At 69.5% G+C, this 57,516-nt stretch carries 45 protein-coding genes, 5 tRNA genes and 5 pseudogenes (2 of these 55 cut by a window edge); 29 read left to right on the top strand and 26 right to left on the bottom strand.

Annotated features, from left to right (window positions below):
- From rpoC to ACN28I_RS11275, 22 genes and pseudogenes are all read left to right on the top strand, one after another.
- On the top strand, positions 1–16 hold the 3' portion of the coding sequence (gene rpoC, locus ACN28I_RS11380; protein ID WP_420942078.1) for a DNA-directed RNA polymerase subunit beta'. The gene continues 4,205 nt to the left of window position 1, outside the view; 16 of the gene's 4,221 nt are visible here — the last part of the coding sequence; its start codon lies beyond the left edge, outside the window; its stop codon occupies positions 14–16.
- Between the two features lie 295 nt (positions 17–311).
- Complete coding sequence (locus ACN28I_RS11375; protein ID WP_420942077.1) at positions 312–656, top strand: phasin family protein; 345 nt, start codon at positions 312–314, stop codon at positions 654–656.
- Between the two features lie 41 nt (positions 657–697).
- Complete coding sequence (locus ACN28I_RS11370) at positions 698–1,399, top strand: lytic transglycosylase domain-containing protein (protein WP_420948621.1); 702 nt, start codon at positions 698–700, stop codon at positions 1,397–1,399.
- Positions 1,400–1,506: 107 nt separating this feature from the next.
- Positions 1,507–2,238, top strand: a complete 732-nt coding sequence (locus ACN28I_RS11365; protein WP_420942076.1) for a hypothetical protein — start codon at positions 1,507–1,509, stop codon at positions 2,236–2,238.
- Positions 2,239–2,246: 8 nt separating this feature from the next.
- Positions 2,247–2,714: a hypothetical protein gene (locus ACN28I_RS11360; protein ID WP_047858592.1), complete on the top strand. Its 468-nt coding sequence runs from the start codon at positions 2,247–2,249 to the stop codon at positions 2,712–2,714.
- A 45-nt stretch (positions 2,715–2,759) separates the two neighbouring features.
- Positions 2,760–3,509 carry a social motility TPR repeat lipoprotein Tgl gene (gene tgl, locus ACN28I_RS11355; protein WP_420942075.1) on the top strand — a complete coding sequence of 250 codons (750 nt, stop codon included), beginning with the start codon at positions 2,760–2,762 and terminating at the stop codon, positions 3,507–3,509.
- 23 nt (positions 3,510–3,532) lie between these two features.
- Complete coding sequence (locus ACN28I_RS11350) at positions 3,533–3,925, top strand: helix-turn-helix domain-containing protein (protein ID WP_420942074.1); 393 nt, start codon at positions 3,533–3,535, stop codon at positions 3,923–3,925.
- Between the two features lie 9 nt (positions 3,926–3,934).
- Positions 3,935–4,669 carry a DNA repair protein RecO gene (gene recO, locus ACN28I_RS11345; protein WP_420942073.1) on the top strand — a complete coding sequence of 245 codons (735 nt, stop codon included), beginning with the start codon at positions 3,935–3,937 and terminating at the stop codon, positions 4,667–4,669.
- Between the two features lie 24 nt (positions 4,670–4,693).
- Positions 4,694–5,695, top strand: a complete 1,002-nt coding sequence (locus ACN28I_RS11340; protein WP_420942072.1) for a carbohydrate kinase family protein — start codon at positions 4,694–4,696, stop codon at positions 5,693–5,695.
- A gap of 12 nt (positions 5,696–5,707) precedes the next feature.
- The gene (locus ACN28I_RS11335) at positions 5,708–7,873 is read left to right on the top strand and encodes a serine/threonine-protein kinase (RefSeq protein WP_420942071.1); all 2,166 of its coding nucleotides are present in this window, start codon (positions 5,708–5,710) and stop codon (positions 7,871–7,873) included.
- A gap of 54 nt (positions 7,874–7,927) precedes the next feature.
- Positions 7,928–8,908 carry a glycine--tRNA ligase subunit alpha gene (glyQ, locus tag ACN28I_RS11330; RefSeq protein WP_420942070.1) on the top strand — a complete coding sequence of 327 codons (981 nt, stop codon included), beginning with the start codon at positions 7,928–7,930 and terminating at the stop codon, positions 8,906–8,908.
- Positions 8,898–10,998 (top strand): annotated as a pseudogene (gene glyS / locus ACN28I_RS11325) (glycine--tRNA ligase subunit beta). Before glyQ ends, glyS begins: the two are co-directional and overlap by 11 nt.
- Before the next feature lie 113 nt (positions 10,999–11,111).
- Entirely contained in the window at positions 11,112–12,635 is a 1,524-nt protein-coding gene (locus ACN28I_RS11320) for a YncE family protein (RefSeq protein WP_420942069.1), read from the top strand.
- Positions 12,632–14,815, top strand: a complete 2,184-nt coding sequence (locus ACN28I_RS11315; protein WP_420942068.1) for a hypothetical protein — start codon at positions 12,632–12,634, stop codon at positions 14,813–14,815. The genes ACN28I_RS11320 and ACN28I_RS11315 overlap by 4 nt, the downstream gene beginning before the upstream one ends.
- Before the next feature lie 63 nt (positions 14,816–14,878).
- On the top strand, positions 14,879–15,769 hold the full coding sequence (locus ACN28I_RS11310; protein WP_420942067.1) for an FHA domain-containing protein: 891 nt from the start codon (positions 14,879–14,881) through the stop codon (positions 15,767–15,769).
- A 109-nt stretch (positions 15,770–15,878) separates the two neighbouring features.
- A complete protein-coding gene (locus tag ACN28I_RS11305) occupies positions 15,879–16,415 on the top strand; it encodes an A24 family peptidase (protein ID WP_420942066.1) in 537 nt (178 codons plus the stop codon).
- Between the two features lie 29 nt (positions 16,416–16,444).
- Positions 16,445–17,893, top strand: a complete 1,449-nt coding sequence (locus ACN28I_RS11300) for a type II and III secretion system protein family protein (RefSeq protein WP_420942065.1) — start codon at positions 16,445–16,447, stop codon at positions 17,891–17,893.
- Positions 17,894–18,027: 134 nt separating this feature from the next.
- Positions 18,028–19,807: pseudogene (locus ACN28I_RS11295) on the top strand (ATPase, T2SS/T4P/T4SS family).
- Positions 19,808–19,814: 7 nt separating this feature from the next.
- On the top strand, positions 19,815–22,061 hold the full coding sequence (locus ACN28I_RS11290) for an FHA domain-containing protein (protein WP_420942064.1): 2,247 nt from the start codon (positions 19,815–19,817) through the stop codon (positions 22,059–22,061).
- 92 nt (positions 22,062–22,153) lie between these two features.
- Positions 22,154–24,878 (top strand): annotated as a pseudogene (polA, locus tag ACN28I_RS11285) (DNA polymerase I).
- The gene (locus ACN28I_RS11280; protein WP_420942063.1) at positions 24,878–25,531 is read left to right on the top strand and encodes a hypothetical protein; all 654 of its coding nucleotides are present in this window, start codon (positions 24,878–24,880) and stop codon (positions 25,529–25,531) included. Before polA ends, ACN28I_RS11280 begins: the two are co-directional and overlap by 1 nt.
- A gap of 95 nt (positions 25,532–25,626) precedes the next feature.
- A complete protein-coding gene (locus tag ACN28I_RS11275; protein WP_420942062.1) occupies positions 25,627–26,232 on the top strand; it encodes an AHH domain-containing protein in 606 nt (201 codons plus the stop codon).
- 860 nt (positions 26,233–27,092) lie between these two features.
- On the opposite strand, the gene ACN28I_RS11270 is transcribed toward ACN28I_RS11275, so the two are convergent.
- The 5 genes from ACN28I_RS11270 to proC form a co-directional block, all read right to left on the bottom strand.
- Positions 27,093–27,620, bottom strand: a complete 528-nt coding sequence (locus ACN28I_RS11270; protein ID WP_420942061.1) for a hypothetical protein — start codon at positions 27,618–27,620, stop codon at positions 27,093–27,095.
- Between the two features lie 231 nt (positions 27,621–27,851).
- Entirely contained in the window at positions 27,852–29,036 is a 1,185-nt protein-coding gene (locus ACN28I_RS11265; RefSeq protein WP_420942060.1) for a peptidase MA family metallohydrolase, read from the bottom strand.
- Positions 29,037–29,043: 7 nt separating this feature from the next.
- Positions 29,044–29,343, bottom strand: coding sequence for a DUF167 domain-containing protein (locus ACN28I_RS11260; protein ID WP_420942059.1), 300 nt, complete (start codon positions 29,341–29,343; stop codon positions 29,044–29,046).
- Between the two features lie 30 nt (positions 29,344–29,373).
- Positions 29,374–29,901 carry a DivIVA domain-containing protein gene (locus ACN28I_RS11255; RefSeq protein WP_267536046.1) on the bottom strand — a complete coding sequence of 176 codons (528 nt, stop codon included), beginning with the start codon at positions 29,899–29,901 and terminating at the stop codon, positions 29,374–29,376.
- A 21-nt stretch (positions 29,902–29,922) separates the two neighbouring features.
- Positions 29,923–30,750 (bottom strand): pyrroline-5-carboxylate reductase, encoded by an 828-nt coding sequence (gene proC, locus ACN28I_RS11250; protein ID WP_420942058.1) that lies wholly within the window; start codon positions 30,748–30,750, stop codon positions 29,923–29,925.
- Between the two features lie 119 nt (positions 30,751–30,869).
- Between proC and ACN28I_RS11245 the strand changes: the two genes are divergently transcribed.
- A complete protein-coding gene (locus ACN28I_RS11245; protein WP_420942057.1) occupies positions 30,870–31,394 on the top strand; it encodes a J domain-containing protein in 525 nt (174 codons plus the stop codon).
- A gap of 64 nt (positions 31,395–31,458) precedes the next feature.
- Here the strand turns inward: ACN28I_RS11245 and ACN28I_RS11240 are convergent, their stop codons facing one another.
- The 5 genes from ACN28I_RS11240 to ACN28I_RS11220 all read right to left on the bottom strand — a co-directional run bounded on the left by ACN28I_RS11240 (position 31,459) and on the right by ACN28I_RS11220 (position 40,018).
- Positions 31,459–32,127, bottom strand: a complete 669-nt coding sequence (locus tag ACN28I_RS11240; RefSeq protein WP_420942056.1) for a hypothetical protein — start codon at positions 32,125–32,127, stop codon at positions 31,459–31,461.
- Positions 32,128–32,144: 17 nt separating this feature from the next.
- A complete protein-coding gene (locus ACN28I_RS11235) occupies positions 32,145–33,188 on the bottom strand; it encodes a hypothetical protein (protein ID WP_420942055.1) in 1,044 nt (347 codons plus the stop codon).
- 41 nt (positions 33,189–33,229) lie between these two features.
- Entirely contained in the window at positions 33,230–33,802 is a 573-nt protein-coding gene (locus tag ACN28I_RS11230; RefSeq protein ID WP_420942054.1) for a type IV pilus modification PilV family protein, read from the bottom strand.
- A gap of 7 nt (positions 33,803–33,809) precedes the next feature.
- Positions 33,810–37,592, bottom strand: a complete 3,783-nt coding sequence (locus ACN28I_RS11225; protein WP_420942053.1) for a hypothetical protein — start codon at positions 37,590–37,592, stop codon at positions 33,810–33,812.
- A 281-nt stretch (positions 37,593–37,873) separates the two neighbouring features.
- A complete protein-coding gene (locus ACN28I_RS11220) occupies positions 37,874–40,018 on the bottom strand; it encodes a hypothetical protein (RefSeq protein WP_420942052.1) in 2,145 nt (714 codons plus the stop codon).
- Here ACN28I_RS11220 and ACN28I_RS11215 point away from each other — a divergent pair.
- On the top strand, positions 39,996–40,190 hold the full coding sequence (locus tag ACN28I_RS11215; RefSeq protein ID WP_420942051.1) for a hypothetical protein: 195 nt from the start codon (positions 39,996–39,998) through the stop codon (positions 40,188–40,190). The genes ACN28I_RS11220 and ACN28I_RS11215 overlap by 23 nt on opposite strands.
- A gap of 295 nt (positions 40,191–40,485) precedes the next feature.
- Entirely contained in the window at positions 40,486–41,922 is a 1,437-nt protein-coding gene (locus ACN28I_RS11210) for a DUF92 domain-containing protein (protein ID WP_420942050.1), read from the top strand.
- 24 nt (positions 41,923–41,946) lie between these two features.
- Here ACN28I_RS11210 and ACN28I_RS11205 read toward each other — a convergent pair.
- The 5 genes from ACN28I_RS11205 to ACN28I_RS11185 form a co-directional block, all read right to left on the bottom strand.
- A tRNA-OTHER gene (locus tag ACN28I_RS11205) sits at positions 41,947–42,015 on the bottom strand.
- Between the two features lie 18 nt (positions 42,016–42,033).
- A tRNA-Ala gene (locus ACN28I_RS11200) sits at positions 42,034–42,104 on the bottom strand.
- Positions 42,105–42,109: 5 nt separating this feature from the next.
- Positions 42,110–42,180 (bottom strand) — tRNA-Val (locus ACN28I_RS11195).
- Between the two features lie 25 nt (positions 42,181–42,205).
- Positions 42,206–42,276: transfer RNA gene (locus ACN28I_RS11190), tRNA-Ile, on the bottom strand.
- A gap of 32 nt (positions 42,277–42,308) precedes the next feature.
- Positions 42,309–42,384 (bottom strand) — tRNA-Glu (locus ACN28I_RS11185).
- Between the two features lie 158 nt (positions 42,385–42,542).
- Between ACN28I_RS11185 and ACN28I_RS11180 the strand changes: the two genes are divergently transcribed.
- A complete protein-coding gene (locus tag ACN28I_RS11180) occupies positions 42,543–42,995 on the top strand; it encodes a hypothetical protein (RefSeq protein ID WP_420942049.1) in 453 nt (150 codons plus the stop codon).
- Here the strand turns inward: ACN28I_RS11180 and ACN28I_RS11175 are convergent.
- Complete coding sequence (locus tag ACN28I_RS11175) at positions 42,979–43,956, bottom strand: stage II sporulation protein M (protein WP_420942048.1); 978 nt, start codon at positions 43,954–43,956, stop codon at positions 42,979–42,981. The two genes, ACN28I_RS11180 and ACN28I_RS11175, sit on opposite strands and share 17 nt — an antisense overlap.
- A gap of 1 nt (position 43,957) precedes the next feature.
- Positions 43,958–44,723 (bottom strand): annotated as a pseudogene (locus tag ACN28I_RS11170) (RDD family protein).
- Between the two features lie 147 nt (positions 44,724–44,870).
- On the opposite strand from ACN28I_RS11170, the gene ACN28I_RS11165 reads away from it, so the two are divergent.
- A complete protein-coding gene (locus ACN28I_RS11165; protein ID WP_420942047.1) occupies positions 44,871–45,389 on the top strand; it encodes a DUF2267 domain-containing protein in 519 nt (172 codons plus the stop codon).
- Between the two features lie 39 nt (positions 45,390–45,428).
- On the opposite strand, the gene ACN28I_RS11160 is transcribed toward ACN28I_RS11165, so the two are convergent.
- Complete coding sequence (locus tag ACN28I_RS11160) at positions 45,429–45,938, bottom strand: Hsp20/alpha crystallin family protein (RefSeq protein ID WP_420942046.1); 510 nt, start codon at positions 45,936–45,938, stop codon at positions 45,429–45,431.
- Between the two features lie 494 nt (positions 45,939–46,432).
- On the opposite strand from ACN28I_RS11160, the gene ACN28I_RS11155 reads away from it, so the two are divergent.
- Both ACN28I_RS11155 and ACN28I_RS11150 read left to right on the top strand, forming a co-directional pair.
- Entirely contained in the window at positions 46,433–47,122 is a 690-nt protein-coding gene (locus ACN28I_RS11155) for a LuxR C-terminal-related transcriptional regulator (protein WP_420942045.1), read from the top strand.
- A 133-nt stretch (positions 47,123–47,255) separates the two neighbouring features.
- Entirely contained in the window at positions 47,256–48,044 is a 789-nt protein-coding gene (locus ACN28I_RS11150; RefSeq protein WP_420942044.1) for a WecB/TagA/CpsF family glycosyltransferase, read from the top strand.
- Between the two features lie 36 nt (positions 48,045–48,080).
- Here ACN28I_RS11150 and ACN28I_RS11145 read toward each other — a convergent pair whose 3' ends face one another.
- From ACN28I_RS11145 to ACN28I_RS11110, 8 genes and pseudogenes are all read right to left on the bottom strand, one after another.
- On the bottom strand, positions 48,081–48,824 hold the full coding sequence (locus tag ACN28I_RS11145) for an Imm52 family immunity protein (protein WP_420942043.1): 744 nt from the start codon (positions 48,822–48,824) through the stop codon (positions 48,081–48,083).
- 12 nt (positions 48,825–48,836) lie between these two features.
- Complete coding sequence (locus ACN28I_RS11140; RefSeq protein ID WP_420942042.1) at positions 48,837–50,360, bottom strand: Tox-REase-5 domain-containing protein; 1,524 nt, start codon at positions 50,358–50,360, stop codon at positions 48,837–48,839.
- Positions 50,361–50,497: 137 nt separating this feature from the next.
- Positions 50,498–50,836: a lanthionine synthetase LanC family protein gene (locus ACN28I_RS11135; protein ID WP_420948620.1), complete on the bottom strand. Its 339-nt coding sequence runs from the start codon at positions 50,834–50,836 to the stop codon at positions 50,498–50,500.
- A 25-nt stretch (positions 50,837–50,861) separates the two neighbouring features.
- Positions 50,862–52,982, bottom strand: a pseudogene (locus ACN28I_RS11130) (type 2 lanthipeptide synthetase LanM family protein); the annotation flags it as partial.
- On the bottom strand, positions 52,933–53,262 hold the full coding sequence (locus ACN28I_RS11125; protein WP_420948882.1) for a hypothetical protein: 330 nt from the start codon (positions 53,260–53,262) through the stop codon (positions 52,933–52,935). The pseudogene ACN28I_RS11130 and the gene ACN28I_RS11125, both read right to left, overlap by 50 nt.
- Positions 53,150–53,728: a hypothetical protein gene (locus ACN28I_RS11120; RefSeq protein ID WP_420942041.1), complete on the bottom strand. Its 579-nt coding sequence runs from the start codon at positions 53,726–53,728 to the stop codon at positions 53,150–53,152. Before ACN28I_RS11120 ends, ACN28I_RS11125 begins: the two co-directional genes overlap by 113 nt.
- Before the next feature lie 29 nt (positions 53,729–53,757).
- The gene (locus ACN28I_RS11115; RefSeq protein WP_420942040.1) at positions 53,758–54,000 is read right to left on the bottom strand and encodes a mersacidin/lichenicidin family type 2 lantibiotic; all 243 of its coding nucleotides are present in this window, start codon (positions 53,998–54,000) and stop codon (positions 53,758–53,760) included.
- Positions 54,001–54,178: 178 nt separating this feature from the next.
- Positions 54,179–57,516 carry the 3' portion of an ELWxxDGT repeat protein gene (locus tag ACN28I_RS11110; protein ID WP_420942039.1) on the bottom strand. Its footprint extends 604 nt past the window's final position, so only the last 3,338 of its 3,942 coding nucleotides appear in the window; its start codon lies off the right edge, out of view; the stop codon is at positions 54,179–54,181.

Here is a 57,516-nt window from a genome sequence, read left to right as displayed (position 1 = left end):
CACGGGTGCCGCCTAGTCCGCACCCCGGGTCCTGAAGTCTCCCACCGCCACTCCGGTCCTCCGGGGTGGCGGTTTTCGTTTTCGGCTCTTTACGGTTTCACAGCTTGACGGGTGACGCGTCGGTCAACTAAGCCGGAGAGAACCATGGAGGTCGACCCGGGGTCCCCGGGCGAGCATCCGGCAGTGGACGGCGGGAGCAGGCGGGCGAGCGTGGGTGGCGTTTCCTTCAATCGAGGGCTGTGCTTACCTCGGTTGTCCTTACCCCGCTTTCCGGGTCTTCATGCCCGGAGAGCCGTGCTGGAGAGCGTTGCATGGACAAGCTGGAGACCCCGCAGAAGCACCCGCTCGCGGAGACGTTCGAGCGGGTGTGGAGCCAGGCCTTGCTGGCCGTGTCCACCGCTGAAGACGAGGCCGCCCGCTGTGTGCAGCGCGTGGCCGAGCTCGCGGGGTGGAGCCAGGAGGAGATGATCCGCCAGGGCCGTCTGCTGACGGAGCGCCTGACGGGTCATCGCAAGGACCTGGAGCACAACGTGGAGGAGGGCGTGCGGCGCGCCCTGCACACCGTGAAGATTCCCCGCCGGGAGGAAATCCAGGACATCGAGGCACGGCTGATCCGATTGGCCGAGCGCATCGACGCTCTGGGGCAGCGCAAGTGACGGCGACTCCCTCCGCTCCAAGAGGGCGGCGTGGGGAGGGGCTGTTCCGCTGGCTTCATGCGCTCGGTTCCGGGTGTGGAAAGCTGCCCCTGGTGGCCGGTGTGGCCCTGGTGCTCTCCGCCCGGGCCGTGCCCCTGTTCACCCCGCCCGAGGTGCCCCTCGTGGCCGAGCCCTCGCGTTTCGAGGTGACGCCCCCCGACGCGGCGCTCATCGACGCGGTGCTCGCCAAGCGGGCCCCGGATCTGGGTCTCACCCTGCGCCGGCAGCTCGTCCACGCCATCGCCGAGGAGGCCGGCCGCTCGGGGTATGATCCGCTGCTGATCCTCGCCATCATCGACGTGGAGTCCGACTTCACCGAGGAGGCCGTCTCCGAGAAGGGCGCCCGCGGGCTGATGCAGATCAAACCCAGCACGCTGCACTTCCTCGCGGAGAAGCAGGGGCTGCGCCTGTCTCGCGAGGAGGTGGCCTCGGATCCAGCCCTGGGTGTGCGCCTGGGCATCCGCTACCTGCGCGACCTGAACGACCGCTTCGGGGACCTGGACATGGCCCTCATGGCCTACAACGCCGGCCCCACCCGCATCTGGCAGGCCAAGAAGGCGGGGGAGTTGGACATCTTCCGCCGCTATCCCCGGCTCGTGCGCCGTGATTTCAAGCGGTTCCGGGAAGGGGAGGGGCTCGGCGGAGATTGGGCGCTCGCCCAGCGGGAGTCCCTGGAGAAGAGCCCCGAAGAGAAAGCTCCCTGAGCAGGCAGGCCGCTGAATTTCCCGGCGGCCGCCCTGGTCTCGGAGGACGCGCGCTTGTCCGCTCCGGGCGGGTGCGCTATCGCTCTGACCTCGGAGGAGTCCTCATCATGCCGCGCCGCTCCATCCCCGCCCTCATCCTCTCGGCCCTGCTGCTGCCTGTCTCGGCCCTCGCGGGCTCGGTGTTCCTCAACGGCGTCCGCATCGACGGCGTGACGAACCAGAAGTTCGAGAAGGTCGGCTCCGTCCGCATCGACGACAAGGGCAACGTCTACATCGACGCACCCGCCTATGCCGTCAAGCTGGTGAACGCCCCCCCGGCCCCGGCGCCCGCTCCGGCCGTGGCGGCTCCGGCTCCCGCGCCCACCCCGGCTCCCGCGCCCGCTCCGGTGGCTCCCGCGGCCCCCGCGCCCGCTCCGGCCGTGGCGGCCCCGGCGCCCGCTCCCGCCCCGGTGTACACCGCCCCGGCGCGCATCACCCGGCGTTACTGGCTCGTGACGGAGCAGTCCGCGGTGGGCATGTCGGAGTACGACATCGACCTGTACGTCAACTCCCGCTGGGTGCGGAAGCTGCGCAATGGCGAGGAGCAGGTCATCTCGGAGATCACCCGCGAGCCTCCAGCCGGGGAAGAACACCGTGCTGATGATCGCCCACAAAGTGGCGGGCGGCTCGCGGCGGAGCGAATCTCCCCAGCACGTGTTCAAGGTCATCATCGGCGAGGGCAACGAGGGCGGCGGCAACGTGATGATCGACACTCCGCTCATCCGCTTCCAGCGCACCGCGGCGGAGACGGAAGACCTCTCCGAGGAGTTCACCCTCACCACGCGGTAGCGCGGGGGTAGCGCCGAACGTGTTCTCCATCGACGAGCGGTTCCGAGGCCTGCCCGCCAGCCGTGAGCAGGTCCTGGCGCTGTACCAGTCCATCAACTCGCCGCACCTGGCCATCCCCGGCAAGCCGGCGGGGCCGGCGCAGGCCTTCGTGCTCGGCCTGCGCGGCTCGGGCGGCTTCGCCGTCTTCATCTACCTCTACCTGTCCGAGGCCCAGGACTGCGCCGTGTACGTGCCCGGCCGGCGCGCCGCCAGCCAGGACGACTACCAGCAGGACGAGGCCGAGGCGCTCGCCTTCGTGGAGTCCATGGGCTTCATGATGGACGACGCGCACTTCCGGGCCCTGCCGCCCCCGGGCCAGGACGAGCTGCTCAAGACGCTGCCCGTCTTCTACAAGGACCCGAAGTTGGTGCCGGGCGCCGCCAAGAGCCGCGCCGACGAGAAGCGCACCGCCTCGACGAACCTCGGCCGCCTGCTGGCCTCCTTCTGAACCCCTCTGAATCCCTTACCCGCCGTGACGAGAAGACCCATCCCCATGCACCGCCGCCTCCACTCCGCCTGGCTCCTCGCGCTCGTCCTCGTGGGCTGCAAGCACGTCCCCACCGAGCAGGAACGCCGCGGCGCAGAGCTCCGCTACGAGATTGGCCTGCAGGCCCAGGCCGCGGGCAACGTGCAGGAGGCCTACAAGGAGATGGAGAAGTCGCTGGCGTTGGATCCGGAGTACCCGGAGGCCCACCACGCCATGGCCATCCTCCTGCACCTGGCCTTCAACCGGCCCGAGGAGGCCATCCGGCACTACAAGCTGGCGCTGGAGTACCGTCCGAACTTCTCCGAGGCCAAGACGAACCTGGCCAACGTGTACCTGTCCCAGGCGCGCTACGACGAGGCCATCAAGCTGTATGAGTCGTCCCTCAACGACATGCTGTACCCCACGCCCTTCATCGCCCAGGGCAACCTGGGCTGGGCTCTCTACAAGAAGGGCGAGACGGAGCGCGCGCTGCAGAACATCAAGGCCTCGGTGACGACCAACCCGGGCTTCTGCATGGGCTACAAGAACCTGGGTGTCATTTATGAGGAGATGGGCAACGTTTCCGACGCGTGCCGGTACTTCGGCCGTTATCGTGAGGCCTGCCCGGACGTAGCCGATGCCTACCTGCGCGAGGGTGCCTGCCAGGTGAAGCAGGGGAAGATGGAAGAGGCGCGGCAGAGCTTCACCGTCTGCGAGGCCAAGGCCAAGAGCCAGGTCCTCAAGGACGACTGCCACCGGTTCCTCGAGGCCTTGTAAACAGAGAGTCGAGTCCCACCGCCGTGGACCACGTCGAATTCGGCAAATACCTGTCCCAGCAGCGCGAGCTGCGCGGCCTGTCACGCGACGAGGTGTCGCAGGTGACGAAGATCTCCCCCAGCCTCATCGCCGCCCTCGAGGAGGGCCAGATGGAGCGGCTGCCCTCGCGCGTCTTCGTCGTCAACTACATCCGCGCCTACGCGACCGTCATCGGCCTCGCACCGGAGGAGGCCATCCTCCGCTACGAGGAGGTGGACAAGGCGAAGCCGGAGCCGAGCCCCGTGGTGCTCGAGCGCGAGCGGCGGCGGCGCGCCTGGTGGGCGCTCGGGGTGCTGTTGATGGTGGCGCTGGTGGGCGTGGGGGCGTATGTCGCCCTGGTGATGACCGGGAAGGCACCCAACCCCCTCCCGCGTTGAAGGGGACTTATGGAGCGTTTCGTCGATGAGGCGCTGGTCCTCTCCACGGTGGACTATGGGGAGTCCGACCGGCTGGTTACCCTCCTCACGCGCGAGCACGGCAAGCTGACGGCCTTCGCGGCGGGGGCCCGCAAGAGCAAGCGGCGCTTCGCCGGCGCGCTGGAGCCCTACATGCGGCTGAGCGTGCAGCTCGTGGAGACGCGCGGCTCCACGGTGCGCCTGGACTCGGCCGACATCCTCGCCGGCTACTACGGGGCCCGCGAGGACCTGGCCCTCATTGCCCGCGCCCTCTACGCCGTGGAGCTGTGCCGCGAGCTGACGCGCGACCACGAGCCGCACGCGGAGCTCTTCGAGCTGCTGGAGGCGTACCTCCGGAAGCTGGATGCGAAGGAGGCCGGGCCCACCTCGCTGCTGGCCTTCGAGCTGTCGGCCCTGGCCCAGGCCGGGTTGATGCCGCGCTTCGACTCGTGCGCGCTGTGTGGCGGCCCGCCGGGCGAGCGGCCGCGCTTCGACCAGGCCCATGGCGGCGCGGTGTGCGAGCCCTGCGGCTTCCGGGCGCGCGACGCGGTGGCCATCCCCGCCGAGCTGCTGTCCGGGCTCCGCGCCCTGCAGGAGGGCCAGCGCACCCCGCTGCCGCCGGGCTGCCGCGCCCGGGCCCGAGGGGTGCTCAATATCTTCATCGCCCACCACCTGGGCCGCCGCCTCAAGAGCGTGGACTTCATGGCCCAGGTGGGGCTGGACTGACGGGCCGCTCCCAGGAGGCGCCTCATGGACGTGGTGTGTGTCGGGGAGAGTCTGGTGGACTTCCTCCCCGCGGAATCCGCCCAGCGGGTGCGTGATGTGACGGCGTGGAAGCCGAGCATCGGCGGCTCCCTGGCCAATGTCTCCGTGGGCGTGGCGCGGCTGGGCGGCCGCTCGGCCTACGTGGGCGTGGTGGGCGAGGACGAGTTCGGCCACTTCCTGCGCGACCGCCTCGCCGCCGAGGGCGTGGACGTCAGCCACGTGCGCCAGACGGCCGAGGCGAAGACGGGACTCGTCTTCATCTCCATCGATGCGCGCGGCGAGCGCAGCTTCACCTATTTCCGCACCCACTCGGCCGAGTTCCTCCTCGGTGAGCGCGACGTGGACCCGGCCTTCCTCGAGCGCGCCCGCGTGGTGCACTTCGGGACCAACTCGCTGAAGCTGCCCGAGGCCCGTGCCGCCATGCTGCGCACCGTGGAGATCGCGCGCGCGGCGGGGCGCATCGTGAGCTGTGACCCCAACCTCCGGCTCCACGCGTGGGAGGACCTGGAGGTGCTTCGCGAGCAACTCCGGCTCCTGCTGCCCCGGTGCTCGGTGGTGAAGCTCTCCGAGGAGGAGGTGGCCTTCGCCACCGGCCGGACGGAGCCCGAGGAGGCACTGCGTCATCTCTCGGGGCTGGGCGTGACGCTGCCCGTGGTGACGCGGGGCGAGGCCGGCGCCGTCTTCCTCTGGCGCGGCGAGGTGGTGCGGATTCCGGCTCCACGCGTCCGCGTGGTGGACACCACCGGGGCAGGGGATGGCTTCACCGCGGCCTTCCTCCACGGGCTCTCGCGGCGCTACGCGGATGCGTCGGCGCTGGCGGAGGCCCCGCGCGAGGACCTGGAAGCGCTGGCCACCTTCGGCTGCGCCGTGGGCTCCCGGGTGGTGGAGCACCTCGGCGCCGTGACGGGCCTGCCCGGCCGGGACGCGGTGGCTGGCGTGTTGCCTCCCTGGCTCCGAGATGTCGACCCGGTGCGACCCGCCCGCTAGAATGGCCCGCCAATGGCCAATCCAGGGGACCCAGGAAACGCGGGTCTCGACTTCGATCGCGGACGTCGCATCGGCAAGTACGAGATCGTCACCCGTCTGTCCGTCGGCGGAATGGCGGAGCTCTTCCTGGCCTTCACCGCCGGGCCCGGTGGCTTCCGCAAGTTCGTCGCGCTGAAGCAGATCCTCCCCGACATCCAGAAGAACGAGCACTTCGTCCGCATGTTCCTGGACGAGGCGCGCATCACCGCCGCCCTCGCGCACGCGAACATCGGCCAGGTCTTCGATCTCGGTGAGGAGGACGAAGAGCTCTACCTGGCCATGGAGTTCATCGCCGGGCAGAACCTCGAGCAGATCCTCCAGGGCTCCCTCAAGCAGCAACGCCCGCTGCCTCTGGGCTTCGCGGCCCGGGCCGTGCGCGATGCGTGCCTCGGGCTCCACTACGCGCACCACTTCACCGACTCCTCGGGCAAGCCCCGGCCGGTGGTGCACCGGGACGTGTCGCCCAAGAACGTGATGGTCACCTTCGACGGCCACGTGAAGGTGATCGACTTCGGCATCGCCAAGGCGAAGGGCCGGCTCGGCCGCACCCAGGTGGGCATGGTGAAGGGCACCACCGGCTACATGTCCCCCGAGCAGGTGCAGGGCTCCGAGCAGCTCGACGGCCGGAGCGACCTCTTCTGCACTGGCATCATCCTGCACGAGCTGCTGTGCGGACGCCGCCTCTTCACCGGCGCCCACGAGGGCGAGGTGATGCTGAAGGTCGCCGAAGCGGCGGTGCCTTCGCCCTCGAGCCTCAACCCGCGTGTGCCCGAGGCGCTGTCCCAGGTGGTGATGCGCGCGCTGGCGCGTGATCGGGAGGAGCGCTTCGCCTCGGGCCGGGAGATGGCCCGCGCCATCGAGGCCGCCTGCGGACAGGAGCTCTTCCACGAGGAGCAGATGGCCGCGGTGATGCGCCAGCTCTTCGACGACAAGCTCCAGAAGACGCGCGCGCTGCTGGAGAGCGCCAACGGCCCCGAGCGGGATACGAATGCCGGGAGGCCCGCGGTGGCGCTCGGTTCCCCCGAGAAGGAAGACCCCACGGAGCGGATGCGCCGGCCCGCCGCTCCGGCTCCGGCGAGCGCGCCGCGTGCCACGAAGCCGCCCTCGGGACAGCAGGCCCCCGTGGCGGCCCCCCCGGCGAAGACACCCGCTCCCGCCCCGCGCCGGTCCGCGCCCCCGGCCGCGTCCGCGCGGACACCGGCCAGGGGAGGGTACTCCCGCCTCATGGCCGCCGAGCCGGAGGAGACCGAGGAGGATCCGCTCGAGAAGACGCAGCCGGTCCGCCGCGCCCCCGGGGGCTTCCGGCCCGCGCCCCTTCCGGACGACACCGCGGGGACCGAGGAGCGCGAGGTGACCGTGCCGTCGTCTCCGCGCGTCCAGCTTTCCCCGGCCGCCCAGGCGGAGCTGGCGAAGCCGCGAATCGCCTGGGGCAGGTGGCTCTTCCTGCTGCTCCTGCTCGGGGCCGTGGGCGGCGCCGTCTACCACCCGCCCACGCGGGCCATGCTGACGCCCCTGTTCTTCACCGCTCTCGAGCACCTGAAGGGGGAGGAGCCGTCTGGCGGGCCGCCTCCGGCGGAGCCGTTGCCCCTGCCCGAGACGCCCCCGCCCGCGGAGCAGGTGGCAGGGGAGGGGACCCAGGCCCCGGAGCCCACGCCTCAGCCCGTGGCGGAGGAGCCGGCGGTGGTGGCCCGGGCGGCGCCGGAGCCCACGCCAGAGCCCACCAGGGCCGAGCCCAAGCGGACGCGGAAGCCGGCCACCGCCGCCCCGGCGAAGACGGCCGCCACCGAGCCGAAACCCGCCCCTGAGCCGAAGCCCACCGCTCCGGTGAAACAGGCCGACGCCGAGCCACCGGCCGACGCCGAGCCCGAGATCATCGACACGCGCACGGCCAAGGGCGCGGCGAAGGCGGAGCTGGGCTGGCTCACGCTGCGCACCATCCCTCGCGCCGCTGTGTTCGAGGGTGAGAATCAGCTCGGCACCACGCCGCTGCGCAAGGTGCCGCTGCCCGTGGACACCTACCGGCTGCTGGTGGTGGACCCGGATGGCGTCAACAAGATGCTCTCCGTTCCCATCAAGCCGGGTCAGGTGACGGACATGACGGTGCGCATCTCTGATCTCCCCGCGTGGGAAGCGCACTGAGCGTCACGGCTGTCCTTGACGCTCCAGGACCCCGTCACTAGGGTCCGCGGCGCCATGTACTTCCAGGATCTCATCCTCACGCTCCAGAATCATTGGGCGAAGCAAGGGTGCATCATCACCCAGCCCTATGATCTCGAAGTGGGTGCGGGCACCATGCACCCGGCCACCTTTCTCCGCGCCCTGGGCCCCGAGCCCTGGAATGTGGCCTACGTGCAGCCCTCGCGGCGTCCCGCCGACGGCCGGTTCGGTGAGAACCCCAACCGCCTGTTCCAGCACCACCAGTTCCAGGTCATCCTCAAGCCCGCGCCCAAGAACGTCCAGCAGCTCTACCTGGACTCCATCCGCGCGTTCGGCATCGATCCCCTCGAGCACGACATCCGCTTCGTCGAGGACGACTGGGAGTCGCCCACCCTGGGCGCCTGGGGTCTGGGTTGGGAGGTCTGGTGTGACGGCATGGAGGTCACCCAGTTCACCTACTTCCAGCAGTGCGGTGGTTTCGAGTGCCGGCCCGTCGCGGCGGAGCTGACGTACGGCCTCGAGCGCATCGCCATGTACCTGCAGAACGTCGAGAACATCTACGACATCGAGTGGGTCAAGGGCGTGAAGTACCGCGAGATCTTCCACGCCAATGAAGTGGAGATGAGCCGCTACGCCCTCCAGGAGTCGGACCCGCAGATGCTCTTCGGGCTGTTCGACGCCTATGAAAAGGAGTGCAAGCGCCTCATCGAGCGCGAGCTGCCGCTGCCCGCGTATGACTACGCGCTCAAGTGCTCGCACGCCTTCAACCTGCTGGACGCGCGCGGCGCCATCTCCGTGACGGAGCGCGCCAACTTCATCAAGCGCGTGCGCGACAACGCGCGCCTGTGCGCCGAGGGCTACCTGAAGATGCGCGAGAAGCTCGGCTTCCCGCTGCTCAAGACGCCCTGGACGGTGGGGGAGCAGCCGCCGGTGCTCGAGGGCAAGGCCGCCAGCGAGTACTGGAAGACGGTGACCTTCAACAAGCCCGCCGAGGCGGAGGTGGCCCGTGGCAAGTGATCTGCTGCTGGAGATCGGCGCCGAGGAGATCCCCGCGTCGTTCATCGTCCCGGCGCTCGAGGACCTCAAGCGCATCATCACCGAGCGCGCGGCCGAGGCCCGGCTGAAGCATGGCGAAGTGCGCACCTACGGCACGCCGCGGCGGCTGGCGGTGTGGGTGAAGGACGTGGCGGAGCGGGGCGAGGACATCACCCGCGACGTGCTCGGCCCGAGCGCGAAGGCGGCCTTCGACAAGGACGGCAAGCCCACCAAGGCGGCCGAGAAGTTCGCCGAGAGCCAGAAGCTCTCCGTGGACGCGCTGCTGCGTGTGCAGACGCCCAAGGGCGAGTACCTGGGCGCCAAGGTGGAGGAGAAGGGCCGCCCGGCGGCGGACATCCTCAAGGACGTGCTCCACACGGCGGTGCACGGCATCAACTTCCGCAAGACGATGCGCTGGGGCGACGTGGACCAGGCCTTCGCGCGGCCCGTGCAGTGGGTGATTGCCCTGCTGGGCGGCGAGGTGCTGCCGGTGGTGCTCGGTGACGTGAAGAGCGGCCGTACCACCTACGGCCACCGCTTCCTGTCGCCCGCGCCCATCGAGATCTCCAAGCCCTCGGACTACGAGGCGGCGCTGGAGAAGGCGAACGTGGTGCCGGACATCTCCAAGCGGCGCGCCCAGCTCGTGGAGAAGGTGCGCGCGGCGGCCCAGCAGGCGGGCGGCAAGCTCATGGAGGACGAGTCCCTGGTGGATCAGGTGACCAACCTCGTGGAGCTGCCCAACCCGGTGGTGGGCTCCTTCGAGGAGCGGCACCTGGAGCTGCCCCCCGAGGTGCTGGTGCAGGAGATGAAGAGCCACCAGCGCTACTTCTCCGTGCTGGACGCCAACGGCAAGCTGCTGCCGCGCTTCATCGCCGTGTCCAACACGCCGGTGCGCGACGTGAACCTCTCGCTGCGCGGCTACCAGCGCGTGTTGCGCTCGCGTCTGGCCGACGGGCGCTTCTTCTTCGATGAGGACCGGAAGACGCCGCTCGAGACCCGCACCGAGAAGCTCGGGCGCGTGGTGTGGCAGGGCCAGCTCGGCAGCTATGCCGAGAAGGTGGAGCGCTTCCGCTCGCTGGCCGTGAAGCTCGCCGGGTGGACGGGCCACGGGGGCCTCCAGTCCACCATCGAGCGCGCCGCCACCCTGGCCAAGGCGGACCTCGTCACCGGCATGGTGGGCGAGTTCCCCGAGCTTCCAGGGCGTCATGGGCCGGGAGTACGCCCGCGCGGGCGGTGAGCCGGAGGCCGTGGCCCTGGCCATCTTCGAGCACTACCTGCCTCGCACCGCCGAGGACTCGCTGCCCACGCAGGACGCCGGGGCCCTCATCGGCCTGGCGGACCGGCTGGACACGCTGTGCGGCATCTTCGCCATCGGCAAGGGCCCCAGTGGCGCGGCGGATCCCTTCGCCCTGCGGCGCGCCTGCCTGTCCGTCATCCGCATCGTCCTGGGCCGCGGCTACCGCTTCTCCCTCTCCCAGGCGGTGGACGCGGCGCTGGAGCAGCTCGGGCCGAAGATCGCCAACGTCAAGCGCAAGGCCGGTGAGCCCGCGCCTCGCGAGCAGGTGCTCGAGTTCTTCCGCGGCCGCCTCAAGGCGCTGTGGATGGAGCAGTACCGCACCGACGTGGTGGAGTCCGTGCTGTCCGCCGGCTACGACGACCTGGTGGCCGCCCACAAGCGGCTGCAGGCGCTCGCCAGCCTCGTGGGCCAGGCGGACTTCGCGCCCCTGGCGGCCGCCTTCAAGCGCGTGGTCAACATCGTCGAGAAGCAGGGCAAGGACGTCTCCCGTGGCGGGGTCGACTCCAACCGCCTCGCCGACGACGCCGAGCGCCAGCTCCACTCGGCCTACGTGCAGGCGCGCTCCCGCGTCACCGATCAGGTCAAGGCCGATGACTTCTCCGGCGCCCTCAAGGAGATCACCGGCCTCAAGCCCACCGTGGACACCTTCTTCGACAAGGTCATGGTGATGGCCGAGGACAAGGACCTGCGCGAGAACCGCATCCGGCTCCTCGTGGAGATTGGCACCCTGTTCAACCAGGTGGCCGACTTCTCGAAGATCCAATCCGAGGCGTGATCTCGGCTGGGGAGTAGCCAACCTCCGCCGGGGGCGTATGGCAGGTAGGGAATAGCCGGGGACCTTTGTAGTTGCCCGGCGGTAGTGCGGTTTCTACACTCCGCCCCCCTTACATGCGCCCCCTCCTCCTCAGTCTCGCGCTCCTCTCCGCCGCGTGCACCCAAACCGATGACCGGCTGCCGCCTTCGGATCGCTTCGTCTATCCGAGCGGCATCGTGCACCGAGCGGTGCCCGGCTCCACCAACGGCGTTCTCTATGTGTCGAGCGCCAACTTCGATCGGTGCTTCGATCTCGGCACCCTGATGGCGGTCGACCTGGACCGGGTGGCGGGCTCCGGCGGCGAGTCCCTGCAGCCACTCGGCGCCTACACGAACCCGGCCGCCCCGGCCGTGGAGCTCGGACAGCTCAACGTCGCCCCGGAGTCCTTCCGCTACATCGACAACTTCGCGGGCGAGATGCAGCTATGGGAGGACCCGGGCTTCACGGGTGCCCCGGACGCCCGGCTCTTCATCGCCGCTCGTGGGGACAACAACTCGCTGCACTACGTCGACATCAAGGCGCCGACGCAGCTCTCCTGCGTGAACAATCCGGACAGCAACGATTGCACCGCTGGCGCCCTGTCCCTCGTCTCGGGAGTTCAGGATCAGCAGGAGGGCCAGCCGCGCGCGGACGCGCCCTTTGGCGTCTTCTTCGATCCCTTCGGCATCCCCACCCAACCGGACAAGTCGGGGCCTCGGGTGTGGGTGACGCACCTGAACCCGGCGGACTCGCCTATCCGGTCGAGGACGAACTTCGAGTCGTACGTGGTGGACGTGTCCGCCACCACGCCGAAGGACGTCGCGACGACCGAAAAGGAGAAAGACGAGGCCAGCGCCAATCCGAGCGTCTCCCCCGCGGACTTCCACCCGCTGACCCTTCCCAATTTCCCCATCGGCGGCTCCAACTCGGTGGTCGCCGATGAGCGCTACGTCTTCGTCACGGGCCGGCTCTCCGGCGCCGCCATCTCGGACACGTCGCTGGCCCGGCGGTTCCTGGTGCGCGTGTTGGACAAGTACAACCTGGACGCGGGCCGGATCCTCGAACCCGGGCTGGACCTGGGCTTCGCCGCCTCGGAGGCGCGGGGGCTCGCGCTGACCCCGCGGTCCACGACGGCGCCCTCCGCGCCCCGGCGCCTGTACGTGGCCGTGCGCTCGCCGGACACGCTGCTCATCGTCAACGTGCAGGGCATCGAGAAGGAGTCGGACCTGCCCCAGCTCAGCGTGGTGGGCGCGGTGCCCCTGCCGGACGGCCCCACCCAGGTGGCGCTGGTGCCTCGCGGCGAGTTGCGCAGTGAGCTGGTGCTGGTGTCCTGCAGTGACGCCGGCGTGGTGGCCATCTATGACCCGGACGTGGGCCAGGTCGTGGCGCAGGTGTTGGTGGGCGAGCGCAGCGGCACGCAGTCGCCGCAGCCGTTCGGCCTCGCCGTGCAGGAGCAGGGCCCCGGGGCGCGCATCTTCGTCAGCAACTTCGGTGACGGGCGCGTCTCGGTGATCGACATCCCGGATCTCGGCAGCCCGCAGCTTGCCCGGCTGGTGGCGCATCTGGGAGTCCGGCAGGACGTGGGCGAGTCGGCTCAGTGCCAGGAGGAGCAGCTGTGAAGCGCTTGATCGTGTCGTTGATGGTGGTGGCCGGGGCGCTGCTGTCCGCCTGCACCGAGGAAGAGGAGTTTCTCCAGACGGCCGGGCTGGCGGGCACGTACGACGTGGCCCTGGTGTCCTATCCGAAGGAGGGAGCCGAGGCGGGGCCGGATCTGCTCTTCGTCACCTCGGCGGACAACAACGAGCTGCGCGTGCTCTCGCTCGAGGAGCGCCCGGAGGAGCGGCGGTTCATCCGGGCCCCCAATCCGCTGCAGCCGCTCGCCATCCCGGTGCTGCCGCGGCCCCAGGCGCTCACCCGCGACGTGCGTTACGACGCGAGCGGGAACGAGCAGACGGGCCGCCTGGTGTTCGCGCGCAGCAGCGGCTCGACGCAGATCTCCGTCGTGTCCGCGCAGCGCGATGTCCTGCGCGAGGTGCGGCGGATGGACACCACCCGGCTGACGCAGGGAGCCTCGGTGGGTCCGGTGACGGCCTTCGCGGCCAGGGCTCCCGAGGAGCAGGGCGGCGCGACCACGCTCTTCTTCGCCACCCAGGAGACCACCGGGGCCCGGCTCTGGTCGGCGACGCTGCCGGCCCGGACGGTCCTGGAGGGGGAGGTGGGACTGAATGAGGAGGCGAGGACCGAGATTGTGGCGACGCCGCTGCCGGTCCTGACGTTGCCCGCCAGCGTGGCCGTGAACGCGCTCCTCGTGATGCCCGAGCCCGCGGACGTGCCGTCGCATCCCGGGGTGCTCGCCGTGGCCACGCGTGGCGCGGCCGGTACCGTGTACAGGGTGGACCTGCGTCCGGTGGGCGGGGGCGTGCAGGAGCTGAACTTCGGCGGGCAGGTGCTCCAACTCGCCACCCATGGGCAGGTGGACTACCAGGAGGTGCGGCAGATCACCTCGGACACGCGGAGGGAGGAGACCGAGAGAGTGGAGGCGGGCAGGTACCTCTACGGCATCCTCGACCCGTCGAGCTGCGGCGTTCCGGCCCAGTGCACGGGCGTGCTGGCCGTGGACACGAGAACGGGCCGGGTGGCCAAGGACGCCTCGGGCCGGGATGCCCTGGGGAACGTGGATCGCACCCTGAATGACATGCTGCCCCTCAGCGCGGGCTCCGGTCTGCCCACGGGCCTGTCGGTGGTCACCCAGAGGAACCTCCGGGTCCAGGCCGGCGAAGCCGCGGATCGGCTCGACCCGGACCCCGGCGTGACCGCCACCCGGCAGCGCGGTCTCACCCTCCCGCTGCTGGGCATCGTGCCGCTCTCCAACGGGACGATCCTCTTCTTCGACGCGTTGAACATGCTCCACCTCAACGTGGATGCGATCTGGGCCTCGGGGGTGGAGAAGAACACGGTCACCTCCACCCTCACGCTCACCAATGCCCAGGGCGTCGCCCGCGCCCCTCGGGATCCCCGGAATGCCAATCCCGACGTCGTCTTCAACGGCACGTTCGGTGTCACGCGCGACCAGACGTATGTGCTGACGTATCAGGGCCTCCTGCCCGGGATGGCGTCCGTGCAGCGCCAGACGGATGGCGCCTTCCTGGTCCCCTACGTGCCCCGGGCCGGGAAGGGGCCGGTGCCGCAGCCCGGCGACCTCATCACCCTGCTGACGGCCGCGACAGGCGGGCAGGCGTGCGCCACGGAGGTGCGGGTGCTCTCCGTGCAGGCGCCGGTGGCCCCCGCGACCCAGGCCACCCTGGTGCCCTCGGGCGACCTACCGGAGGGCTGCCCCTACGCCGACTACAAGTACTTCCAGGTCCGGGCCGGCGGCGCCCAACCGTTGGTGCTGTCCAGCGGGAGTGAGGACTACCTCGCTCGCCTGGGCACGGGCGGCGAGTACTCGCGCACCGGTCCCTACTTCTTCCACCCGCCCGGCTACACCGGGCTGAGCGAGAACCTGGATGTGCGCATCAGCGTCCCCGGAGAGCGGCTGGACGACCCTCAAATCGGTCTCACCCGGGGGGACCGGTACGTGGTCACGACGGATGGCCACTTCTACCCGTACCTCATCTCGGTGGAGCTGATCGGCAGCCTCTTCTTCTTCCGGTTGCCGGGGTCCGTGGTGCAGGCGACGGTGGATGGGGTGGACTACGCCTACATCGCCTATCCCTCGGCCAACGGGGTCCTCGAGGTCGAGTTGACGAACATCACCGCGGGCGTGGCCAACCGCTTCGGCCTCACCCCGTTCCTGTGAGATTTCGCGTCCCTGGGCGGCTCTGCTAGAGTCCAGGGCTCCAGGATTAGCGAGTCCAGACTCATGATCGACCAGAACTCCCGCCCCGCCCGCAAGGTCGGTATCGCCGACCATTTGTGGGAGACGTACGAAGACATGGCCCAGCAGATGGGCTCGGATCGCGACGCGCTCATCAACCAGGCGCTGTTCATGTTCGCCCGCCTCAACGGTTTCATCGAGGTGGCCCGGACGACGGACCGCGCCGAGGCGCCCGCTCCGCGCGTCGCCGCCGCGGCGCCCGGCAAGGCGTCCGCTCCGCCCGTGCTGCAGCCCGTCAACGGGGGCGCGTCCGCCAAGGCCGCGCCGCCTCCCCGCGATGACACCCCGCTGCCCGCTCCGGCCCCCTCGCGTCCCTCCGCGCGCTCCGCCGCCGCCGAGCCTCCCGCCAACACGCTGGACAACGATCCCGCCCGCCGCGAGGTCGCCGAGCGCGTCCTGGAGACCGCCGCCGAGCTCGAGCGCCTCATCAAGGGCCGGGGCAACGAGCCTCGCGAGGAGATCGACGACGAGCCCCTGCCCGAGGACTCCGACGACTCCGGCATGGACATGGCTCCGGAAGACGAGCCCATGGACCAGGACGAGCCCATGGACCAGGACGGGCCCCTGGACGACGAGCCCATGGACGAGCCGGGTGGGGCCGCCCTCATCCTCACCATCGACAACGGCGAGCCCCAGACCATCACCAAGGAGCGTTTCGTCATCGGCCGCGGCAAGCACTGCGACCTGATGATCAACTCCGGCAAGGTCAGCCGCGAGCACGCCGTCATCGTCCGCGACGGCGACGACTTCTTCATCGAGGACCTGGGTTCCTCCAACGGCACCTGGTTCAACAAGCAGCGGATCAAGCGCCGCAAGGTCGAGGACGGCGACGAGTACTTCATCTGCAGCGAGCGGGTGCGGCTCACCTACGCCTGAGTGCTCGCCGCTGTCTCGGGGGCTGGGCTGTTGGCCAATTGACGGAGAGCGGCCCTCCCTGATTTAGTTCCCAAATCCGCCTCTTTCTGGATTGAGGGGCGGATTGGACATGACTCCCTCTCACATCGCGCTCTGGATCGTCTTGGGGGTGGCGCTGGTGATCTCGGTGGGCACGGACGTGCTGAGCCGCCGGATCCTGGACGTCGTCACCTATCCCTTGATGGGGGTAGGTCTGGGCGTGCGTTGGTGGGCCGAGGGCGTGGGCGGGCTGGAGACGGGGCTGGTGAGCGGGGTGGTGTCCGGGGTGGGGATGGCGTTGCTGCTGGTCCCGGCGGCGAGGGGCGGGAAGATGGGGTGGGGGGACGTGAAATTGATGGCGGGCGTGGGGGTGGTGTTGGGGTTCCCCACGGTGATGGCGGCCGCGGCCTTCATCTCCCTGGTGGGGGCGCTGCAGGCGGTGGTGACGCTGGTGTGGCACGGCGCCGTCTGGGAGACGCTGGGCAACATGGTGCGGCGGTGGGCGGTACGGGTCCGGTTGTTGGACGAGGGCACGGCCAACGCGCCGGGGCGCCACATCCCGTACGGCGTGGCGATCGCACTGGGTACTTTCTGGGCCATGTACTGGCAGCACGACAAACTGGGGTAGTTCGGATGCGACGCGAAGGGACTCTCACGATGCTTGGACGCTTCACGCAGGTGGCCGCGCTCGGCACCCTGCTGGCCCTGTTCGCCGCGGGTACAGCTCGCGCCCAGGAGAGCAGCACCATCAACCTCGGCGTGGGCACCCAGAAGGTGATCACCGTGCCCGGTACCACCCGCATCGCGCTGGGTGACCCGAACGTCGCCGAGGTGAAGGTCATCGGCAACAACCAGATCCTCCTGCAGGGTCAGGCCGAGGGAAAGACGACGCTGCTCGTCTGGAAGAGCTCCGGCCAGCGCGTCAGCTACCTCGTCACCGTGCGCAAGCAGGACCCCAACGAGGTCATCTCCGAGCTCAAGAAGCTGCTCGGGGAGATCGAGGGCGTGTCCGTACGCATGGTGGGTGACCGCATCTACCTGGAAGGCCAGGCGTACACGGCGGGTGACGCCGAGCGCATCGATCAGGTGGTGTCGCTCTACCCGAACGTGAAGAGCTTCGTGAAGGTGGCGCCCAACGCCAAGAAGCTGGTGGCGCAGAACCTCACCGCCGCCTTCCAGAAGGCCGGCCTGCGCAACGTGCAGGTCAACGTGGTGGGCTCCACCATCTTCCTGGAGGGCTCGGTGGAGAGCCAGCAGGACCTCCAGAAGTCCGAGCTCATCGTCAAGGCGGTGGGCGAGAAGGTGGAGAACCTGCTCGTCGTCGGCATCAAGCGGATGATCCTCTCCGAGGTGCAGTTCGTCGAGATCCGCCGCAACTCGAAGGACCGCTACGGGATCAAATACCCCACCGACATCACCGGCAGCGTGTCCGCCACGGCCGCCATCAACCAGGACCTGTTCCCCGGCACGTTCGGCTCGGGCCGCGGCCTGCTGTCCATCATCGGCGGCTCGGACTTCTCCGTGGGCTTCCAGGGCAACGACGGCTACGGCCGGCTCCTGGCGCAGCCCAAGCTGGTGTGCGCCAGCGGCGAGAAGGCCGAGTTCCTCGCGGGCGGTGAGGTGCCGATTCCCCTCATCACCCAGAACCAGTTCTCGGTGGAGTACAAGCCCTACGGCGTCATCCTCAACCTGCGCCCCACCGCGGACCGCAACGGCAACATCCAGACGGAGATCGAGGCCGAGGCGAGCGAGATCGACACCTCGGTGGCCGTGTCCTTCGGCAGCTCCTCGGCCATCCCCGGCTTCCGTACCCGCAAGGTGAAGACGAACGTCACCGTGCGCCACGGCGAGACGATCGTCCTGTCCGGCGTCTTCAGCCACGACGAGCAGAAGGCCGTCTCCAAGCTGCCGGGCCTGGGCCACATTCCCATCCTCGGCGAGCTCTTCAAGAGCCGCGCCTTCGACTCCACCAAGCGCGAGCTGGTCATCTTCGTCACGCCCCGCATCGTCAACCCGGACTCGGACAAGATCCGGACGATCATCGAGGACGTGAAGAGCCGCTACAAGCAGGCCCGCTCCGAGGTCAACTTCAACATCTTCGACTGAGCGCCCCCACGGCTGCTCGGCTGCTTGAGGCCGGCCTCATCCCCCAGGGGATGGGCGCCGGCCTCGGTGCTTTCAGGGCCTCATGCGTCGCCTCCTCTTTGAGGGGACGTGCGTGCCTTGGTAGCATCCGCGCCATGTTTCTCGTCACGCTCGAGGAAAAGGGCGGTGGTACCGAGCAGATCGAGTTCGAAAAGAACGAGATCACCATCGGCCGCCTCGCAGGGAACGACATCGTCCTCGGTAAGGGCAACGTCTCCAAGTACCACTCGAAGATCGTCGCCAAGGACGGCAAGCTCATCGTCGTGGACATGAAGTCCACGAACGGCACCTTCGTGAACGGCAAGAAGATCGCCGGTCCGCAGGTGGTGAAGCCGGCCGATCAGATCTTCATCGGCGATTACATCATCAACGTGGAGCCCCTGGAGGAGCAGGGCTCCATGACGCGCACCGCGCCTCCCGAAGGGGAGTACTACGAGGAGGACCAGGGCTACGACGACGGCGGGGACGGGCAGGGCGCCTACGAGGAGGAGCCGTACGACGAGCCTCCTCCGCCCCAGGCCCCGGCCGCCAATGGGCGCATGCCGGCCTCGCTGGCCTCGGCGCTGGCGAAGAACAAGAAGCGCGTGGACCCCCGGCTGGAGGCCTATACCCGGCTCCAGAAGGAGATCCACGACCGCCTCATCGAGTACCTCGATCTGCGCCGCATGGACATGGACCGGCTCGGCGACGACGAGCTGTGGCGCCGCACCGAGAAGGCCATCCGCGACATCATCGACCAGATGGAGGCCGATGGCGAGCTTCCCGTCCGAGGTGGACCGGGAGGAGCTGCTCACCGACGTCATCAACGAGGCGCTGGGCCTGGGGCCCCTCGAGGCGTTCCTCGCGTCGGATGAGATCAGCGAGATCATGGTGAACCACGCCAACCAGATCTACATCGAGCGCAAGGGCAAGCTCGTCCTCTCCGAGAAGACGTTCAGCTCGAACCAGGCGGTGCTCGGCGTGATTGAACGCATCGTGGCGCCCATCGGCCGGCGCATCGACGAGTCCAGCCCGCTGGTGGACGCGCGCCTCAAGGACGGCAGCCGCGTCAACGCCATCATCCCGCCGCTGGCGCTCAAGGGACCCTGCATCACCATCCGCAAGTTCAAGAAGGACTCGCTGAAGATCCAGGATCTCGTCAAGTTCAAGACCGTCACGGCGCAGATGGCCGAGTTCCTGGAGATGTGCGTCAAGGCGCGCAAGAACATCGTCATCTCCGGCGGTACGGGCTCGGGCAAGACGACGACGCTCAACATCATCAGCTCCTTCATCCCCGAGGACGAGCGCATCGTCACGGTGGAGGACGCCGCCGAGCTGCAGCTTCCCCAGGATCACTGGGTGCAGCTCGAGAGCCGCCCGCCCAACCTGGAAGGCAAGGGCGCCATCACCATCCGCGACCTGGTGAAGAACTGCCTGCGCATGCGGCCGGACCGGATCGTCGTGGGAGAGTGCCGCGCGGGCGAGACGCTGGACATGCTCCAGGCGATGAACACGGGCCACGACGGCTCGCTCACCACGCTGCACGCCAACACGCCGCGCGACGCCATCGCCCGGCTGGAGACGATGGTGCTGATGAGCGGCATGGAGCTGCCGGTGAAGGCCATCCGCGAGCAGATCGCCAGCGCCGTTCACATCATCGTGCAGCAGACGCGCTTCTCGGACGGGACGCGGAAGATCTGCTTCATCACCGAGATCGCCGGCATGGAGGTGGACATCGTCACCCTCCAGGACATCTTCTATTACAAGCAGGAAGGCTTCACGGAGGACGGGAAGGTGCGCGGGCGCTACGTGGCCAGCGGCTTCGTGCCGAAGTTCTACGATGACCTGCAGCGCAAGGGCATCCCCGTCAACATGAGCATCTTCCGCGAGGACTGACGCCACCATGCCTACCCTGGTCGTCCGTCATCCCGACGGCAGCGAGAGCGAGCACGAGCTTTCCGGTGAGCTGAAGATAGGCCGCCAGGAAGGCCAGAATGATCTGGTCCTTGCCGAGGGCGGTGTGTCGCGCCGCCACTCCCGTTTCTACGTGGAGGGCGGCAAGGTGATGGTGGAGGACGTGGGCAGCGCCAACGGCACCTTCGTGGATGGCCAGCGCATCACCGGCATGACGGTGCTCACGCCCAGGTCCAAGGTGCTGCTGGGAGACTACGAGCTGCGGCTCAAGGCGCCCGCGGCCCCACGCGCCACCGGCGTGCGCAAGGCGGAGCCGCCGGCCGCGGGGGACGCGCCCCTGCCGCGCTCGGCCACCCGCGCCATGCCCGCCGTCAAGCGGCCCGCCCCGGGCGCCGGAGGCCCCTCGGCCCTGGCGAAGCGTCCCCGTCCCGGAAGCCCGGGCGGCGCGCCGGCGGGGGAGGGGAGCGGAGGTCTGGTGCTCAAGGGCCTCACCGGTCCCTGGGCCAACAAGCGCTACCCCGTGCAGGGCAAGCTGGTGGTGGGCCGTCAGGCGCCCGCCACGGTGGTCCTGGAAGACGACTCGGTGAGCCGCAAGCACGCCGAGGTGGAGCAGACGCCCGAGGGCGCGGTGCTGCGCGATCTGGGCAGCGCCAACGGCACGCTCGTCAATGGCGAGCCCATGGGCACGCAGCCGGTGGTGCTGCAGCCCGGGGACGTCATCACCTTCGGCATGGTGGAGGTGGAGGTCGAGGGTCCCGCCGGGGCCTCCAACCTGCCCGTGCGGCGTGGGCGCGACGTGCCCTCGCGCCGTGGCGCGGGCGGTGACGGCGCGCAGGCCGCCGAGGCGCCCGCGGCGGGCGCTGCTCCGGCCTCGCGCAAGCGGCTGCTGGTGGTGGCCGTCAGCGTGGTGGGCCTGCTGCTGGTGGCGGGCATCGTCAAGAGCACCCAGGGCGGCGGGGGCGCGGGCACCGCGCCCATCAAGAAGGGCCCTCCGCCTCCGAGCCCCACCGAGCTGGTGCAGGAGGCGCTCAGCCAGTGCCGCTCCTACTCCTCCATGGAGCTGGGCAGCGAGCCGGACTGGGCGAGGGCCGAGACGGCCTGCTCGAAGGCGCTGGATGTCGATCCGATCAACGCCGAAGCCAACACGCTGATGCGCCGCATCAAGCTGGAGAAGGAGGCCGCCGACTTCTTCGTGCAGGGCCAGAAGGCGCTCGGACGGCTCAAGGAGGAGGAGGCGCTGGATCTCTTCAAGAAGATCCCCAAGGAGAGCGCCTACTTCCGCCGCGCCAAGCCCAAGGTGCAGGAGGCGGTGGCCCAGGTGGTGAAGCGCGCCCAGGACGACTGCAAGAGCTACCTGCGTGACGGCAACTGGGCGCCCGCGGTGCCCCGGTGCGAGCGCTTCATGGGCTTCGCCTGCCAGAAGATGTCCCGCGAGGAGCTGGAGCCGCCCATCGGCTACACCCTGGTGCTCGACAAGAAGAAGCGGCTGGGGCGCAACGAGTGGCGGCCCAAGGACAAGCTCTACCTGGACTTCCTCATCGCCCGGCAGCGCCTGGAGCCCAACGCTCCGCCCTGGCGCTGCCCGGTGTCGGAGATCTTCTTCGAGGACGAGGCCGCGCCGGATCCCAGGAAGCTGGTGGAGGAGGTCTTCAAGAAGCAGCTCCCCCACAAGTTCATGGTCGCGGCGATGATGGACTACTGGGGCGGGCGCGGGAACGAGTCGGTCGCCACCCTGCAGAAGCTGCGCTCCAACTACGAGCTGGCCCAGTACCACGGCGATGCGGACAAGCTGCTCACGGACGTGAGCAACGTGGATCAGCTCTTCAAGATCGGCCAGGGCCACCTGCAGAACGAGGACGTGGAGAAGGCCGCCGAGCCGATGCTGGAGGCGCTGGACGTGGACAAGCGGTTGATGGGCGACATGGCCGACGCCCGGCCGTCCTTCTACAAGCGCAACATCCAGCAGGACATGGCCGCCAAGGCCATCGCCCGGGGCAAGTACTGGGCGGAGCGTGGGGATTCGCGCCGCGCCTGCCGCATCTGGAAGCTGGGCTTCCGCTTCTACGCGGGCAACACGGACCTGAACTCGCAGGTGGGCCGCTGCTCCACCCGTGGCCTGCAGGCCTTCAAGGCCGCCGAGACCTGCGCGGACCTGGATGCCGTGCTGGACCTCGCCGTCCCGGGTGACGGGCTCGAGGAGAAGGTGGTGGCCGCGAAGAAGGAGAACGACTGCTGAGTCCCTGGATGCCCCGGGAGCGTTGACGGTTGCTCCCCGGGGGCGTCCCCGGCATGGACAGGGGGCGGGGGCTCGATTATGGCCGGGGACCTATGGTTCCCAGCCCTCCGGGCGGCTCGTCCCGCCTCGTCCTGATCGACGCCTCCAGCTTCATCTTCCGCGCCTATCACGCGATTCCTCCCCTGACGAACCGCAAGGGTGTGCCCACCAACGCCACCCTGGGTTTCACCCGTCAGGTGCTCAAGGCGCTCAAGGAGCTGAACCCCACCCACGTCGCGCTCGCCTTCGACAAGGAGAGCCGCGCCGAGCGCCAGAAGATCGACCCCAACTACAAGGCCAACCGGCAGGAAACGCCGGAGGACCTGTCCCAGCAGTTCCCCTACATCCGCCAGGTGGTGGAGGCGCTCCACCTGCCCGTGTTGGAGGTGGCCGGCTGGGAGGCGGACGACGTCATCGGCACCCTGGCCCGGCGAGCCAAGGCCGAGGGCTTCTGCGTCCTGGTGGTCACCGGCGACAAGGACTTCGTGCAGATCGTCGACGAGGACGTGCACCTGTACGATCCGCAGAACGAGCGCTACACGGACCCGGCCGGGGTGAAGGAGCGGCTGGGGATCGAACCGAAGCAGATGCGCGACTACCTGGCGCTCATCGGCGACGCGGTGGACAACGTCCCCAAGGTGCCGGGCATCGGCCCGAAGTCGGCGGTGGAGCTGCTGACCCAGTTCGGCTCGGTGGACGCGATGCTCGAGCGGCTCTCCGAGGTGAAGAAGCCGAAGATGCGCGAGGCCATCGCGGCGCACCGGGAGAGTCTGCTGCGCGCGCGCGACCTGGTGACGTTCCGCACGGACCTGCAGCTCGACGTGACCATCGAGGACCTGAAGCGCCAGCCGCCGCATGACGAGCAGCTGCGCCAGCTCTTCACCGATCTGGAGTTCTCCGCGCTGCTGCGGGAGCTGCCGGCGAAGGCGGCCACGGGCGGCGAGGGCACCGGAGAGGGCACGGGGGCGGCGCCGAGGACGGCCGCGAAGCTGCCGGCGCAGACGGAGATCGTCACCACGAAGGAGGCGCTCCAGGCGCTGGCCACCGCGGTGCGCGAGGCGGGCGCGGTGACGCTGGTGCCCGCGTACGAGGGCCTGCCCTTCGCCGGATTGCTGGTGGGCCTGGGGGTGGCGCTGAAGGACGGCACCACGCGCTACGTGCCGCTGGCCCACGAGGGGCTCGGCGTGGAGCAGGTGCGGCCCGCGGACTTCAAGGCGGCCCTCCAGGGCGTGCTGGAGGACGCGGCGGTGAAGAAGGGCGGGCATGACCTCAAGGCCCTCTGGCTGTTGCTGAATCGCGAGGGCATCCGCCTGAGGGGAGGGGAGGACGACGTCGAGCTCCTCAGCTACCTGCTGGATGCCTCGCGGCGCGATCACAGCGTGGAGTTCCTCGCCCGCGAGCGGCTCCAGGTGGACCTGCCCGAGCTGCCCACCACCAGCGGACGCAAGGCCCGCGCGCTGAAGGAGTACTCCCCCCAGGAGGTGGCGCTGGCGTACGCGGTCCGGGCGGAAGCGGCGCGGCAGCTCTCCCCCGGGCTGTGGGAGGAGCTGGAGCCCCTGGGCCTGACGAAGCTCGCGCGGGAGCTGGAGCTGCCGTTGGTGCCGCTGCTCGCGCGCATGGAGTCGCGTGGCGTGAGGGTGGACGTGAAGGTCCTCCGGCAGATCTCCGACAAGGTGGGCGCCGAGTGCGAGGCGAAGGTGAAGGAGATCCACACGCTCGCGGGTACCGAGTTCAACGTGGGCTCCAACCCGCAGCTCGCCGAGGTGCTCTACAAGAAGCTGGAGCTGCCCGTGCTCAAGCGCGGGAAGACGGGCCCCTCCACGGACCAGGAGGTGCTGGAGAAGCTGGCGGAGGTGAACCCGCTGCCGCGCGCCATCATCGAGTACCGCTCGCTGTCCAAGCTCAAGAGCACCTACCTGGACACGCTGCCGGAGCTGGCGAGGAACGGGCGCATCCACACCACGTTCCACCAGGCGGCCACCGCCACCGGGCGGCTGTCCTCGTCGGATCCCAACCTGCAAAACATCCCCATCCGCACCGAGCTGGGAATGGAGATCCGCCGCGCCTTCATCGCGGACGAGGGGAAGCAGCTCGTCTCCGCGGATTACAGTCAGATCGAGCTGCGGCTGCTGGCGCACATCGCCGAGGACCCGGTGCTCATCGACGCCTTCGCCCGGGACGAGGACATCCATAGCCGCACGGCGGCGGAGATCTTCGGCGTGGCGCAGGATCAGGTGACGAGGGATCAGCGGCGCGTGGCCAAGACGGTCAACTTCGGCATCGCCTACGGCCTGAGCCTCCTACGGTCTGTCCACGCGCCTCAACATCCCCGACGAGGAGGCGCGCGACATCATCGAGCGCTACTTCACCCGCTACGCCGGCATCAAACGCTACCTGGAGGAGACGGTGCGGGTGGCGCGCGAGAGGGGATACGTGGAGACGCTCTTCGGGCGGCGCCGGCCCATGGCGGATCTGCGCGCGAAGAACCGTCAGGTGGTGCAGGCGGCCGAGCGCGCCGCCATCAACATGCCGATCCAGGGCACGGCGGCGGACCTCATCAAGAAGGCGATGCTGGCGGTGGACGCGGAGCTGGAGAAGCAGGGCCTGCAAACGCAGATGCTGCTGCAGGTGCACGACGAATTGCTCTTCGAGGCCCCGGAGGACGAGGTGGAGAAGGTGAAGGAGCTGGCGCGGCGGTGCATGAACGCCGTGATGCAGCTCAAGGTGCCCCTCAAGGTGGAAGTGGGGGCGGGACGGACGTGGGCGGACGCGCACTGATGTCTCCGCGCGCCGTCCTCGCGCTGGGGCTGTTGCTGCTGGTGCCGCAGTGGGCTCGAGCATCTTCGCCGCTGGAGCGCGTGGCGGTCAGAGCGCAGCACAGCCCCACCTACGGCCGTGGGCTCGAGCTCACCTTCGAGCCGCTCGGGCCGGACCCGGCCCTGGCTCGGTTCACCGTGGAAGAAGCCCGGGCGTTCGTCGAGGCCCTGGAGACGGCCTTCCAGGCGCCAAAGCCGCGTTCAGGGCGGCCTTCCCTCGCGGGACTCCCTCCGCTCGCGATGACGGCGGGCCTTCTCTCGGGGCCTCCGCCGGGCGCTCATTCGTCCGACCTGGAGCGGCGCGTGCGCGCGGCATACATGGAGGTTTTCGGTCCTCCCTCGATGCCGCTGCCGTCCTCGATCGAGAGCAGCCGGTGGTTCCTGGCACTCAAACTCTCGCCTCGCTACATGGACGAGGGCGTGCGCGCGGCGGCCATGGAGCTGCTCAGCTCTCCTGCCGTCGCGTATTCCATGGCCCTGTCCATGATGCTGTACATGGCGGCGTGGGCCGCGCCCGAGCCTGTCTTCTCCAAGGCCCTGGCCTCGGCGGTGACCCTCGGGCTGTTGATGACCTACAGCGCGGCGGAGCCTACACCGTCGGGCAGGCGTGTCTGAATCTGTACCGGGAAGCGGAGGCCGCGAGGACGCAGGAGGAACTGGAGGCCGCCGCCGCGCGCTTTGGTCAGTCAATCGGGGGAGTGGGGTTTCGCGTGCTGGTGACAGTGGCCGGGGCGAAGCTGGCCAAGGGACTGCCGGAGGTGCCCAAGGGAGGGATGTGGGCGAGCCTTTCGCCACCACGCTTCGCTTTCATGGGAGGCGGCGCTCGGGGAGGTTTTTCAATCGGAGCGGGCACACGCGCCCAGGTGAACGTGGCGAATGGCACGGTGGTGCTCATGGGCGTGTCCGCGAATACGGCGGCCTCCGCGGTGGCCTCGGCAGGGGCTTCCTCCCGGACGACGGGAGCCTGCCGTGAGGCCTCGGACAAGGGAGACGCCAAAGCCCACCACCTCGCCACGAACAAGAACGACATATCCGATGTCAGTGGTGGTCCCTGGACCCCGCTGTTCAAGCGCCTCTTCGATCGGGCTGGAATGAGCTTCGATGATCCTGCGAACATCGTCTATCTCATCGGCCACGTGGGCCCACACCCTAAGCCGTACCATGAAGAGGTATTCCGCCGCCTCCAGGATGCACTTGGGGAATGCCAGACCCAAGCCTCCTGCCGGAGCAGGCTCGTCAAGTCTCTCGACAACATTGCCCGTGACGTATGCACGTCCGGCTCGGACCTCAACAAGCTTGCCACGAGGAAACCATGAGCGCTCCCCCGCGTTATTTCGAGCTGTGGGATGAGATGAGTGTGCCGGGCCGTTGGGTGTTGTATCAGACAGACATTGATGAGCATGGACGGAAGATGGACCCCTGGCAGTTCAAGAGAGGGACACTGCTCCAGTTGGAGGGACGCCCCGTTCTTGGCATCGCCCATCCTGGCATTCCGCTGGATTTCAGCCTGACCGAACTCGCCACGCCCGTGGTGACCGGACGCGTCGTCTCTCTTTTCGAGCAACTGGAGCTTGAAGATGAGATCCAATTCATTCCAGCTCAGGTTGAAGGGCAGACCGACCCCTTCTTCATCCTCAATGTCTTGCATGTCATCCGGTGCATTGACGACGCTCGGTGCGAGCACGTCTCGTACTGGACGCCCGAGGATGGGGTGCCGGAGTTGGTTGGCAAGTATGAGAATGTCAGGGGATTGAAGGTGGACCCCGCCACGATGGGAGACGTCAGCATTCTGCCGCCCCTGGGGGTGGACGGGTGCCATCATCCTCACGGAGCGCATCAAGCTGGCCATGGAGCGCGCGGGGCTGACCGGCCTCCGGTTCAGGGAAGCCTGACGTGCGCGGTGCCTGAAAAAACCTGGGCGGACGCATACCCCCGTATGCGTCCGCCCCGGAAAACAACGCCGACCCGTCCGGCCGTCGAGGCGCGTGAACCCCCATTCACGCGGCTCCAGCGGCCACTCCTTGCGCGCTCACCGCACCCCCGCGCGGGAACACGCCCCCTTTTCGCGCCTCGGGCCCCCCAATTGGCCCGTCAGCGCGCCCCCTTCAACCGCCGGCCCTCGGACGCCTCCCAGCATTGGAGGCGTCAAGCCGGACGGGTCGGCACCCCCCTCAACTCAATGCATCGCCACCCGCTCGTGCTCCTCCGTCACCGGCGGCCGCTCGCGGATCGCCACCGGCGCCTTCTCGAAGAGCTGCACCACCAGGCCCGCGAAGGGCACTCGCGGCCTCGGCGCCAGCGGATTGCCCAGGCGCTCCATCAGCGCCACCGCCGAGTCCACCGCCTCGTCCAGCGACTGGTTCACCACCGCCCGCTCCGCGTCGCCTCCGCCCAGCGCCTCCACCGCGTCCACCAGGCAGCGGCGCAGCGCCGCGAATTCCTCGTGCAGCGCGCGCCCCCCCCGGCTCGGCGCCAGCCTCAGCACCGCGCGCGTCCGGCTCCACGGGCTGCCTTCCTTGCCCTCCAGTTTCTTGCCCACCTCGCGGATGAACGGCTCCACCACGCTGTCCAACTGGTTGCGCGGTGCCCCCCCGTCCTTGCGCGCCTCGGCGAAGCGCACCCGGCGCCATGCCGCGGCCAGCCGCTCCGGCTGCCCCGCGAACACCCTCGCCACCCCTGCCCCTCGCCGTGCGCGTTCCAGCATTCCGCTCTCCTCCGCTCTCGTGGCGGGCTCTTGAGCAAGCCGCTTGCCAGCGCTCACGCCGAGGGGAGGGGACAGTGAAATCAGCCGTTTGGCTCAGCCCCTGGGCGCTGAGCGTCCCAGCCGGGCTGTAGATTTTTCGCCGCGGGCGAGGAAAGGGAAGGGCTGTGGGTCCTGCGGTCTCTTCCGTGGGCAGTTGTTTTCCCACCGGCAGGACAAGGCGCGGCCCCCGTTTCAGTGCACTGTCGGCTTGGGCGGACGAGGCACGCCTTCCTCATCGTCCTCGAATTCCTGGCTCGCGAGGGGCTCCACGGAGTCGCCCCACTCAAGGACCGCCACGTCCGCCGCCTTCGGCGCGTCCGCCGGCTCCACCCCGTCCACCGGCTGCGCCGGCACGAGCATGGCCCGCTGCTGGGCGAGCTCCGCCTCGAGGGACGCGCGCAGCTCCGCCTCCTCGGCGGCATCCTGCGCCTCCATCTCGGCCAGGTGCTCCTCCTTCTGCTTGCGCCGCCGCACGTACGCCGCCACCACCAGCCCCGTCATCCCCAGCCACAGCAGCGAGGTGCTCGTCGTCAGCGGCAGCCAGCCGTAGCGCGCCGCCAACCCGTCCCGCCACGCCAGCTCCTCCACCCACAGCGACGACTTGAAGGCCTTGCCGAAGGCCTGCTCGAAGGGCTGGCCCGTGGCCACCTCGTCCACCAGCCGGCCCATGCCCTCCGGCCCGTACCGCGCCGACAGCCACGCCACGAAGGCCGCGCTCTGCGCGTAGGCGATCTCCACGTCCGAGGGCAGATCCGGCCACGCGTCGTGCAGGTGCTCGAAGCGGAAGACCTTCTCCTGCGTCACCGCGCGGAAGAGGGCCGTGTAGTGCGTCACGGACCAGTTCTCGCCCGTCAGGTTCTGCGCCAGGCCCTCCTGGAACCAGCGCGGCCAGCCTCGGGCCAGCTGCCCCAGGGCCACGTGCGCCAGCTCGTGCCGCAGCGTCACCATGCCCTCGGGCCCCGCCATCGTCAGCGCGTTGAGGAGGACAATCCGGTGCGAGGGGTAGGCCAGCGCCACCGCCCAGCCCGGAGGCGCGCCCCCGGGCAGTGCCAGCGCCTCGAACTCCTCGCGGCCCACCCCCACGCGGATCTCCGTCACCCCCGGCCAGTCCCGCCCCAGCACGCTCACGAAGCCGTCGCGGATGGCCTCGATGTTGGTGGCGAGCTGGCGCGCGGAGCCCTCGGACTTGGCGGTGTAGAGCAGGCGGAAGCGCGGCGTGACCACCTCGCCCACCACCAGCGCCGGCCGGGGCACCGGCACCATCGCGGGCTCCACGCCTCCGTTGGCGTGGCCCGCCTCCGGCACGGGATGGGTGTACTCCTGCGCCCGCGCGAGGGGGGACAGCAACAACATCAGGAGCAGGAGCAGGTGGCGCATGGGAGCCTCACGTGGTCCCAGACATAACAGCCTCGGCCCGCGCCGCGCCAAGCCCCTCGACACGCACCCGTTTACGACGCGAGGTGTCACCCGATACCAGACTCACCTGCCGCTTGGGCACCCCGAGCTGCTTCGCCAGGAACTCCAGCAGGGCCGCGTTGGCCTCGCCATCCACGGGAGGGGCGGCGAGCTGGATTTTCAGCATCCCGTCGTGCTCGCCCAGCACGCGGGTGCGCGAGGCCCTTGGTTGCACCAGCACGGCCAGCTCCACCGCGCCGGGCACTTCCTTCAGCCAGGAGGCCGTCATCAGGGGCTCTCTCCGGGGGGCTCTCGCCGGCTACTCGCCGTTCTGCGCCTTCTTCTGCGTGAGGTACGCCACGTTGTCCTCCACGCGGGCGTAGTCCTTGTCGGCGAAGGTGCGGCCGCTGAACGTCTCCAGCAGCTTCTGGTGCGCCTCCACCACCGACTTCACCTGCGACTCGAACTGGGCGCGCTGGCGCTTGAGCTCGTTGATGTCCTCGACCACCTGCACCAGCCGCTGGTGCGCGCCGTGGACGATCTTCTCGGCCTGATGCTCGGCGTCCGCGAGGATGATCTCCGCTTCCTTCTTGGCCGCGCCCTTCATGTCCTCGCTGATGCGCTGGGCGGTGACCATCGTCTCCTGCAGGGTGCGCTCGCGCTCCAGGTGCTGCTCCAGCTTGAGCTGGGTGCGCTTGAGCTCCTCCTTCAGGCCGATGTTCTCCTTCACCACCTCCTCGAACTCTCCGGCGATGAGCTCCAGGAAGGCTTCCACCTCTCGCTTCGAGAAGCCGCGCAGGGCCGTCTCGAAGCGCTTCTGCCGGATGTCGAGCGGGGTGATCTTCATGCACCCCAGTATAAGCCAGCCCTAGGACTTCTCCAGGAACTGCTCCCCCAGCTCCCTGGCCCGCCGGGTGGCCGCCTCCACCGCGTTGATGAGGGTGGTGCGCAGCCCGCCTGCCTCCAGGGTATGCAGGCCAGCGATCGCCGTGCCGCCGGGGCTCGTCACCTGATCCTTGAGCTGGCCGGGGTGGGCGCCCGTCTCGATGAGCAGCTGGGCACTGCCCAACACCGTCTGCGCGGCCAGCTTGAGCGCGGTGTAGCGGGGCAGCCCCACCTTCACCCCCGCGTCCGACAGGGCCTCGATGATGAGGAAGATGTAGGCGGGGCCGCTGCCGGACAGGCCGGTGACGGCGTCCAGGAGGTTCTCGTCCACCACGGTGGTGGTGCCCACGGACTGGAAGATGCGGGTGGCCACCGCCAGGTCCGCCTCGCTGGCGTGCTCGCCCGGGGACAGCGCGCAGGCGCCCATGCCCACCAGGGAGGGGGTGTTGGGCATGGTGCGGATGATGCGCGCCCCGGCGCCCAGCCGCCGCTCCATGGCGGCGATGGGCACGCCGGCCGCCACGGAGATGATGAGCTTCTGCGGGTCCACCGCCGTGGCCACGTGCATGAGCAGCTTGTCCAGCGCCTGCGGCTTCACCGAGAGCACCACCACGTCCGCCTCGCGCACCGCCGCCAGGTTGTCCTGGGTGGTCCTCACCCCATAGGTGCGCTGGAGCGTCTCCAACCGCTCTCCCCGGCGCCCGGTGGCGATGATGGACTCGGGCTTCGCGTTGCCGGCGCGCAGCAGCCCCTTGATGAGCGCCTCGGCCATGTTGCCGGCGCCGAGGAAGGCGATCGTCTTGTCGAGCATCCGCCCGCTTCTAGCAGCGTGACCGTCTGGTTGCAGATTTCTTGACGGGCGATCGGATCGTGGGACCTTGACACCCACAACAGGCCTGTAGCGCCTGCACGGGAGAGGTCGAGAGCACCATGAGCGCGGCGGCTGCGACGAACTGGAACTGGCGGACCCTCGAGAACGTGGAGGTCGAGTGCACCCACTGCGGCGTGCGCATGACCAGCCACGCGGGGCCACGGGTCAAGTACTTCCGGTGCGGCTCGTGCCACCGCTGGGTCTCCAGCGTCTACACGGACGTCTTCCGCGCGGACGCGAAGATGCGCACCCACCCGGTGAAGGAGAAGACGGACGGGGACGCGCAGTTCCTGGCCGTGAAGGATCGGCTGGAGGCGTGGCTGGCGGCCATCGACGATCAGGACCCGTACCGGGTGCTGGGTGTCTCGCCCTCGGACTCTCCCGAGGTGGTGCGGGCGCGTTTCCGCGAGCTGGCGCTGGAGCGGCACCCGGACCGGGGGGGCTCCGAGGCGAAGATGCGTGAGCTGAACCTCGCCTACGAGAAGATCCTCCGCCACCGTCAGCGCAAGCGGATTGAAGCGCTGGAGTCGGGCTCGGCGCCGGTGCGCGGGGCCACGGCGCTGCCCGCGGCTCGCGGCCGGTAGGCGCGGACGCTCCGGGGGCTTCCCCCGGTGCGGCGGGAGGCCGGGGACGGCACCCCGGGCGGAGTCACCGGGTGACGTTCTGGTCGCCGCTGGCCCCGCCGCCCCGCTGCCCCTTGTACTCGTTGTTGGGCGTGTGGATGAGGACGACCTCGACGACCTTGTTCCGGCGCGTCTCGTTCGTCTCGGCGAGCACCCGGCCGCGCCAGTTGTGCGGGTCGGGCTCGGCCACCCCGCCCAGGTTCTCCACCACCCTCGGCGGCGAGATGCCCAGCCGGGGGTTGATGCACTCCGCCCGGAGCACCACCTGCAGGTCATTGTCCTGGAAGGGGTTGGGCTCCACCGGAGGGAACTCGTCGATGTTGTCGGAGATGGTGACCCGGAAGTCGGGGGGGAGATTCGGCATGGCGACCGGCCGCCCGTCGATGCGGCCGAAGGAGCTCGGGCCCCACTCGGCGTCGAGCTGCTCCACCTGCGACTCCGGGTTGTTGTAGCCGGGCAGCGCTCCCGACAGCATCTGGTTCCACCGGGCGTAGTTTTCGCCGTAGAACTTGCGGCCCCACTGCGCGGCGGACTCGGAGCAGGTCTGCGCGTCGATGTCGCGCACGGCGCGGCCACTGCGCTCCTGCTCCGCCCCCGTGTACGCCAGGGCGCCGAAGATGATCAGGGCGATCAGCAGCGTCACGCCCAGGGCCGTCAGCAGGGTGGATCCACGACGAGGGGCTCGGGACTTCATGTCACGCTCTCCAGCCATCAGATACGGGGTGCGGCGAGATTCTTGAGCAGGACCACGGTGCTGAGCACCCGGCGGCGGTGCCCGCTGGCGGGAGGCCGGGGGCCGCCCAGGTCGATTCCGCGCTCGAAGGGCGTGTCCTCGTTCACGACGTACTCGCCCTCGTCGGTGACCAGGGTGCTGCTCGTGCGCGCCGAGATGGTGAGCCGCGCGAAGGTGAGGCTCGGGTCGAGCATGTTGTCCGTGGGCCCCTGATCGGTGAAGCCCTCGTCCGCCACGCCATCGTCGTTGCGGTCGTAGCCCCACTGCACCTGGAAGTCCTCGATGTCCTTGGCCAACACCCGGAGCTGGGGCGGATTGAACGGATCCAGCGTCCGCCAGTCCAGCGTCTCCATCACCAGGTCTGCCCGCTCCGGCTCCTTGTCGCGGGCCTCCACGTGCATCACCCGGAAGCGGACCACCTGGACCGGGAACACGGTGGCGCCGGGCTCGATGGGGATCAGCGCATCCTGCAGCGCCATGGGATTGATGTCCGTGGTGAGCTGAACGACGTTGCGCGCCGAGGCCCCATCCATGCCGAGGTTCGTGTCCCGGAACGGCACCAGCATGGACCGTTGGAAGTTGGTGAGCAGCGCGCTCTCGCCGGGAAGGAAGATCTGGGGTTGGACGCCCGGCATCGTCGGCAGCCGTCCATCCGGCGCCACGCTCACGGTGTTCAGTCCGATCGGCGTCACCAGCACGGTGCGGCGATCCGCGCCGTAACGCAGCAGGGTGATGGAGTCGGGCGTCTGCGGCATGGACGGGCTGAGGGCCAGCGCGCCGTTGGTGAAGAGCAGGGCAGGGCGCTGCCTGCGCGTGCCATCCTCGTCCATGAAGCTGTAGGCCGGGCCGCCGGCGCCCGCGGAGGACAGGGCCCGGGACACCTGGCGCAGGGCGGTGCGGGCCTCCTCGTTGGCGTCCGACAGCAGTTGCTGGTTGCGCCGCATGCGGCCGGCCGCCAGCAACACCACGACGGCCGCGCCCAGCATCACGATGCCGAGCGTGGCGCTGAGCAACAGCTCCACCAGGGTGAGTCCCCGGGCGGAGCGCCGCTTCCGGGCGGACGCTAGCGGGTGAGGACGGCGGTGGTGATGACGCATTGGGAATCACCCTCTGTGAAGTTGCTGCACTGGCCCTGCGGCGCGTGGCTGACCGCGACGAAGACCCGCCAGATGTCACCCTGGTTGCTGCCGGTGACCTGCTGCTGGAAGCGCACGTAGCGCCGGTACTGGCAGGTGGGATGGAAGCCCTCCTCCCGCGACCCCGTGCGCCTGCACGGGCGGCCGTAGATGTCCACCCAGCCCATCAAATCCGGATTGGCGCCGTTGCACAGCTCCGCGATGGCGCCGGTGGCGCTCGCGGCGCCGAACGCCTCCTGGCAGTCCAGGGGCGTCCCATCCGTGACGAAGGCGGCCCCGTTGGCCACCGGGCGCAGCTTGAGCTTCTGGTCGCCGATCGCGAAGACGTCCAGACGCTGCTGGGCCAGCCGCATGGCCATGTGGTGGCGGTAGGAGCGGCTGGAGGCGCGGGCGGCGAGGGTGTTGGCCGAGACCAGCGCCAACATCGCCACCGCCACCAGCCCCATGCCCACCATCACCTCGACCAGCGTCATTCCTCGAGGGTGTCTCTGCCTGCGCATGCTCCACCTACTCCGCGAGGGCCCGGCCCAGATCCAACCAGGAGCCGATCCGCGCCGGCGACCGCTTTCCGGGCAGGCCCGTTCCAGGCACCTCACCGAGCGCGCTGTTGTCCTCGGTCCGCTGCAGGCCCACCATGCTCTGGGTCACGATGGTGCCGTCGGGCAGCACCAGACTGCCGGCGGCCGCCTTGCCGCTCTCGCTGACGATCTCATGGCCCGCCGAGCGGGTCATGTCGAGCACGTGGGTGCGGCCCTGCATGTCCGACTTGAAGGGGTTGGTGTCGGTGGTGCCGTAGGCCGTGGTGAGGACGATCTTGCTGCCGACGAGCTTCGGCGAGCCGACGGCCCGCTCCTTCTCCTCCAGCTCGAGGTGCACGGCCGCTCCCTGCTTCGCGGTGCCCCACCGGGCCATCTCGGGCGCCAGCGAGGAGGAGACCGGCGTCACCTTGTCGTAGGTGAGCTGGTGGCGGATGCGCAGATCCTCCGGGCTGGAGGCCACCACGTACACCCGGCCGTGGATCTCCGGGTTCGTCGAGAGCACCCAGTCCGGGCCCGCCGTGCCGAAGACGATGGCCAGCTTGCCCGCGGCCGCCTTGCCCACGCCCATCTGGGAGAAGAGGCCGTCGGAGCCCAGCTCATAGGGCAGCCGCATGATGGCGGGCACGGTGCTGATGGGGTGCTGCGGGTCATCGGTGGAGAAGAGGGGGTAGCTGCCGGTGCCCACGGACGCGTTGGCGAAGGAGTTGAGGTTGGCGCCGGTGTGGATGTTCAGCTCCCAGAGCCGGCCCTCCATGTCTCCCACGTACACCCGGTCCATGGCCCCGTCGTTGTCGATGTCCAGCGTGGAGGTGCCGCCCGGCACGGAGTTGGAGGTGCCCGCGCTGTAGGGCCGCTCCCACTGCCACAGCTTCCTGCCCGTGCCCGCGTCCAGGGCGAACACCTGGAGCTGCTGCGCCCCGCTCGTCGCGCCGTTGGTGGCGACGATGACCTGGTAGGACGGCAGGTTGCCCCGGCGCACCGGCACCAGGTTCATCGACAGCGAGTCGCCGAAGTCCTTGTAGTTGTAGGGGCCCGAGCGCGGCGCCTCGTTCAGCTTGGAGTAGTCCGGAGCGGGCGCGCCCCTGCGGTCCGTCCACGTGAAGGCCGTGTTCTTGGCGGTATCCGGATCATCGAAGTTGTCCTGGTTCGCCGTCACGTCCCACAGCACGGTGGGGAAGCGGGGATCCGTCACGTCCAGCGCGAACATCTCTCCGCCCAGGCGGCCCGAGCCGGACACGAGCACCGTGCGCCAGCGGAACACCCCGGTGTTGCGCTCGGTGGGAGACAGCACTCCATCCCGGTTCACGTCGTCGTAGTCGACGTACACGTCGGAGACGACCGGCGAGATGTCCACCCGGGCGTCGTTGGTGCGCAGGCGCGGGAGCTGGCCCTTGGGAATGAAGGACCACAGCTCGGTGCCCGCGGCGGGCGCGACGGCACCGGGGATGGAGCCGCGCAGGTAGATGGCGTGGAGCTGGCCATCCAGACCGCCGATGTAGGCCATGTCCGGGCGCTGGATTTCGATGTAGGCGCTGCGGCCGACCACCGCCGCGCTCGCGTGATCCAGGCCACCGAGCGTCGAGCGGACCTCGCCGAACTGGCGGTTGTCGCACTGGCCCTCGGAGGGCTCCATCTCGTCGTACGGGGTGCCGTCCGTCCGGTCGTGCGCCACGCAGAAGCCCCGCACCCGCTGCACGAAGTGCCGGCTGGTGTGGTTGTACTCATTGAGCAGCGCGGCGAGCAGCGAATCGACGATGCCATCCCCGTCCGGGTCCAGGATGCTGGTGCCCGAGGAGTTGCGGTCCAGGCCGATGGCCTCCTGGAGATCACACACGTTGCGCAGCTTGCCGGTGGTGTCGTCGTCCTGGCAGCCCGGCTTGAGCTCGTCCAGGTGGAAGCGCACCTTCTGGAGCCCCTGCTGGTTGTTGCCCAGCACGGTGAAGAGGGTGCGCTTGTCCGGCTTGGGCATGCGCTCGGTGGCTTCCCAATCCGCGTTCTTGGCGTAGCCCTGGCGGCTGTCACCGATGCCGTCGGCCGGGATGGAGCGGAAGCGGCCCTCGACATAGGGGAAGATCCAGTCCGCGGCCTTGGCGCCCATCTGGAAGTTGATGCGCTCGGGGAAGTGGGCCGGGGGCGGGGTGTCCAGGAAGGTGCCCGACAGCACGTTCACCTTGTCCATGGTGCCATCCGCCTTGTAGGTGATGTCGGCCACGGGCTCGGCGCGGCTGGTCTCCAGCGAGCTGGGCTTGTAGGCGAGGTTGAGCAGCGTGTTGAGGACGACGCGGTTGCCAGCGGCCGAGGACGCGAAGCTGTGGCCGGCCAGGTAGAGGATGTTGCCCTTCTGGCGGTTGTTGTCCTTGGGGCGGGAGACGTAGAGGTCCCAGCCATCCTTGGCGCTGTTTCTCGTCGACTTCGTGGTGATCATCCGCAGGGTACCGGGGCCGTAGTCCTTGCCCGCGCGCGGCCGGAAGCCCTCGACGAGGCCCGAGGTGATGACGAACGGGTAGTCCCCCTTCTGGCTGAAGAGGTCGCCGTAGTTGCGGAAGATGTAGCAGTCACCCGTGGCGTTCGGATCCGAGCAGTCCTGCCCGTTGGTGGCGAAGCCGCCGCCGCCCGTGAGCTCACTGGTCCCCATGGTCTGCAGGCCCGGCCCCGACGGATGCGCCGGATCCAGCTTCGACATGAACTGGGTGGGCTCGTTGTCGTTGTAGAGGGTGCGGTTCCTGTCGTCGGGCCGGAAGCTGTCCTCGTACGTCTGGATGGAGGCGCACTCGTTGAAGATGCTGTTCCCCAGGTCGGCGAAGTGGGCGATGTTGGCCAGCCCTTCCTTGAGCTTCCTCTGCTCCCGGGTGTTGCCCTCCCAGTGCGGCGCCCACATCACCTTGTAGTAGGTCTTGTTCGGCGCGGCCGGGTTGGGCGCGTAGTTGAGCTTGCCCTTGGGGTAGGTGGCGTCGGAGATGAGGTCGCGCTCCTGGTGGAGCACGTCGAAGATCTTGCCGTGATTCTCGAAGGTGCCCTCGGCGCCCGGGAAGTACAGGCCGGCGTTGGAGAGGTACTGGCGGAGGATGCCCACCGCGCCGCCACTGCCCTCGACGAGGGCGATGGGCGGCGGCACCTCGTTCATGATGCGGGCGACGGGGGCCACGAAGGCGTTGTTGGCCCGGTGCACCCGGACGTTGAAGGCCGTGCCCGGGGCGCAGTTGGGGGCGCCTTCCGTTCCCCGGAACTTCTCAAAGTCCGGGTCGTCCTTCAGGAGCTGGATGGCCTTGGCCGCCTCGGCGGCCTCGATGATGAAGGGCCCGCCCATGTAGCGCAGGCGCTTCACCCTGTCGTTCACGCGGAAGGCGGCCTCACCCGTGTTGACGTTGGCGGCGCGGCCGTCCAGGGAGGAGAAGGTGTCGAACTCGTCCGTGAATTGGCCGGTCGAGTTCTTCAACAGGGACACGGGCCAGCCACTCTCCTTGGCCACCTCCATGTCACAGCCGTCGATGGAGACCGGCGTGTCCACGGTGTTCCTGCACCGGTGGTGGCTCGTCTTGGTGGGCTGCACCGCCCAGTAGACCGTCACCTTCTTCTGCAGCAGCCGGTAGATGAGACCGTAGGCGGAGACTGCCCCACACTGGGTCTGGTAGGCCCGCTGCATCGGAATGATGAGCGAGCCCTGCTCGAAGCGGACATCCGTTGCACCGGCAACGAAGGGCAACGTCATGAGGCACAGAACGACCAGGGGGCGAATGCGCAGCGCTTTCATCCGTGTCTGTCCTCCGGAAGGGGAGCCGACGTGGGGACGCCGGTCTACATTCAGGGGTGGGCGCCGATCCCACGGGGGTGGGTCTGCGCTTATCTGCGGTAGGGTAGCATACCCAAAGAAAAGCTGACAAAGCATCCAAGGCGGGAAAATTGGGGCCCCGCCCCGTACGGGCTTCCCCGTATGACGGGTAAGCCCTTGAAAAGACAAAGCCTCCTCCCGCCCGGAGGCAGGAGGAGGCTGGGGAGGGGCAGGGCTTGTGGCCGATCCCTCGCGCCCGGGGTCTAGCGGACCTCGAGCTTGCCGATGGCGAAGTCGGCGTTGGACATCACCTCGTCACCGGCGCGGTTGCGGACGGCGGCGCGGAAGCGGGTGTCCAGGCTGGGGCCGTTGAAGACGGTGCCCACGGTGGCCGTGGCCGGCAGTTTCAGCCGCACCGAGTAGAAGACGCTGCCGGGGAGGAGGCTCACGTCACCCGTCACCTTGCCCGCGCCGTCGAACTTCTGGCTCACCCCCGTGTAGAGGACGCCCGAGGTGGGGCCCGTGGCGGGCAGCGCCGCGGCCACCGCCTTGGGTGCCGCGCCCAGGTTGAGCGCGTTGCCCTCCACCAGCAGGGCGGTGTCGGCCATCACCCGGGTGTGATCCAACGGCAGGTTCATACCGGCCGAGTAGACGCCGCCGCGCGCGGGAATGGACCCGCCGGAGGTGGCGATCACCGAGGTGTTGGACACCAGGTCGAGCTGCACCAGCTTCGCGGAGGAGGCCGCCGTGTTCACCACGAAGCGCATCTTGCCCGTGCCCGGCGTCGGGTCCGTGTAGACGAACCCGTGCACCGCGGTGGTGCCCGCGCCGGAGAGCGAGGCATCGCCCACCAAGGTGGCCTTGAGCTCCTGCGCGCCCAGGGTGTTGAAGGTGGCGCTCACCGTGGAGGTGCCGCTCTCGCCACCCGTGAGGGTGAGCGGGCCCGGGAGGACCGCGGCCGTGTCGGAGCTGGTGAAGGTGAGGCTGCCCGCGTACGAGATGGGGTTGCCGTAGGCGTCCTTCACGCTCACCACCGCGGCCACCGGGTAGCCGGCGTTGGTGTCGGTGGGCAGCGCCACGTGGATCTTCGGCGCGGCCGGGTTGATGGTCACCGGGGCCGTGCACGTCCAGCCGCCCGTGGACTCCGTGGCGGTGAGCGTGTGGCCACCGGCGCCCGCCAGCTTCGCGGCGAAGAGGCGCGAGCCCTGGTCCTTGGCCGGCACGTAGGCCGCCGCCTCGGGCATGTCCGCCGAGGCGTGGGTGTCGGAGGAGGTGAGGGCCACCGTGCCGCTGAAGCCGGACACGGTGTTGGCGAACGCGTCGCGCACCGTCACGCGCACCGGGAACTGGGTGCCCGCGATGGTCGTGGCCGGCACGTCGGAGATCTCACACGCCGCGGCGGCCGCCGCCGAGATGGAGAACGCACCGGAGCCCGTCACCCCGGCGCGAGCACTGTCCGCCACGGTGATGGACTGCGCGCCCGCCGTCTTGAAGGTGGCCGAGAAGGTCCGGATGCCGGAGTCCGCCTCGGTGAAGGTGTAGGCACCGGGCAGCCCCGCGAGGGAGTCCGTGGAGCTGAAGCCCACGGTGCCGCGGTACCCGGTGACGGTGTTGCCGAACGCATCCGTCACCGTGGCGGTGAAGGTGGCGTCGCCGCCCGCCATGGCGGGGCCCGTGCCGGACACGACGATGCGGGCGGCCTCGGCGGAGGTCACCTTCACGCTGCCGGTGGTGGCCGTCAGGGTGCCACCCACCTCGGTGGCCGTCACCGTCTGGTCGCCCGGGGTGCGGAATGCCACCGAGACCAGCGCCACGCCCTGCGAGAAGGACGCGTCGGCCGGCAGCTCCATGGCCGAGTCCGCCGAGCTGATGCGCACCTTGCCCGCGTAGCCCGTGGCGCGGTTGCCCTTGGCGTCGAGCGCCGTGACGGTGAGCGCGAGCGGCTCGCCCACGCGCGCCGTGGCGGGCAGCGAGGAGAGCGCGTACGACACCGCGCTGCTCGGACGCACCCGGAGCTCGGCCGAGACCTTCACGTCGTCGTTGTGGGTGTCCTGCACGGTGAGGGTCTGCACGCCCGCCCAGAAGAGGGAGAGGCGGATGGTGGCGGTACCGTTGCTCGCATCCACCAGCACGTCCGGGACCTCGGGCGCGCTCTCGTCGCTGTGACGGATGCGAAGCTGGGTGGAGTAGTCCGTGGCGATGTTGCCGAAGGCGTCCACGAAGGACACCTGGAAGGACACCTCGGCGCCCGACTCGGCCTCGGGCAGCAGGCCCGAGAGGTTCATCCGGGCGGCCGGACCGGCCTTCACGGTGAAGGCCTCGCTGGTGGTGCTGAAGGTGCCCTGCATGCCACCGCCCACGGTGCCGCTGGCGATGAGCAGGCGCGTGCCCGCGGTGCGGAAGGTCACCGGCACCGTCTTCACGCCATTGTCCGCGGCGGTGAAGGTGAAGTCGGCCGGGAAGCTCCGCGGCTCCGTCGTTGCTCACTTCCAGTTGTTGTACGCGGTGACGACCTGGGGCGCGCACGCGGCGAGCCCGGTGATTGTCGTCACACCCAAGAACATCCACTTCTTCTTCTGAGACATGGTCACCCGGAGGGATGGAGCCGTACCTCTGCTGCGGAACCGCGGAACCTTGACGGCACACGCCTCGTGCTGCGGGAACGCGCAGGCGGAACCGGAGGCATGTGGGGAGGCCCGACACCTCGACGGTGTTGAGCCGAAGGCACATGATGGCCCGGATAATGTTTCATTGTGAATCCCCCCCGGGGCCTTTGGCCCCAGCCCCACATTTCGTGCTTGCTGTTGAGAGACAAAGCTTCGGGGGCTTATTCCTGCCCTTGGGGCGGCGGTGGGACTGACTACAATCGGAGCCCATGAGTCAGGACATCCAGGCGCTTCTCTGGTCCTACGGGTACGTCGGAGTGTGTGTCGCCGCGGGGGAGCTGGCCCTGAGGCTGGGCCTGTCGCGTGAGCTGGCGCGGAAGATCATCCACGTGGGGGTGGGCTTCTGGATCTTCGGCACGCTGGGGCTGTTCGAGAGCCGGGCGCTGGCGGTGGTGCCGTCGGCGACGGCGGCGGTGGCCAACTGGTACATCCACCGCAAGCGGCTGCTGAAGTCGGTGGAGGCCGAGCCCGACAACCTGGGCACGGTCTGGTTCGCGGTGGCGTACTCGGCGCTGGTGTGGCTGGCGTGGGACAAGCCGGCGGCGGCGGCGGGGGGCGTCATGGCCATGGCCGTGGGAGATGCCCTGGCCTCGCTGGTGGGCCGGCGGTTCGGGCGCCACCGCTACGAGACGTTGGGGGAGAGGCTCAAGAGTCTGGAGGGCTCGCTGGCCATGTGCGCCGGTACCTTCGTGGCCGTGCTGGCCGTGCTGACGTGGATGCCGGGCCTCGCGCCGGACATGCCGCGGGTGCCGCTGGCCCTGTTGTGCGCCGTGGTGGCCACCTGCGCCGAGGCGCTCGGCACCAAGGGACGCGACAACCTCTGGGTGCCGCTGGCCGCGGGGGCCGTCCTCTACCTGGTGCCGCCCGTGCACGCCTGGGGACTGGGCATGGGAGCGGGCATCGCCCTGGCGATTGGCGTGCTGTCCTGGGCCCGGGGCTCGCTCAGCCCGAGCGGCGTGCTGGGGGCGCTCCTCGTGGGCACCCCCGTCTTCGGGCTGGCGGGGGCGGTGGGGGCCGCGGCGCTGCTCGGCTTCTTCATCTCCTCGAGCGCGCTCTCCAAGACGTTCCGCGCCCGGAAGGCCGGTGTGGAGGAGGAGTACGCCAAGACGGGGACGAGGGATCTGGGACAGGCCCTGGCCAACGGAGGCGTGGCCGCGGGGGCGGCGGTGCTGCTGGCCGTCACGGGAGACGCGCGCTACTCGCTGGCCATGCTGGGCGCCCTGGTCGCCGCCAACGCGGACACGTGGGCCACGGAGCTGGGCGTGCTCTCGCGCTCGCCACCGAGACTGGTCACCACGTTGCGGCAGGTGCCGCCCGGTACGTCCGGAGCCGTGTCGGGCGCCGGGTTGCTGGCGTCCACCGCGGGGGCCGCCTTCGTCGGTGGGATGGCCGTGCTCGCGGGGGCGCCGGTGGCACTCATCCCCTGGCTCGTGCTGGCGGGCGTGGTGGGCTCGCTCGTGGACAGCCTGCTGGGGGCCACGGTGCAGGACGTGCGCTGGTGTGATGCCTGCTCTCGGGAGACCGAGCGCAGGGTGCACCGGTGCGGCCGTTCCGCCCGGCCGCTTCGGGGCTTCTCCTGGCTGGGCAATGACACCGTCAACGTGGTGGCCACCGCCGCGGGCGCCCTGCTGGCCTTCTGGGCGTAGCACGCCGCGGACGCGTCGCTGAAATGGACCGGCCGGGAGTCGAACCCGGCACATCAGGCGTGCAAAGCCCGATTCCGCCCCGGCGGCCAGCCCGAAAAGAGGGGAGGGGAGTGGAGTCACCGGGAGTCGCACCCGGATCTCCGCCTTGCGATGGCGGCATCTTCCTGTTGGACGATGACCCCGAATTTACGCGAGCAGGGAGTCGCACCCTGATCTCCGGCGTGTCGGACCGGTGCTCTGCTGTTGAGCTACACGCGTGTCTGTTTATGGAAACAGTGGAAAGTAGGGACGAGCAGACTCGAACTGCCGTCTCCCGCTTATCAGGCAGGTGCTCTACCCTTGAGCTACGTCCCTGGGTGTTTGCCTTCTACGTCTGGTTGAAGCGGTGGCATCCCGTGAGGGAGTCGAACCCTCATCGCTGGAATGAAAAGCCAGCATCCTGAGCCGTTAGACGAACGGGACGGCTGCTTCATCCGTCATGCGAAATCAGACGCGAAACGCCGTGCGTTCCTGACAGGCCCTCCGTTCGCCTATGGTGCGCCGCATGTCGTCTTTCTCCCGTGAGCCCTGAGTCCATGACAACATCCGGTTCCATGCTCCCAGACGATGCACTCACTGAAGTGACCGCACTGGTGCGGGAGGGCCGGACCATCGACGCCATCAAGCGCTACCGCGAGCTGACGGGCGAAGGGCTGAAGGAGTCCAAGGAGGCCGTCGAGCAGCTCGCCGCGGGGCGGACTCCGAGCTTCTCGCCCGGGGCTCTCCAGCGGCTGACGGGCACACCGCCGGGCGAGTCCCTCCCGTCCGGGCAGCAGGCCGAGCTCGAGCGGCTGATCGTCGAAGGAAAGAAGATCGAGGCCATCAAGCTCCATCGCCAGCTCGCACGCACGGGTCTGAAGGAGTCCAAGGACGCGGTCGAGGCCCTTGAGGCGAAGATGATTCAGGCGGGCTCCCTGCCGTTTCCGGGAGATGCCGGGAAGCAGGTCACGGGGCGGAGCCGCCCGGTCTGGCTCTGGTTCCTCCTCGCACTGGGAGCCGGCTTGCTCCTCTCCGTGCTCAGCCAACGGGCGTAGGCCCGGCCTCGCCCCTGCCGGCACGCAGCAGGTAGAGCCAGAAGAAGGCCCCCAGCGCGAGTCCCAGCGTGGCCTTCACCCACGAGGGGAAGAAGTCGCCGGGGGACACGAAGCCCTCCACCACGGCGATGAGGGCGAGGAAGGGCGCGCAGCCGAGCACCAGCTTCACGGCCTCGCGCCCCCGCAGCGCCAGGGCCTGCCCCCGGGGCAGCTCGCCAGGGTCGATGAGGGCCTGGCCCACCATGAGCCCCGCGCCTCCGGCGATGACGATGATGGACAGCTCCACCGGCCCGTGGGCGGCGATGAAGTCGAACAGCTTCCCACCCATGCCCTCGTGCACGCACAGGGCGGCCACCGAGCCCAGGTGCACGCCGTTGTTGACGAGCACGAACACCGTCCCCAGCCCCAGCAGGATGCCGGAGGCGAAGGTGACGATGGTCACCGTGAGGTTGTTGGTGGCGATGCCCGAGGCCACCGCGTTGGGCGGCGACACCGTGAGGATGCCGTCCGTCCACATCTCCCCGCGGGCGATGAAGCCGCGCAGGTTCTCGGGGACGAGCAGCTCCGCGCCGCGCGGCTCCAGCAGCACCACCACCGCCCCCAGCAGGATGCCCAGCAGGAAGAGGCCCGTGCTGGCGGCCACGAAGACACCGTTGGCGCGCAGGGTGCGGGGGAAGTCGTGGCGGAAGAAGGCCAGGGTGGAGGCCAGCCGCTCGCGCGGTGGCTGATAGATGGCACCGTAGGCCTGGCCGCAGAGCTGGTTGAGGAAGCGGTGCACGTCCGTGCCCGCGTAGAACGTCTGCGCCTGCGCCAGGTCCGCCGCCGCCCGGCGGTAGAGGACATCGAGCGTGCGCAGCTCCTCCAGCCGGAGGGTGCCCGCGCGCTGCCGGGCGAGCAGCTCCTTCAGTGCGTCCCAGTCGGGCCGGCGGCGGGTGACGAAGGTGGGCAGCGGCGTGGCCACGTCAGCGCTCCGTCTGGACGCGGGAGCGAAGGAAGGCCTCGGTGCTCTGGTGCGAGGCCAACACGGTGGTTCGCCCGGCCTCGTCGAGCCCCCCGTAGCGCTCCACCAGCTTCCTTCCCAGACGCGTCCGGGCCTCGGGCTCGAGCCTCCGGCGCCCGGGCCAGGAAGGAGAGGATGAGCTCCAGGTCCTCCGGGGTGAGCCGCTCGGCGCGGGGGGCGGTGGGCGGGGCCCCGGGCGTGGCCGCGGGGGCGGAGTACTTGTCCAGGTCGATGCGCTCCTCGCGCACCAGCAGCGTGCCGGCGAGCAGATCTCCCAGCCGCTGGTGTTGGCGCGTCAGCAGCACGCTCAGGCAGCCGGCGGCGTAGAAGAGGGGAAGGAAATCCACGGTGCGCACCAGGTTGCGCACCGCGCTCTCCAGCACGCCCACGGGCGAGCCATCCACGCGCACCACCCGGATGCCGACGAGGCGCTTGCCTGGCGTCTGCCCCCCCATGAGCATCTCCGCCGCCGTCCAGTACACCCACTGCGTGGCGAACACCCCCACCACCAGCAGCGTCTGCGTCAGGCCGGACAAGCCCTGGACGAAGCCGAGCACGTCACTCACCAGCAGCGTGAAGGTGAAGTAGGCGACCACCCAGAAGAGGAAGAGCAGGAAGAGATCGGCCAGATAGGCCAGGCACCGGTAGCCGATACCGGCCACGGGCAACGAGAGCGAGACCCGCTCGGGCGTGGCGACCTCGAGGCTCGGAGAGGGGGCGGAATCCATTCGTCCGGGGAGCTTAACCGGAACGCGCCTGAAGGTCCGCCCGGGCAGTTGCCAGGGCGCGCACCCCGGTGCGCCACCCCCGCTGCACTCCGTGCGGGGGCATGGTCAAGGTCAGAAGGAACCCCTTTCAGCCCGAGGGAGGCGCACATGGCGGACACGGATAGGAACGGGACGGACATCAACCAGCAATCGCAGGGCACGGAAGGACAGTCGCGGCGGCTCTCGGGGGTCGATCTGCAGACCCGGCGCGAGCAGCGCAGCGAGACCCGGCGCAACCAGACCTACAAGGCCTTCCTGCGCAACCTGATGGTCATCGGCTCGATGAACGAGGAAGAGGCGGAGCGCGCCGCGGTCTCGGTGCTCTGCGTCCTGGAACAGCGGCTCTTCGGCGAGGAGGCCGCGCACCTGGAGGCCCAGCTTCCGGGCAAGCTCCAGGATCTGCTCATCCGCTGCGAGCGTCACCTGGGCAAGCCCGCCAGCAAGTTCGGCAAGGATGGCTTCATCCAGATGGTGTCGGAGGACCTGGACGTGGACTCCCTCGAGGCCGAGCGGAAGATCCGCGCCGTCTTCACCGCGGTGAGGGATCAGGTCTCCGAGGGGGAGATCGAGGACGTCATCGGCCAGCTGCCCGCCGACATGCGCGAGCTGTGGCAGCGGACCATCTGACATGACGAAGGGGGCTGGAGGACTCCAGCCCCCGCGGGCTCAGGCCTTCACCTTGCCCTGCTTGTTGGCGTCCGTGGTGCTCACCTGGATGCGCTTGGGCTGCAGCTCGGGCTGCTTGGGCAACCGCAGGTGGAGCACGCCGTCCTTCAGCTCCGCGTTGACGTTGTTCGCATCCACGCCCTCGGGCAGCGTGAACGAGCGGCTGAAGGAGCCATAGCTCCGCTCGTAGGCGTAGAAGCGATCCGAGTCCTCCTCCTTCTCCGTCTCCCGCTTGCCGCTGATGGTGAGCCGGTCCCCCGTGAGCGTGATGTCCAGGTCTCCTTCCTTCACCCCGGGCAGGTCCGCCTTGAAGATGTAGGCGTCCTTCGTCTCCTTCACCTCGAAGGCCGGAATGAAGCCCACCGGCGCCTCTCCGCCGCCCACCATGCGGCCCATCTGCTCGAACGGATCGAACCCCATCAACTCCTTCATCCGCTCGAAAGGATCCAACCCTCGCGTCCACCGGCCAACTTGAGATCCTCCTCCTCGACGCACTGGAAGATCCGCCATGACATGTCCCTCCTTGTGCTCGGACCGGACCCGCTCTGGAGTCCAGCCCCTACACTCAGGGTAGAGCGGCGATGACGCCGCACAAGGCGCCGCCGAGGGCTGCTCCCTGTCCTCCGGGCCATCCTCCCGCGGACCCTGGAATCGAACACCACCTGACAGTTCCGGGAGTTATCGGTATGGCCGTGCACACTCAGCGGCAAATTGGCGTGGGTCGCGACTGGACGTATGCCATTCGGATGGACATTCGTGGGTAGCCCCGGTCGCACGGTGGGTGAACCGGTGGTAATGATGGGTCGAATCTTTCCCACCAGGTGTTGGAGGTGCGGCTCAAAAGAGCGCGAAGCGTCAACAGGTTGTGGAAGGTGCTGCCCGGTAGGACGAACACCCTTGCGAAGAACCAGCCCGACCCACATCAGGAACCGCGGGTGTTGATAGGACCGGTGCAGTACGTCTCGAGAAGTCTGTGTACGCCATGACGGCTGGGGGGCCCTCGCATGGCAACGAATCAGAATGAAGTGCGGATTGGATTGTTGGAAGGACCGTGGGCGGCCTGGCAGGGACTGGCCGATGGGCTGAAGGGAGAAGGACTCCAGGTCCTGTGGGTGACCCGGGACACGAGGACTCTCCTGGACGGCATCGGGACGGATCCGCCCCAGGTGGCCATCCTGGACGTGGAGCCGGAAGGCGACGCGGACATGGGCTGCTCGGCCACGGAAGGACTGAACCTCCTGCGGGAGGCGCGCAAGCGCCGGCTGGAGGTGCGGATGCTCGTGTTGTCCTCGGCGCATGCACAGGACTTCATCTCCCAGTGCTTCGATGAGGGGGCCTCGGGCTACCTCTTCCGGCAGAGTCTGACGACGAACGCGGTGTGCACGGCGGTCAACGCCCTGGTGCGCGGGGAGAAGCTCTTCCCGGTGCAGCTGTTGCGCAATGACTTCGAGCACCCACCGGTCGCGGCGGCCACGGCGAGCGTGTTGCTCACCCTCACGCAGCGGGAGCGCGAGGTGCTGCAGTACGTGGCCGGAGGCGCGGACAACCTGAAGATCGCCGCGCACCTGCAGATCGCCGAGCGTACCGTGAAGTCGCACGTGACACAGCTCTACCGGAAGCTGGGAGCGGAGAACCGGACCCAGCTCGCGTTGCGTGCGTGTCACCTGGGGGTCCGGCCTCCGCCGGATCTCTAGACGTTGGAAAATCCGGGGACGGATGTGACTCCGTCGTCAGTCCCCGGCCATCCAATCGTCAGACCCCCCTGGCAGATCGTGGTGCGTGACACCACTGTCCGAGCCCATTGAGGGCGCCAGGAGGAGGAGGGTGATGAACGGGGTCGTGGGGCTGGAGCCGCCAGCAGGGAGTCTCGCGCTTCCAGCACCGAGGAGGTTCGAGCGGGAGCCCGGAAGGGCCTTCCCGTGTGTGCGCATCGGCCAGGTACCGCTGGACATGGGGCGGCTGGACGAGGTGCTCGGGTGCATCGAGCGCCTCGTGGCCAGTGGACAGGGTGGACGCGTTCTCACGCCGGGCGTGGAGCAGGTCGTCCGCGCCCAGGCGGATGTGTCCCTGCGCGAGGCCCTCGCCACGGCGGAGTTGTCGCTGGCGGGCGGTGCGGCACTGGTGCGTGCGGCGCGGCTGATCGGCGCGCCCTTTCCGGAGCAGGGCACCCGGTGGTTGCCGGCGTTGGCCGGACTGGCCCGGGCGCGGGCCTGGCGGGTGCTCGTGGTGGCGGATCAGCCGGGGCTGGCCGAGTGGACCGCGTGTGCGCTGAGGGACAGGTACGGCCTGCTCTCGGTGGGCGTGGCCGCGACGGGTGTGCCCGGGGATGGGCGGGGCCCGTGGGTGGATCGGCTGATCGACCGCGTGGCCCTGACGCGTCCGCACCTGGTGCTGGTGTCCATGGAGACGCCGAAGCAGGAGCTGTTCTGCCAGTACGCGGCCACGCGGTTGCAGCCGGCCGTCCTGGTGGGCACGGGCACGGCGCTGGAGTCGCTGTTGGACAAGCCCTGGACGCCTCGCCGCCGGCGGACGCTGGGGGCGCTGGTGTCGGCGCCGGTGCGGTGGCTGCGCCGGAGCCTGACCTTCCTGCGCGTCCTCGCGGCCTCGCGGCGCTGAGCCCTTGGAATTGCTGGAGGCGGCTCGCGGCGCGTGTCACTCGCTGGCGGGCCCGGGTTGAGGACGTTCGATGAGACCCGCCCGGTCGAGCAACTCGCGCACGCGGGCGGTGAGGGCCACGTGCTCGGGGTTGCCCGCCGTCATGGGCTCGGGGGAGAGCACGAGCAGCCAGCCCAGCGCCCCCACCGGTTCGATGCGCACGGGCGCGGGCAAGGGCGGCAGCGTGCCCAGGCGGCGCGACAGGTACGTCAGCCAGCCCACGCGCACCTCGAGCTTCCGCTTCTGGATCAGGTCCACCATCTGCGAGGAACTCGCCATGGCGTAGTCGGGGTCCCACGCCGTGGCCATGCACGTGAGCACCTTGGCCAGCACGGGCGCGCACAGGAGCCGCTCGCGTACCGCGCCCTGCCGGGGTGGATAGAGCAGGCACGAATTGGGCCCTCCCCACGGCGAGTATCCGCCACAGGAGAGGTGGAGTTCCGTGGCCTCCTTCTTGGCGTTCCACACCATCCTGCTGAAGCCCAGATCCTCGATGACCTCCCTGCCGACGTCGGTGCGGCTCCTGCCCTTGAGGAGGAAGGTCTCCAGCTCCTTCATCTCCGGGCGCACGGGCCAGCCCGGCAGCTCGCGGGGAAAGCCACGGCCCGGCCCGTACCACTGGGTGAACGTCGGGTCACATCGCGCCAGCATGTGAAAGAAGAGTTCCGCGCGCCGCGCACACTCCAGCGCCGTCTCCTGGCGTGGTCCCCAGTACGCCCCGACATAGTATTTGTCCTGCATGCGTGCGCCTTTCTACTGCACGGGCCGCGTATGGTGGACGGTGATGTTGGTCCACTCTTTATCCTTGAAGAATTCGCGAAGGAACTGCGCCACGTTGGCATCGGCGACATGCCAGCTCACCGGCATCCCCAAGTGCTCGGCCATCTTCGACTGTTTCCTGGCTTGTTCCATCATCTCGTCGAACTTGCCGGAACTCATGAACCAGGTTTTGGGAGTGCCATCCGGGTTGAAGAAGGAGCAGTAGCCGGGGCCCTTGGCCTCCAGCAGTTCCCCCAGCTTGAAGCCGTCGAACTCCAGCTTGCCCACCAGGTACACCCACCATGCGGGCCGCCCCGTCACCTGCTCCTGATAGTCCAAAGAGCGTTGGGACGCGGTGGTGGGCTTCTTGTACGTCCACCTGCCGGGCCCCCGCGCCGGAGCCGTCTGGGCGGACTGCCCCGCCTTGCCGCTCGCGCCGCCGGTGTTGCCCCGGCCGCTGCCCGCCATGTGGAGGATGGAGAGGGCGCTCAGGTCCACGCCCACCGTGGCTGTCGTGCCCGCCGCCACCACGACTCCACCCAGCACCAGCTCGCCCTCGGCCGTGACGGACAGCACCGGCAGCTCCGCGCCCAGTCCGCCGATGCGCCCCACCGTGGCCTGCGCGCCCCCGAGCAGCATGAGGACGTGCGTGGACAGGCGCGCCGCCTCGCGTATCTGGTCCTCGCGCGACATGGCGCCGTAGCGCGCGAAGTACTCGGGTGAGGAGGCGATGAGGTGTGCCAGCGTGGTGGGCAACTGCCCCAGGTCCTCCAGCGTGCGGATGGGGTGGAGGAGGGAGTGCGCCAGCGCCAGCGCCATCTCCGCCAGGGCCTCCTGGCCTCCGTCGAGCGCGGCGTTGAGCGCGTCCCGCTCCAGGCCCAACTCCGCCAGGGGCGGGCCGTCCGCGCGCCGCAGCGCCTCGGTGGCCGGGTAGAAGACGCCCCCGTGCGAGAAATAGAAGCCACCCACCACGAGGCGGCCCACCCTCCACTCGCCCTCCACCAGCTCCAGTGGACCCAGGCGCTGAAGCGGCGTCCCTTCGAGCGCCGTCACCAGGTAGCCGTCTGGGCGCACCAGCACCAGCGGCCCGAAGCGCTCGGCGCGCCACTTCAAATCGGCGTACTCCGTGCGCTCACCGCCCTCGATTACCTCGCGCAGCAGCCAGCACAGCGCCCGGCGCGGGGCGAAACTGCGCCGCGTCACGGGCGTCTTCGTCAACCGGCCCAGCATCTGGCGCGCCTGCTCCACATAGAGGGCCGCGCCCGCCGGGTGCCGGGCCTCTTCCCCCAGGCCGCTGGCCTGCTGCACCATCTGGAAGAAGTCCTCCGTCTGCTCGGGAAAGCCCCCCGCTGCTCCTTCAAAAGGGGGAGTGGCCGCGCGCGGCCCGGGACCCCCAAAGCCGCTCGTCAGGCTCGTGCGTGGAGGGGCCGTGGCGCACCCTCCGAGGAGCACCGCCAGGGCCAGGGCCAGAAGCAGCCGCGCACCCGAGACAACCGCACCCACACACCGAAAGGACATGCCCCACTCCCCCAGCCGCATGGGCTGACGCGTGACCACCTGGAGTCCAGTGAGACAGGGCATCGGCAGTCAAGCCATCAGGTAGGCAAAAACATTCCCGGCCCTTCAGGTAGGGGGATACATCGGACGCTCTTGGGTCAGGGCATGGCCAGGGTGAGCACGGAGGGCACTCGCTCCGGTGCCGCCAGCCGCAGCAGGCCGTAGCCGATACCGGCCAGTCCCATCAGCAGTCCCGGGGTCTCGGTACCCCGGGGCAGTCCGCACAGCCAGCCTCGAGTACGTCCCTGGTGGAGGATGTGGGCCGCGCGCTCCCGGGCGGCGTGGATCCACCGTGCCTCGCCCAGCAGCTCGCCCGCCAGGTACAGCGGCTCCACGTTGCCCACGTCCCCGTGGCACAGGCAGTGGCTGCCGCCGAAGCCCTCGCGCAGGGTGGTGGTGAGCGCCGTCTCGAGCTTCCGCGCGGATGTCCGCTCCATCCAGGTGCCGCAGCGAGCACAGCCTCCCGAGCGCGATGCCCGGTGCGCCATGGCACCACGTCACCATGAAGCCGGGGGTGGCGCTGTCGGTGCCCGCCTCGGGCTCGCGGAGATCCTTCCAGTTGCCGCGCTCCGGGACGAAGAGCGCGCGCTCGTAGGTGAGCGCCTGGTCCGCGAGCTCGCGGTAGCGCGTGTCGCCCGTGGCGGAGGCCAGCTCCAGCAGTGCGTACGCGATGCCCGCCGCGCCGTGGGAGAAGCCCGACAGGGGCCGCTGTGCCGCCGGAGCCTTCCAGCCCATGCCGCCCTCCGGACACGGTTGGGCGGTGACGAGGAGCCGCTCGCCGCACCGTCTCGCCGCGTCCAACAGCCGCGAGTCCCCGGTCCGCGCGTGCAGCCCGAGCAACACGAGCGCGCAACCCGCCGAGCCGCTGAGGAGATCCAACCGGGTGTCGGCGTCGATGAGGGGCTCCAGCGCCGGGAGTCCGGCGATCACCTCGTCCAGCAACTCCGGCTGGTTCCAGAGCGCGGCCAGGTGGCCGAGCACGTACGCGGAGGAGGTCCGGCCGACGTAGGCCCCCACGCCCGTGTCGTTCGGATCGGGATTGCGCCAGGCGTCCCGGACGGTCTCCAGGCCGGCGCGGGCGAGCTGCTCGAAGTCCGCGCGCCCCGTCTCCCGGGCGAGGTACGCGAGGAAGAGGGTGAGCCCACCGACGCCCTCGTACAGGTCCGTCCCCAGGGGAGAGAGGCTCCAGCGCCACTGCCCCAGGTCCTCCAGGCTCATGCCAATCCAGGACACATCCGTCTTGCCGCGGATGGCCCGGGCCGCGAGCTCCTCTCCGAGGGAGACGGCCGCGGCGAGGCAGTCCTCGCGCGAGGCGGGCGGCAGGGAGGGTGGGGGAGTGGGGCGGACGGCGGGACGCGCGGTGCCCCGGCCCTTGTCGATGGAAACCATCGACTTGCGGATGAGGGAGGCCTGCCAGGCACAATCCCGCTCATCCATCCGCGCGAGCCGCTCGCGCACCTCGGACAGGCTGTCGCGTGCGAAGTAGTCGCGGATGCACTCGCCGGTGCTGCTCCACAGGTGGGGCTGGCCGGGTCGCGTGGTGAAGAGGGGCACGTCCCCGAGCCGCAGGTCCGCGTGCTCCGACGGAACGAGCCGCCGCAGCGCGGGCATGAGCGAGGCCTCGGCCCAGAGGTTGTCCAATACCTTGTCGCGCTCCAGGCCATCGCGCAGGAAGTCCGGGTGGACACTCTCCTGCAACAGGAGGGCATAGCGCTGGGTGGCGCGCACGATGTGGCGCACCTCCACGTCCGCGAAGACCTGGAGGCGGGCGTCGAGCGCCTCCCGGTTTTGCCGCAGGAGCCGGTACGTCTCCTCGAAACCCTGGACGATGTCCTCGGTGAAGGCGGTGGCGTCCACGGGCTGGCCCTGGAGCCGGGGGCGGTTGTGGGAGCCCGAGGTGCGGCCCTGGCGGCGCACCATGCGCATGGTGTCGCTGAAGGCGTCCTCCACCATGGGCACGGCCTGGGGCGAGAGCTGCCCGGCCTCTCCGCCCAACCCGCTCATGTCCACCCCGGCACGGCCCGAGCGGCCGAAGATGAGCATGGGCAGCATGCCCACGGAGATGATGGAGCGATCCAGCTCGGCCCAGGCGCGCTGCCGCGCCGAGTCTCCCAGGTCCAGGGCGAGCCGCTGGTGGAAGAGCGCCTCCAGGTCCACGAGCACGGGGTACTCGCCCGCGGCGATGAGGTTCTCCAGGTGGAAGTCCACGGCCGACAGCAGGTGGAGCAGGGCCAGCGAGCTGCCCTGCCGCCAGTAGAAGCGCTGGAGGGCCTCGCGCGAGTCACAGCCCGCGGACTCCACGTGCTCGACCCAGCCATGGGTGCCGCGGTCCAACACGGTGAGCACTCGGTGCGGGTGGCGCGCGCCCCAGACATTCAAGTACTGGAGGAGCTGCTGGAAGCGGACGTCCACCGCGAGCGACTTCGGTTTGTAGACGAGCCGCAGTCCGGAGCTGAACCGCAGCAGCACCACGCTCCGGCCCTCGCGGTGCAGGTCCGAGACGCCCGACTGGAGGCCCTCCAGGGAGCCGATGTCACGGCCGCCGAGGAAGCTCTGCCCGAGCTGCTCCCTCTCGCTGGCGATGCGCTCGAGGAGGCTCCAGGCTGACGGTGAGCCACCGCTCGGTGCTGGTGGCGAGCAGCCGGGCGAGCACCGGGTACTCCTCCAGCACGGCCACGAGCACGCGCGGCTCCTGGAATCGCACGGTGGAGAAGTGGTGGAAGCGCTCCTGGGGCGTGTCACCGGGCAGCTCATCCATCACCCGCGCCACGTTGAGCTCGAGGATGAGGGTGCGGGTGGACAGGGACTGGAGCCGCCGCGCCAGCCCCTCGAGCAGCGAGGCCTCGGCCTCGGAGGACAACAAGGGGAAGCTCCAAGCCGTAGCGGGCCCGCAGCGCGGCGGTGACCGTGCGCAGCCTCGCGGCGGCGATCCGGAGGAAGGGATGGAGGAATCCGGAGAACGCCAGCCCGGGCTGCCCCGGACCGGCGGGAGGCTGGAGCGAGGGAGGCAGCGGCTCTCCGGCGTGCCGCTGCTCGATGACCTCCTCGATGAGGGACACCCAGGAGCCACTGTCGCTGGCGCCTTCCTCCTGGCTCCCCGCACGGGCGAGGATTCGCAGGAAGGCCTCCCGATCGAGCCCGACGCTCCTCAGCCGCTCGTCGAGCGTCGCATCGTCTCCCCACATGAGCTGCCGCCAGGCGCTCGCCCGGCGCTCGGCCTCCTGGAGCACCGGTTCGCTTCCTGGAGACGGGTCATCGGTTCGCGCGGTGGCCCGCTCGTGGAGGAACGCCGCTTTCTTCCAGGGGAAGACAGGAGGAATGACTTGCATGGACGGTTACCTGGGGTCCCGGGAAAAGGTCAGGCCAATTCGAGATCGCGGCACATGACGATGCCGCACGTCGGCTGGCTGCCATCGGTACACCCCGTGGAGGGCTCCAGAGCCACGGGCCTGCCTCCGGTGATTCCGAGCAACTCGCTCTCCTCGAGCTCGGTCAACGCCCTACCCGAGGGAGACTCGGGGAGGGAGGCACGCTCCTCGGCGGAGAGGCTGGCGCGGAACGCGGGGTCCTTCCAGGCGCGGACAATCCATTCCTTCTTCATTGCACTCACTCCAGGGCTGGGACCGGGCGTCACACCCGGCACCCGGTTGGAGTGGGGGGGGCCTGGATGTGACAGGGCCCTGGGGGACGCGTGCGCGTCGAGGGCTGAGCCCCACCCGGCCCTCGGGTTCACCACCTTCCCGGTGGCCTCCGCCGAGGGCCGGTGTTGGCCGGCTCCCTCAGCGGGGCATCCCCCGCCGCCGCGTCATCACCCAGCCCAGGAGGAGCAGCGCGCCCCAGCCAGTGCTCGCGGAAGCGTTGCCCGCCGAGCAGCCGCAGCCCGAGGTGTCCGGCTCGATGTCGGGCTCGCGCACGCCACCATCGTCCGGAGTCTGCGTGCCACCATCGTCCGGAGTCTGCGTGCCGCCATCGTCCGGAGTCTGCGTGCCGCCATCCGTTCCAGCGTCCGTGGATACGGGCATGGGAGGCACGGTCACCTGGAATCCGCACGAAGCGGTGTTGCCCGCCGCATCACGTGCCTGCACGGTGACGGCCGTTGTCCCGAGAGGGAAGGTGCTGCCCGGCGGGTGACTGTACGTGAGCTCCGGCGTCAGCGACACCGTGTCCCGAGCCGTGGCGGGCGTGAAGTCCACCCTGCGGCCCTCGGCGCTGGCGGGCTCCGTGGTGAGGTCCATCGGGCACGTCACCTCCGGCGGCGTGGTATCGCGCACCGTCACGGTGAAGTCGCACGAGGACGCGTTGCCCGCGGCATCACTCGCCGTCACCGTGAGGCGGGTTGCTCCGAGCGGGAACTCCGTCCCCGAGGACTGGCTGTACGTCACCTCGGGCGCGAGCGTCACCGCGTCGCTCGCCTTGGCCGCCTCCCAGGAGACGGCCGCCCCGGTGGTGCTCGTGGCCTCGGTGGTGACCTCGGCGGGGCAGGTGATGCTGGGGGCCGTCGTGTCCACCACGAGCACCTGGATGCCGCACTGCCTCTGGTTGCCCGCCCCATCCGTCGCGGTGACGCTGACGAGCGTGAAGCCCAAGGGGAACGTGTCGCCCTGGGCGGGGTTGTAGCTCAGCGTCACCGGGGGAGAGACCTGATCGGTCGCCGTGGCGCTCGGGTAGTTCACCGGCGTGCCGGCGGGGCTGGTGGCCTCCTGGCGGGTGAGCTCGGACGGGCAGATGAGGTGGGGCCGAGTGGTGTCCACCACCGACACCTGGAAGGAGCAGCTCGACGTGTTGCCCGCCGTGTCCGTGGCCGTCACGGTCACGGTGCTCTTGCCGAGCGGGAACTTCGTCCCCGAGGCCTGGCTGTACTTCACGGCCACGGCCGACGTCCGGTCATCCGAGGGGGGCGCGAGCGTGTAGTGGACGACGGCGCCATCCTGGGCGGTGGCCTCGGCCTTCTGGTCGGCCGGGCAGGTGAGGGTGGGGGGCGTGACGTCCTCGAGCGCCTTGACCGGCAAGCGCCACGGCTCCGTGCCCGTGCCATCGTCCGCCGTGAAGTAGACGAAGGCTCCCACGCGCGTGAGGGACCCGGGATTGGCGTTGCCATCTCCCGGGGCGACGTCCGTGACGCGCCACAGGTCGGCGCCATCCGTGGCCCACAGCTCCATGCCGGCGCTCCCGTCCGAGGCGGCGACGAGCAGGATTCCCTCCGGCTCCAGCACGAGGAAGGGTTGGCGGGACACCCCGCTGGCCGGCCCTGGCGAGAAGTCCCGGAGGAGCCGGGTTCCCGCCATCGTTCCATCACTCCGCCACAGCTCCTCCCCCAGGGGACCCTGGAGGGAGAAGAAGAGCGCCCCGCGCATCGTCACCATCGAGGAGGAGATGGCGGTGTTTCCGGTGTCGAACCCCGCCACCTTCACCGTGCCCTCCGGGCTTCCGTTGCTGCGCCACAGCTCGTCGCCCGCGAAGTAGTAGAGGCTTCCCTCAAGCACGGTCAGCGAGCTCAGGCTGATGTGGTGGGGCTTCACCAGCACCGTGCCCGCCGCCGTCCCATTGCTCTTCCACAGGCCCAGGCTCCTGGACGTGGCGGGATCGTGCGCACTGAGGTACAGCGCCCCGCCAAAGGGGGTGAGCTCCCTGGGGCCGCTGAGCGTCCGCACCCGCACCGTGCCCGCCGCCGTCCCGTTCGTCTTCCAGAGGGACATGCCGGTGACGCCATCGTTGCCCGTGAAGTACAGCACTCCACCCATCGGGGTCGGCTCGCCCGGCGTGCCGCTCGACGTGCCGGGCCACAAATCCACCACCCGTGATGTGCCCGCCGCTGTCCCATTGCTGCGCCACAGCTCCATTCCGGCCGTCGCGTCCGTGGCCATGAAATAGAGGTGGCCCTCGAAGAGCACGGGAAGGCCGTACTGGTAGGCGTTCAAGGTGGGCTGGAAGGTCCTCAGCCGCACCGTGCCCGCTGGCGTCCCATCGCTGCGCCACAACTCCTGGTGATTCCAATTGCCGGTGAAGAAGGTGAGCGCGCCGCCCAGCTCCCTCATCGAGTGGGGAAAGGCCGCCGGGGAGCCGGGTTTGATGTCCAGCACGAGCTTCGTGCCCGCCGGTGTCCCATCGCTCGTCCACAGCTCGCTTCCGCTGACCCCATCGTCCGCGCGCAGAAAGAGCCGCCCGCCCGCCCCCGTGAGCTCCGCCGGGTTCGAGGAGGAGAGGGGAGGGGCCACGTCCTTCACCCGCCGGGTGCCCTCGGGGGTGCCGTCCGTCACCCACGGCTCGAACCCGCTCGAGTCGGCGCCCATTCCGGAGAAGAGGAGCCGCCCGCGCAGGTTCACGGCCCCGGCCCTGGGAGCGGCATGAGCCAGCCCGGAGGTTCCACCCGGCACGCGCCGCGTCCCCTCGGGAGTGCCGTCCGTCACCCAGAGCGCGGAGACGTAGTCCGGGGGGCTGTACGCGACGAAGTAGAGCGCGCTGCCCACCGCCGTCGGACTCCCCGGCTCGGAGCCGCCGTACTCGGGCATGAGGTCTCCCAGCATCCGGGTGCCCTCGGGAGTGCCGTCCGTCACCCATGGCTCCTCGCCGTGGAGGCCGTCATCCATGATGAAGAACAGGCGCTCTCCCAGCGGCGTGAGCAGGCGGGGCTCGTCCTCGGGAGCCCAGCCGGAGGCCGCGGTCCGGAGCAGCACCGTGCCTGCCTCCGTCCCGTCCGTCACCCACAGCGACCTGGTGCCCGTGCTGTCGCCCGCCACGAAGTAGAGCCGCCCTCCCACGCTCGTCAGCGAGTGGGGAAAGGACGAGGCGGCGCCAGGGTTGAGGTCCTTCACCCTCCGCGTGCCCGACGGCGTCCCGTCCATCACCCACAGCTCCTCGCCGGCCGCGTCGGAGGCCGCGAAGTAGAGCCGTCCACCCGCCACCGCCAGGGCCGTGACGTTGGAGTAGGGCGGAGGCAAGGCCGGGTTCGTGCTCACCTGGACCGTGCCCGACGGCGTCCCGTCCGTCCGCCACAGCTCGAAGCCGGTCCTGCCGGTGGTCGCGAGGAAGTACATCGCCCCGTTCCACGCCGTGAACGCCCGGGGGAGCGAGCTGTTCGAGCCGGGGAAGATGTCCTTGAGACGGACCGTGCCCGCCG

Source organism: Archangium gephyra (assembly GCF_049060025.1).
Lineage (GTDB): Bacteria > Myxococcota > Myxococcia > Myxococcales > Myxococcaceae > Archangium > Archangium gephyra_A.
Note: the sequence above shows the minus strand (reverse complement) of the source record. Positions and strands in the feature narration are given on the sequence as shown.

Bases quoted from the DNA above. Each gene is read 5' to 3' on its own strand.
- ACN28I_RS11335 (WP_420942071.1), top strand. From the start codon at position 5,708: ATGGCCAATCCAGGGGACCCAGGAAACGCGGGTCTCGACTTCGATCGC.
- ACN28I_RS11305 (WP_420942066.1), top strand. From the start codon at position 15,879: ATGACTCCCTCTCACATCGCGCTCTGGATCGTCTTGGGGGTGGCGCTG.
- ACN28I_RS11140 (WP_420942042.1), bottom strand. From the start codon at position 50,360: ATGTCCTTTCGGTGTGTGGGTGCGGTTGTCTCGGGTGCGCGGCTGCTT.
- ACN28I_RS11240 (WP_420942056.1), bottom strand. From the start codon at position 32,127: ATGAAGTCCCGAGCCCCTCGTCGTGGATCCACCCTGCTGACGGCCCTG.
- proC (WP_420942058.1), bottom strand. From the start codon at position 30,750: ATGCTCGACAAGACGATCGCCTTCCTCGGCGCCGGCAACATGGCCGAG.
- ACN28I_RS11165 (WP_420942047.1), top strand. From the start codon at position 44,871: ATGGCGGACACGGATAGGAACGGGACGGACATCAACCAGCAATCGCAG.
- ACN28I_RS11160 (WP_420942046.1), bottom strand. From the start codon at position 45,938: ATGGCGGATCTTCCAGTGCGTCGAGGAGGAGGATCTCAAGTTGGCCGG.
- tgl (WP_420942075.1), top strand. From the start codon at position 2,760: ATGCACCGCCGCCTCCACTCCGCCTGGCTCCTCGCGCTCGTCCTCGTG.
- ACN28I_RS11155 (WP_420942045.1), top strand. From the start codon at position 46,433: ATGGCAACGAATCAGAATGAAGTGCGGATTGGATTGTTGGAAGGACCG.
- ACN28I_RS11290 (WP_420942064.1), top strand. From the start codon at position 19,815: ATGCCTACCCTGGTCGTCCGTCATCCCGACGGCAGCGAGAGCGAGCAC.
- ACN28I_RS11150 (WP_420942044.1), top strand. From the start codon at position 47,256: ATGAACGGGGTCGTGGGGCTGGAGCCGCCAGCAGGGAGTCTCGCGCTT.
- ACN28I_RS11270 (WP_420942061.1), bottom strand. From the start codon at position 27,620: ATGCTGGAACGCGCACGGCGAGGGGCAGGGGTGGCGAGGGTGTTCGCG.
- ACN28I_RS11300 (WP_420942065.1), top strand. From the start codon at position 16,445: ATGCTTGGACGCTTCACGCAGGTGGCCGCGCTCGGCACCCTGCTGGCC.
- recO (WP_420942073.1), top strand. From the start codon at position 3,935: ATGGAGCGTTTCGTCGATGAGGCGCTGGTCCTCTCCACGGTGGACTAT.
- ACN28I_RS11245 (WP_420942057.1), top strand. From the start codon at position 30,870: ATGAGCGCGGCGGCTGCGACGAACTGGAACTGGCGGACCCTCGAGAAC.
- ACN28I_RS11115 (WP_420942040.1), bottom strand. From the start codon at position 54,000: ATGAAGAAGGAATGGATTGTCCGCGCCTGGAAGGACCCCGCGTTCCGC.
- ACN28I_RS11265 (WP_420942060.1), bottom strand. From the start codon at position 29,036: ATGCGCCACCTGCTCCTGCTCCTGATGTTGTTGCTGTCCCCCCTCGCG.
- ACN28I_RS11375 (WP_420942077.1), top strand. From the start codon at position 312: ATGGACAAGCTGGAGACCCCGCAGAAGCACCCGCTCGCGGAGACGTTC.
- ACN28I_RS11260 (WP_420942059.1), bottom strand. From the start codon at position 29,343: ATGACGGCCTCCTGGCTGAAGGAAGTGCCCGGCGCGGTGGAGCTGGCC.
- ACN28I_RS11230 (WP_420942054.1), bottom strand. From the start codon at position 33,802: ATGCGCAGGCAGAGACACCCTCGAGGAATGACGCTGGTCGAGGTGATG.
- ACN28I_RS11135 (WP_420948620.1), bottom strand. From the start codon at position 50,836: ATGGAGCGGACATCCGCGCGGAAGCTCGAGACGGCGCTCACCACCACC.
- ACN28I_RS11145 (WP_420942043.1), bottom strand. From the start codon at position 48,824: ATGCAGGACAAATACTATGTCGGGGCGTACTGGGGACCACGCCAGGAG.
- ACN28I_RS11365 (WP_420942076.1), top strand. From the start codon at position 1,507: ATGCCGCGCCGCTCCATCCCCGCCCTCATCCTCTCGGCCCTGCTGCTG.
- ACN28I_RS11120 (WP_420942041.1), bottom strand. From the start codon at position 53,728: ATGCAAGTCATTCCTCCTGTCTTCCCCTGGAAGAAAGCGGCGTTCCTC.
- ACN28I_RS11210 (WP_420942050.1), top strand. From the start codon at position 40,486: ATGAGTCAGGACATCCAGGCGCTTCTCTGGTCCTACGGGTACGTCGGA.
- ACN28I_RS11320 (WP_420942069.1), top strand. From the start codon at position 11,112: ATGCGCCCCCTCCTCCTCAGTCTCGCGCTCCTCTCCGCCGCGTGCACC.
- glyQ (WP_420942070.1), top strand. From the start codon at position 7,928: ATGTACTTCCAGGATCTCATCCTCACGCTCCAGAATCATTGGGCGAAG.
- ACN28I_RS11310 (WP_420942067.1), top strand. From the start codon at position 14,879: ATGATCGACCAGAACTCCCGCCCCGCCCGCAAGGTCGGTATCGCCGAC.
- ACN28I_RS11225 (WP_420942053.1), bottom strand. From the start codon at position 37,592: ATGAAAGCGCTGCGCATTCGCCCCCTGGTCGTTCTGTGCCTCATGACG.
- ACN28I_RS11255 (WP_267536046.1), bottom strand. From the start codon at position 29,901: ATGAAGATCACCCCGCTCGACATCCGGCAGAAGCGCTTCGAGACGGCC.
- ACN28I_RS11340 (WP_420942072.1), top strand. From the start codon at position 4,694: ATGGACGTGGTGTGTGTCGGGGAGAGTCTGGTGGACTTCCTCCCCGCG.
- ACN28I_RS11280 (WP_420942063.1), top strand. From the start codon at position 24,878: ATGTCTCCGCGCGCCGTCCTCGCGCTGGGGCTGTTGCTGCTGGTGCCG.